Genomic DNA, 57,467 nt, shown 5'->3' with positions numbered 1-57,467 from the left:
GTGTGGTCTGACCACAATCAAACGCTACTCTGGCGACATGGATCCCCTCGTTCTCGTCCTCATCGTGGCGGGCGCTGCGAGCGCCTTCTGCTGGATCACCTCACTCCTCACGAAAGAGACGTCCTGGGTCGATCGACTCTGGTCGATCGTGCCGGTCGTGTACGTCTGGATCTTCGCGATCGCGGCCATCAGCGCCGGCGAGGACGCGACCCGCCTGATCGTCATGGCGGTGCTGGTGACCGCGTGGGGCGCTCGGCTCACTTACAACTTCGCTCGCAAGGGCGGCTACACGGGCATGGAGGACTACCGCTGGGCCATCCTGCGTGGACGCATGACGAAGTGGCAGTTCCAGATCTTCAACCTGCTGTTCATCGTGCTCTACCAGAACGCCCTTCTCGTGCTCATCAGCCTGCCCGCGTACATCGCGTGGCAGCATCCCACTGCCTTCACCGGTTGGGATGCCGCGTTCGCAACCCTGTTCGCCGCGTTGCTGGTCGGCGAGACGGTGGCTGACCAGCAGCAGTGGAGATTCCACAAGGAGAAGTCGGCCGCCGGCGGCACGCTCGAACCCGGGTTCCTCACGTCAGGGCTGTTCGCATACAGCCGGCACCCCAACTTCTTCTTCGAGCAGGCGCAGTGGTGGGTCTTCTACGCGATCGGCGCGGTCGCCCTGGTCGCCGACGGAGGCAGCTGGCTCAACTGGACGATCGTCGGGGCAGCACTGCTGACGGTCCTCTTCATCGGCTCGACGATCTTCACCGAGTCGATCACGGCGTCCAAGTACCCCGCGTACGCCGAGTACCAGCGCACCACCTCGATGCTGCTGCCACTCCCCCGCAGACGCACGAAGACGCGCGAAACGGTCTGAGCCCGCGCCGGGTCAGGCGGTCGCGTAGCCGTTCGGGTTCTTCGACTGCCAGTTCCACGAGTCACGGCACGCGTCGTCGATGCTGCGAGTCGCCGTCCAGCCGAGTTCGCGCTGCGCCTTGGACGGGTCGCAGTACGACGACGCGACGTCACCGGCCCGCCGTGGCAGGATCTCGCGCGGGATCTCTTTGCCCGCCGCCCGCTCGAACGCCGCGATGAGCTCGAGCACGCTCACCGGAGTGCCGGTGCCGAGGTTGTAGACCTGATAGCCCTCGTGCGCGTTCTCGAGCGCGGCGACGTGGCCGGCGGCGAGGTCGACGACGTGGATGTAGTCGCGCTGTCCGGTGCCGTCGGGCGTGTCGTAGTCGTCGCCGAACACGCCCACCCGATCGAGTGCGCCGACCGCCACGCGTGCGACGTACGGCATCAGGTTGTTCGGGATGCCGGTGGGGTCCTCGCCGATCAGCCCGCTGGCGTGCGCACCCACCGGGTTGAAGTACCGCAAGCTCACCGCGCGCAGCCCGGGGTCGGCGGCAGCGGCGTCGGTGAGGATCTCCTCGATGATGCGCTTGGTCTTGCCGTAGGGATTGGCCAGGTCGATACCGGTGGGCGATTCCTCCGAGAGCGGCAGCGACTCCGGCTCGCCGTAGACGGTGGCCGAGCTGGAGAAGACGATCGTCGGAATCCCCTCGGCCGCCATCATCTTGAGGATCGCGAGGGACGAACCGAGATTCACGTCGTAGTAGCGCACCGGCTCGGCCACCGATTCGCCCACTGCCTTGAGCCCGGCAAGGTGGATCACCGCATCGACCGGCGCGTGTTCGCGCACGAAGGCGGTGAGCGCATCGGTGTCGCGCGCGTCGGCATTCAGCAGGGGAATGGTGGCACCGGTGATCTGCTCGACGCGCGCGACGGCCTGGGCGGACGAGTTGGACAGGTCGTCGACGACCAGGACGTCATGACCGGCTTCGACCAGGGCGACGGCCGTGTGAGCACCGATGTAGCCGGCGCCGCCGGCGAGGAGAACACGCATGCCTCTAGCCTAGAGCGCGGCTCCGATCGAACCGAGCGCGCCGCACTCCCGCGCGGTGTCACCGCAGACGGCCGCCCGACTCGCGCAGATAGTCCTCGGCGCACAACGCCTCGTAGGTGACCCGCTCGGTGCTCAGTTCGTCGATCGCGACCTGGTCGCCTTCGAACACGAAGCGTCCGCCGACCAGCCGGGCGTTGAAGAGCGCCTTGCGCCCGCACCGGCAGATCGTCTTGAGCTCCTCAAGACTGTGCGCGAGCTCCATGAGGCGGGCAGACCCCGGGAACGCCTGCGTCTGGAAATCGGTGCGGATGCCGTAGGCCAGAACCGGCACGCCATCGAGCACGACGATCCGCAGGAGGTCGTCCACCTGCTCGGGCGTGAGGAACTGCGCCTCATCGATGAGGAGGCACGCCACATCGACCTCGTGCTCGTCGGACTCGGGCACGAGCGCGGCCGCGGCATCCCGCTTCACGCGCGCGCGATGCTCCGCGAACAGAATGCGGAGATCATCCTCCGGGCCGACGAGGAAGTCGACGGAGCGCTTCATGCCGAGCCGGCTGTCGATCTGCTCGGCGCCCTTGGTGTCGATCGCGGGCTTGGCCAGCAGCACGTGCTGGCCACGCTCCTCATAGTTGTAGGCGGCCTGCAGGAGCGATGTCGACTTTCCGGAGTTCATCGCCCCGTAGCGGAAGTAGAGCTTGGCCACGGATCGAGCGTAGTGGGTGGCGGTCATCCGCCTGCGCTGGCGGGCTCCGCTCCATCAGCGCCCTCCGAATCCGCCCCCACCGCCCCCGCCGCCGGAGAACCCGCCGCCGGACGAGCCACCCGACGACGACCAGCTGCTCGAGAACGACGAGCCGGACGAGCTCGAGGAGCTTCCGCGCGACACCGGTGTCACCGCCAGCCGACCGATCGACGACGACGCGTCGGACAGCGAATTCGACGTCACCGAGTCGAACAATGCGAGCCTCGCGGCCGGCACCCCCGTCTCGACCGCCGGCTGCACGGCGCGGATGACCTCGACCCACGTCCGCTGCATGCCGAACAGCACGGCGTAGGGCAGGAGCCTTTCGTACAGATTGACGACCTCGGCTCCCGGGCTGTTCGGCTGATCGCCGAAGGGCCGCCGCCCGGCCGAGACGAGGTCGGCGGTGCGCGGCCCCTGCGCGGCGCGCAGACGATCCTCCTCGGCGAGTGACAGATACTCCCGGATGCCGTGGAGGTACGTGAGGTGCTTCCCGCCGGCGAGCGTCAGCGTCGTGCGTGGCATTCCCAAGAACGGCAGCACGATGAAGGCCCCGAAGGCGCTCACGATCGCGAGGGCGTTGATCCACCCGCCGAGTTCTCCCAGGTCGGCCAAGACGGAAGGCATCGCGTCGACGAAGAAGATCAGCAGCATCGCGACGACGAAACCCCCGAACTGCAGCAGGCCGCGGATGCTCGCCACCCAGCTCGGTGTCTTGCTCCGGTACCCCCGGTCCACCGCGGAGTCCTCGATGCGGCGCACATACGTGACGGCACGGACCGGCGGCTTCTTCGCGAACACCCCGAGGTCCACGCGGTCACCGGGTGCGGCGTCCTTCCCGAACAGCGTCGTGACGATCCGCCGGTCGTCGTGCTCGAGCCCGGACTCGTCACGAAGCACGACGGCGAAGTCGTCGGTGTCGGCGCGGTCCCCCGTCGCCGTGATCTCGACCTTGTCTCTCACCGCCAGGTCGACGACATGCGCGGCGAGTGCCTTGGCCGGCACGCCCAAGACACCGGCAGACAGCGTCGGCGATTCGTCCACGGCCGGTGTGTACTGCACGATGACTGGCGAGCGGTCGGGATTGCGGCGCAGCAGCATCCTCACGACCAGCAGGAACACGAATCCGCCGATACCGGCCAGGAGCCCGAGCACCGGCAGAATCCACTCCCACCACGGGTACGGCGGAGGTGGCGGAGGCGTCAGCGCGGCGAAGGTGCCCTGGACGAAGCCGACCGCGACCGTGACGTTCTCGTCGGCACCGACGTCGGAGTCGGTGGCCGCGTAGGCGAGTTGGGCCTCCGTGGCCCCGGTGATGCCACGACTGAGCGCCCACGCCTCGACGTCGTCGGGTGGGGGTTCCCCGGCGGTCTCCTGGATGTCGCAGCGGTCGGTCGATCCCGCGGGGCCGGTGTAGCAGAAGACCTGATCGGCGAGGATGCCGTCTGCGGCGTTCCCGAGCACTCGGACGTTCGCCCGCACCTCGCCGAACGGCTGCGCGTGGTCGGTGCCGACGGTGTCCCAGTAGAACTCGTCGGCGGCGGTGTCGTCGTAGCGCAGCACGACGTCGCTCATCGTGTAAGAGATGACATACGTCTGAGGGCCGCGAACGTAGCTGTCATCTCCGGTCAGCACGTAGACGAACTCGTCGTCCTCCTCCGTCCACCACGGGATGGCATCGCCCCCGGCCCCAGTGACGCTGACGACGCGCGTGTCGTGCGCGATGCCCGAGTCCGCCTTCGGCAGCCACCGCACGATTCCCTTGTTCTGATCGAACTCGGGAAATCGGGCGACGAGCGTCTCGGTCGTGAAGAGCTCGCTCCGACCTCCTGCTCCGCGGCCGAGCCAATACTCGGCCTCGAAGGAGTCGTACGAGAAGTCGTCGACCGAGCCCGCCGCGCGCAGGGCCGCCGCCGCACCCGATTCGTCGTCGCGTACCGCGATCCCGGGTGATGCGGAGCCGCCCGCCGGACCGCCGCCGCGCGACAGGGCCACGGCGCCGCCCGCCACGACGGTGACGATCAGGGCGACCACGACCGCCCACGTGCGCCAGGAGAGTCGTGCCCGCATGCCCCCACCCTAGGGGGCCGGGGCAGCGCGCTCCCATGACTCGACACCGCCGGGCACCTCGACCAGGCTCGGTGAGGCCGCCGCACGGGCTGGCAAGCGCGGCAGCCAGCCGGGATCACGCGCCCCGACCTTGACGCGCAGGTGCTCCAGCTCGAAGGCGAGCTGACCGGTGGTGACCGGGATGCCGGGGGCCGCGGCATCCGGTCTCAGCACGCGCGAGCCGTCGAACCGGTACCCGCGTGCGGTCGCCTCGGCGCGCATGCTCATGAGGAAGTGCCCGATCGCATCGAGCGGCGCATCGACGGCGCGGAAACGCTCGAGCTGCGGGTGGCGTGTGTAGCCGCGGGTGTTGCCGGTGAGCACCCGCTGCGCGAGCAGACCCTCGCGCCAGCATGCGACCAGAGCCATGCGATCGAGGATCGACGGATGCAGCGACCACAGCCTCACGAACGGGAGCCTCGCTCGCCCTACGCCGTGAGGGCGAGTGCCTCTGCCGTCTCGGTCAGAACGTCCTGCGCTGCCTCCGGGCGTGGGTTGAGGGTCTCACCGTAGCTCGGGATCAGCTCGCGCAGACGCGGCTCCCATGCGCTGATGCGGTCGGGATAGCACGTCTTCAACAGGCCCAGCATGATCGACGCGGCAGTCGAGGCGCCGGGCGATGCGCCGAGCAGGCCCGCGATCGTGCCGTCGGCACCCGTGACCACTTCGGTGCCGAACTGCAGGATGCCGCCCTTCTCGGGATCCTTCTTCATCACCTGCGCCCGCTGGCCGGCCTGGATCAGCTCCCAGTCCTCATCCTTCGCGGTCGGCACGAAGGTGCGCAGGCTGTCGACCTTCTTCTTGTGGTTCTTGAGCAGCTCGCCGACGAGGTAGGTGATGAGGCTCGGGTTGTCGACGGCGACCTTGAGCATGGGGCCGATGTTGTGTGCCCGCACCTGCGTCACGATGTCGAGCATCGAGCCGGTCTTGAGGAATTTGGGGCTGAACGTCGCGAACGGGCCGAACAGCAGCGAAGCCTCGCCATCCACGACGCGGGTGTCGAGGTGCGGCACCGACATCGGCGGCGCGCCGACCGAGGCCTGCGAGTACACCTTCGCCTTGTGCTGCGCGACGAGCGCGGGGTTGGTGGTCTTGAGGAACTGCCCGCCGATCGGGAACACGCCGTAACCCGAGATCTCGGGGATGCCCGAGCGCTGCAGGAGCTTGAGAGCCCAGCCACCGGCGCCCACGAACACGAACTTCGCGCGGATCTCGCCCGGCGTGCGACCGACCGTCCGGCGGTACTTCACTCGCCATGTGCCGTCGGGCAGACGCTTCAGACGCCGCACCTCCGTGTTCGTGCGGACGTCCGCACCGTTGTCGGCGAGGTGGGCGAAGAGCTGACGCGTCAGGGCGCCGAAGTCGACGTCGGTGCCGGCCGGCATGCGGGTCGCCGCGAACGGCTCGCCTTTGCGGCGCTTCCGCATCAGCAGCGGCGCCCACTGGTTGATGACCCGCGAGTCCTCGCTGTACTCCATGCCGGCGAACAGCGGCTGCTCCTTCAGGGCCTCGTAGCGCTTCTTGAGGAACGCGACATCCTTCTCGCCCCGCACGAACGTCATGTGCGGCGTGGAGTTGATGAACGTGGACGGGGCGTCCAGGACGCCCTCCTCCACGAGCGACGACCACAGCTGGCGGCTCTGCTGGAACTGCTCGTTGATCGAGATGGCCTTCGCCGGGTCGATCGTGCCGTCCTTGCTCTCGGGCGTGTAGTTCAGCTCGCACAGTGCCGCGTGGCCGGTGCCGGCGTTGTTCCACGCGTTGGAGCTCTCCAGTGCGACGTCGCTCAGCCGCTCGAAGACCGCGATCTTGAGGTCGGGCTGCAGCTGCTGCAGCAGGGTTCCGAGGGTGGCGCTCATGATGCCGCCGCCGATCAGCAGCACGTCGACCGTGCCGGTCGGAAGATCGCTGTCGTCGGGGTGGGGCAGGGAGTCAGAGGGCGTGTCGGTCACCCGTCGATTCTATTCGCGGCCGAAACGGCCCCTGACCGGGAGCGAGACCCCCGGCGGAAAGACCCGGAGTTCTTGCGTCTGACGCAAGTGAGTCATCCCTCCCATCGGCGATGCGGTGCAGCGGCAGCCGGGTCGGCCGTCCGTCGGAGTCGTACTCGGTGCGGGCGAGGTGAGGGGCATACCCCGCCGACGAGATCGTCTCGACAACTGATTTCGCTAGAGCTTGCGCCAGTTGCTCCCCCGGGCAGCGGTGCGAGCCCGCTCCGAAGGGCAGGCCCGCCGCCCCGATCTCGAGGGTGACCTCGCCGCTCCCTGTCGCGCCGTGCGGGTGCGCCGCGACCCGCTTCGTGCGGGGAACGGCGGGTACTGCGGCCCGGCCGCTCGCACGAGCCACGAGCCGCGTCGTGATGAGTGCCGCGGTCGCGTCGTAGTTCTGGTACAGCAGGGACGCGCCCTCGACCCCGAAGCGCGCGACGAGTGCGGACACAGCTGCGTCGGCGCGTGCCGTCACGGGTGCGCCATGGCCGATGACCCCGACCATCGCCGCGACGGCCGCCACGATGTCGAACTCACTGGCCGGCGGCTGGCCGTCCAGGACCGGGAGGAACGACGACAGCGCCGTGGTCGGGACGACCGCGGCGATGTCGGAGACGGCATCGACCCCGCCGGGGTCGAGCCGCGCGAGCGTGAACACCGTCGCAGCGTGAGCGACGGCATCCGGTTCGATCCTTCCGATGGCGGCGACCACCGCAGCCCGACGCGCGGGGTGCTCCGCCGGAGGACTGAATCGCGCCATCGACGCGCGCAACTGCAACGCGGCCCCGCCACCCGACCGCGGCGGCGGGACGAGCGCGGGGTCTTCGAGCGCGGCGACGATCGCCGCGGCATCCCGGATCACGACGCTCATCGCGCCATCGCCGCGTTGAGCGCGGCGTACGGTGTCGCGTCGGCCCCGAACCCGAAGGTGCCGTGCGTCTGAACTTCATCGAGAGCCCGCTGCACCGCGCCGAACCCAGCCCGGGCGAGGGCGCTGCCGAGCGAGATGCGCCGCACGCCCAGACGCTCCAGCTCGGAGACCGAAGGAGTTGCGCCGCCGAGGCCAGCGACCACGTTGACCGGGCTCTCGACCGCATCGACCACGGCACGGATCTGGTCGCGGCTCGCAAGCCCGGGCGCGTAGACGACGTCGGCTCCCGCCGACTCGTACGCCCGGAGCCGTCGGATCGTCTCGTCGAGATCGGGCTGACCGGCGAGGAAGCACTCGCAACGCGCGGTCACCGTGAACGGGAACGAGAGTGCCCGCGCCGCAGCGACGAAGGCCTCGACCCGCTCGACGGCCACGCCGATCGGGTACAGCTCGCCGGATCGATCCCTGTCTTCGATCGATGCACCGACCGCGCCCGCTCCGGCGACCGCCTCCACGACCGAGCCGAGCGTGTCGACGGTCGCGGCGAAGCCGTCCTCGAGATCGACGCTGAGCGGCAGAGAGGTGGCCGCTGCCAACTCGGCGACGTGTACGAGCAGGGCATCCAGCGACGCGCGGCCGTCGGGAATGCCGTGCGAGAACGCGTGGCCCGCGGAGGTCGTGGCGATGGCGGCGAAGCCGGCGCGCTCGACGAGCCGTGCGGTGCCCGCATCCCACGGGTTGGGCATGACGAACGCGCGCGGGCCGTCATGCAGCAGCCGGAATGTCCGCGCGCGGCGGGCTATGTCAGAACCTGTCATGGCTACCAGCCAACGCGACTCGGTCGCATAATGAAAAGCGCAAGTTCCTGACCCCTCCCATGCATGGGACGCATGCCTATGATCAGCGACGCATTCTCGACGTTCCTCAGCATCCACGAGGCGGGCACGATCGGCGGGGCCGCGGCTGCGCTCCATGTGTCACAGCCGGCTGTCTCGCGGCGCCTGCAGACCCTCGAGGCAGAGGTAGGCGCTCCGCTCTTCGAACGCACGCGGCACGGCCTGCGCCTCACCTCGGCGGGCGAGGTGCTGCTGCCGCACGCCGAGCGCATCCGCGCCGCACACCGCGACGCAGCGCGGGCGCTCGCCGACCACCTCGGCGAACCGGGGGGAGCGGTCCGCCTCAGCATCGTGGGATCGCTGGCCGGAAGATGGTTCAGCGCGGCGCTCGCGAACGTACGGACGGCGCATCCGGCCGTCGAGCTCATCGTCTCGACGGGGACTTCTCGTCAGGTGAACGCCCAGGTCGCCCGCGGCGATGCCGTGGCGGGAGTCTCGTACGCGCGGCCCGTCGACGACGACCTTCGCAGTCGCCCTCTCTTCGACGAGCGCCTCGTTCTGGTGTGCCACCCGTCGCATCGGCTGGCGGGAGAGCGGGTGACCGGACTCGAGCAGCTCGGCGGCGAACTGTGGCTGCTGTTCCCCGAGCGCGCCGACCAGTCGGAGAGCTCGGACGCGGCGGCCCGCCGCTTACTGCGGAGGCATGCGGTGCCGGAGGACCGCATCCGGCCGATCGACAGCCTCAGCGCGCAACGGGCGCTCGCGGCAGCCGGGTACGGCCTCGCGTTCCTCCCGCCCGAGGCCGCTGCCGACGCCGTCGAGGCCGGGCACCTGCGCACCATCGCGTGGGTCGGCGAGCCGGTCGGCACAGCGGTGCATCTCGTGACCCGCCGGTCGGGATACCTCGGGCCGGCCGCTCAGGCCGCGATCGAGAGCCTCACCCGGACTCCCCCTGCGGAATGAATCGAGGCGGATACCCCGGGCCGGGGCATCCGCTCGATTCTGTGCTCGTGCGGGCTGCGTCAGGCGTGGGTCTGCGTCAGACGCTCGTCCGTGTCAGCCACTGGTCTGTCAGGCGCTGACGCCGAGGTTCGCCGCGACGACCTCCGCGATCTGCACGGCGTTGAGAGCGGCACCCTTGCGGAGGTTGTCGTTCGAGACGAACAGCACCAGGCCCTTGCCTTCGGCGGCGGACTGGTCAGCGCGGATGCGGCCGACGTAGCTCGGGTCGTTGCCGGCTGCCTGCAGAGGGGTGGGGACCTCTTCGAGCGAGACGCCGGGCGCCGACGCGAGAAGGTCGCGGGCGCGCTCGGGAGTGATGTCGCGCGCGAACTCGGCGTTGATCGACAGGGAGTGCCCTGTGAAGACGGGTACGCGCACGCACGTGCCGGCGACGCGCAGGTCGGGCAGCTCGAGGATCTTGCGGCTCTCGTTGCGGAGCTTCTTCTCTTCGTCGGTCTCGTTCCAGCCGTCGTCGACGAGGTTGCCCGCGAAGGGGATCACGTCGAACGCGATCGGGGCGATGTACTTCTCGGGCTGCGGGAAGTCCACCGCGGCGCCGTCGCGGACGAGATCCAGCGTGCGGCCCTGGGCGAGTACTCCCTCGACCTGGCCGAGGAGCTCCTGGGCGCCGGCGATCCCCGACCCCGACACGGCCTGGTAGGTCGAGACGATCAGTCGTTCAAGGCCGGCTTCGGCATCCAGCACCTTCAGCACGGGCATCGCGGCCATCGTGGTGCAGTTCGGGTTGGCGATGATGCCCTTCTTCGCCTCGGCGATGGCGTGGGGGTTGACCTCGCTCACCACGAGCGGCACCTCGGGGTCCATGCGCCACGCGCTCGAATTGTCGATGACGACGACGCCCGCCTCGGCGAAACGCGGCGCCTGCGCGCGGCTTGCGGTCGCGCCGGCCGAGAACAGGGCGACGTCGATGCCGGCGGGGTCGGCGGTCGCGACATCCTCGATGATCACCGTCTCGCCAGCGAACTCCACTGAGGTGCCCGCCGAGCGGGCGGTCGCGAAGAGCCGCAGCTCGCGGATCGGGAAGTTGCGCTCGGCGAGAATCTCGCGCATGACCGTGCCGACCTGGCCGGTGGCGCCGACAACGGCGACGGAGAGTCCTGAATCGGAGATGCGGGTCATGGGTGAGTCCTCAGCGTGAAGCGGTCGCGCGGGCGCCGTCGGACGCGCGGGATTGCCCGATTCTACCGCTGCGCCATCGGGGTCCGGCTCGCGTTACAGTGCCAGCCATGCTGCGCTTTCTGCCACACCCTGATCTGGTGCCTGACGGACGATGACGGATGCTGCGGTCGCGGCATCCGTCACCGCATCAGGTGATCTCACGAACACAGGACGATTCCGCCGCAATCGGCCTACCCCGGTGACATCACCTGATCTCGTGACGGGATGCCGGCGCGGGCCGCGGCATCCGTCACGCATTACGCGATCCCGTGACGGGATGCCGGCGGCCACGGCATGCGGCGCCGCACCGGTGCGGCAGTCAGCGGCCGGTGCCGGCGTAGACCGTGGCGTCGCCGTCGCCGTCCAGGCCGTAGGCGCGGTGGACAACCCGCGCGGCGTCCGCGAGGTCGTCGCCCCGCAAGACGACCGAGATGCGGATCTCGGACGTCGAGATCATCTCGATGTTGATGCCGGCGACGCTGAGCGCCTCGAACAAGGTCGCTGAGACGCCTGAGTGGGTGCGCATTCCGGCGCCGACCACCGACAGTTTGCCGATCTGGTCGTCGTGGACCAGATTCTCGAAGCCGATCTCGGACTGGTCGCCGGCCAGCGCCTTGAGGGCGATCGCCGCGTCGGTCTTGGGGAGCGTGAACGAGATGTCGGTGCGACCGGTGGTCGCGGCAGAGACGTTCTGCACGATCATGTCGACATTCGCGCCGGACTTGGCGACGACCTTGAAGATCTCAGCCGCCTTGCCCGGCACGTCCGGCACGCCGGTGACGGTGATCTTGGCCTGGCCGAGGTCTGTGGCGACCCCGGCGACGATCGGCTCTTCCATCTCTTCTCCCTCTTGGCCGTCGGGAATGCTCATCCCGGGGCCGAGCACATAGGTCCCCACGCTCGAGCTGAACGTGGAGCGCGCGTGGATCAGCACGCCGTGACGCCGGGCGTACTCGACGGCACGGATGTACAGCACCTTGGCGCCGTTCGCCGAGAGCTCCAGCATCTCCTCGCTGGTGACGACCTTCAGCTTGCGGGCCTTCGGCACCACTCGCGGGTCGGCGGTGAAGACGCCGTCGACGTCGCTGTAGATCTCGCACGCATCCGCCCGGAGCGCCGCAGCGAGCGCGACCGCCGTGGTGTCTGTGCCGCCGCGTCCGAGAGTCGTGATGTCACGGGTGTCGCGGTTGAAGCCCTGGAACCCGGCGACGATCACGATGGCGCCCTCGTCGAGCGCCTCACGCAAGCGCACCGGGGTGACATCGACGATGCGCGCGGAGCCGTGGTCGGCGGTGGTGATCATGCCTGCTTGGCTGCCGGTGAACGACCGCGCCTCGAAGCCCATCGAGTGGATCGCCATCGCGAGGAGCGCCATCGAGATGCGCTCGCCGCTCGAGAGCAGCATGTCGAGCTCGCGCGGGGCGGGGATCGGCGCGACCTGCCCGGCAAGGTCGAGCAGCTCATCGGTCGTGTCGCCCATCGCGCTCACGGCGACGACGACGTCGTGGCCGGCCCGGCGCGTGTCGACGATGCGCTTGGCGACCCGCTTGATGCTCTCGGCATCCGCGACCGACGACCCGCCGTATTTCTGCACGATCAGCGCCACGATCAAACTCCCGGAGATGCCGCGCTTGCGGCACACGTGTCTGTGAGGGCGGGCGAGGACGGATGCCGCGCCCGACGCTCCATCTTACGGATGCCCCCATGCGGCCCTGGCCATGTGACGTGTGCGCCGCCGCGCGCACCGCTAACATCCGAGGGTGGAGCAGATCGCGGCGTGGTCGGAGTTCAATGTCGCAATGGTCGGCGCCACCGCGGCGCTCGCGGGACTCGTGATCGTCGCGGCGAGCGTGAACATCGGCGACATCATCAAGGCCGAGTCGCTCACAGCCCGGCTCGCCGCCGGTATCGCAAGCCTCGTGCTCGCCCTGGCGGGCTCGGCGATCGGCCTTGTGCCCGGCATCGCGCCGGTGCCGTATGGGGCCATTCTCATCGTGCTCGCGCTGTGCGCGGCGGCGTTCCAGGTGCAGGCGACGCGGCGGATCTTTCAGCACGCCGACACCGCCCACGGGTCCCGGCTCGGCAAGTCGGCCGTCGGGTTCATCGCGCCACTCGCCTACGTCATCGGAGGCGCGTTGCTCACGGCCGGCAGCACCGCAGGGTTGATGTGGTTCGCGGCCGGCTGCGTCATCGCGATCGTCGCGGCACTGCTGGTGTCGTGGATCGTGCTGGTCGAGGTTCTTCGCTGAGTCGCGCTACCCCCGTACACAACCTCGGATCCGCAGCCGCGGACGTGGAGCCCGACACGCCGCCGCCGCGACGCCGCCGACGGCGTGTTGCCTGGCGGCTCCGCACCTGCGGATCCGATTCTGTGTCGGGGAGGCTGGAGACCGGGTAGCGGCTGGCGGGTGGCGAGATTCAGCCGGGAGCGACCGGGGGCAGCTCGCCGGTCGGCTTGCGCACGCGCAGGGTGCCGCCCGTCGCGGCGAGCCAGCACCCGGCGATCACGAGCGGGAAGCCGAGCAGCAGACCCGGGGTGAGCGGCTCGCCCAGCACGATCAGGCCCAGCACGATCGCAACGACCGGATTGACGTAGGTGAACAGCGGCGCCCGCACCGGCCCGACGCGCGCGATGAGGGCGAAGAACACGATGAAGGCCAGCGCGGTGCACAGCACGGCGAGGGCGACCAGTGCGACCGTGCTCGACACCGTCGGGATCTCGTGCTGCGTCAAGAAGGCGATGGGGGTGTAGAAGATGCCGACGGCGAACAGCGCGAGCGTGATCGTGCCCAGCGCCGGCACGTCGCGCAGCTTGGTCGCGATGACGAACGGCGCGATCGCGTAGAGGAGCGCGACGAGGAGAACCTCCGCGGCGGCGATGAGCCCCGCGCCGCCCCCGATGGCCAGACCAGGACCGGCGACGATGATGGCGACGCCGGCGAACCCGACGAACAGGCCGATCGCCCGAGCGGGTTTGAGGACGGAACGATCACCGCCGCCGAACGCGATCAGCGCGGCGAACAACGGCACGGTTGCCACCAGCAGACCGGTCAGGCCGGACGTCAGGGTCTGCTCCGCGTGGCTGAGCAGAAGGAACGGGCCGGCCATCTCGATCGCACCGAACGCGAGAACCCAGCCGATCTTGCCGAGCGCCGGCCGCAGGGCATTGCTGCGCAAAGCGAACGGCAGCAGGATCACGGCGCCGAGCAGCGTGCGTCCTGCCACGACGGCGGCGGGCGAGTACGAGTCGACGGCCTGCTTGATGAACAGGTACGGGATGCCCCACAGCAACGCCATCGCCGCGAAGAGCAGCCAGGCGCGAGCATCGAAACGCTGCACGGGCTTCATGCTCGGGAACTCACACCGACCGCCGGCCCTCGAAGGCGCGGCCGAGGGTCACCTCATCGGCGTACTCGAGGTCGCCGCCGACCGGCAGACCGGAGGCGAGGCGGGTGACCGAGATCTCGAGCACCTGCATCAGTCGGCTGAGGTAGGTCGCAGTGGCCTCCCCTTCGAGGTTGGGGTTCGTGGCGAGGATCACTTCTTGCACCGTGCCGTCGGCAAGTCGCTGCATGAGCTGGGTGATGCGCAGGTCGTCGGGCCCGACGCCGGCGATCGGACTGATCGCGCCGCCGAGGACGTGGTAGAGCCCTCGGAACTCCCTCGTCCGTTCGATGGCCGCGACATCCTTGGCGTCTTCGACGACACAGATGAGGGTCTGGTTGCGCCGGGGGTCACGGCAGATCGAGCAGCGGTCCTGCTCCGAGACGTTGCCGCAGACCTCGCAGAAGCGCACCCTCTCACGCACCACGCTCAGCAGCTCGGCGAGATGAGACACGTCGAAGCTGGGGGTCTGCAGGATGTGGAACGCGATGCGCTGCGCCGACTTCGGTCCGATGCCGGGGAGGCGGCCGAACTCGTCGATGAGGTCTTGGACGATGCCGTCGTACATGCTCAGCTGAACCTCGTCGGAGGCTCGTACGGCTCTTCACGCACGAAGGTCGCGCCGAGCATCTGACGCACCACGGCCTCGCCGTAGCGCTGCACCCCGCCGGTGCGAATCGTCGCCGCGGGGGTCAGTGGAGGGGCGACGGTCGGAGGTACCGGACCGTCGGGCGCGATATCGGCGGCAACGTCGAGATCGTCGTCGTCGCGATCCTCGGCGGTCGGGCGAGCGATCTCTGCATCGTGCAGCACTTCGCCCTCGCGGGCCGGCGCGAGCGTGGCGACCCGCACCGATGCGGACGAGGCCGCGTCCTCCGGTTCATCATCGACAGCGAACTGGCTGGGGGCGGGCGGGGCCCCGGGACCACTCGGATCGGCGGGCACCGCAGCAGGCCCCGGATCGGGCGGCGGCGCATCGGCGTCGGTAGGAATGCGCGCGACCGCCCACTCGGTCACCGGTGCCGCGGAGGCCGGCGCTGTCGATGCGGGAGGCCGTGGCGCCGAGGTCGCCGCACGGGGCGGCGCTGCCGCGGCGCTGCCGCCGGGCCGGGCGGCCGGAACGGCTGCCGTCGCGGACGTGGCACCGGGCGCGACACCAGAGCCCGCCGGCGCATCCACCGGCGAGGCGGACGCAGCCGACGGCGACAGTGACGCTGCGGCTCCGTCACCGGAACCAGGTCCCTCGCCACGGGGCTCACCCCCGCCGTGACCGCCCCCGGCGTCGTGCCGTGCGATGTACTTCACGCGGATGCCGAGCACGGCCAGGATCGCCTGGCGCAGGTCCTCGCTCGGCCCCTTGCCCGCCGCGAGGTGCTTGAACTTGGCCACATCGCTCTGACTCGCGAACGCCAGCGTGAGGACGTCGCCCTCGAGCGACACGATTCGTGCGCCCGAGGCGAGCATCCACGACGACCGGCTGATGTTCTCGAGCTGCCCCAGGATCTGGGGCCATCCCTCGTGCATGCGCTCGACCGTGACAGGACCGGAGGAAACCGGCGCCGGCGCCGCGGCGGGTCCCGGCTCAGCCGCAGCTGGGGCGGAAGCGGGTGCCGTCGCAGCGGGTGCGGCCTCCTGCCGCTGCGCATCGGGGGCATCGCCCGGTGTCGAACGCCCGGGCGCAGACTCGGCAGGCGGTGCGGCCGCGCTTCGCGTTGCCGGGGTCTGGGCGGCCGCCGGGGACGGGACGGACGCGGTCGGGGCTGGGCCCACGCGCCCGGAGGTTCCAGGCGACGCGCTGGCGGCGGGAGCGGGCGTGGGGGCCGTCCCCCGCGCCAGCACGCGAGCGACCATGAGTTCGAGCTGCAGTCGGGGCGAGGTCGCCCCGGTCATGTCGTCGAGCGTGGCGATCACGAGATCCGCGATCCGCGACAGCCATGCCGTGCCGAACAGATCCGCCTGCCCCTTCATGCGCGCGAGGTCTTCGTCCGAAACGCCGCGCAGCACGGCCGCCGCCCCCTGACCGGTCGCCGACACGACGATCAGGTCGCGCAGGCGCTCGAGCAGGTCATCGACGAAGCGACGCGGATCCTGACCGGTCTGCACCACCCGGTCGACGGCGGCGAACGCGGCCGCAGCATCGCTCGCCGCGAAGGCGTCGACCACCTCGTCCAGGAGCTCGGCGTGGGTATAGCCGAGGAGTGCGACGGCGCGGGCGTACCGCACAATCACCCCACCGGTCGACCCGTCGCCGGGCACGGCGGCCGAGTCGGATCCGGCGATAAGCTGGTCCAGCAGCGACAAAGTGTCTCGGGGGGAACCGCCGCCGGCACGGACGACCAGCGGAAGCACACCGGGCTCGACCTGGACGCTCTCCTGCGTGCACAGCTGCTCGACGTACTCCAGCATGGCGGCAGGCGGCACCAGCCGGAACGGATAATGGTGGGTCCGCGAGCGGATCGTGCCGATGACCTTCTCGGGCTCGGTCGTGGCGAAGATGAACTTGACGTGCTCGGGCGGCTCTTCGACGAGCTTGAGCAGGGCGTTGAAGCCCTGCGGCGTCACCATGTGCGCTTCGTCGAGGATGAAGATCTTGAAGCGGTCGCGCGCCGGGGCGAACACGGCGCGCTCACGCAGGTCGCGCGCGTCGTCGACGCCGTTGTGGCTGGCGGCGTCGATCTCGACGACGTCGAGGGATCCCCCGCCGCCGCGCCCGAGCTCGATGCAGCTGTCGCACTTCCCGCAGGGGGTATCGGTCGGCCCCTCGGCGCAATTGAGGCAACGCGCCAGAATGCGGGCTGACGTGGTCTTTCCGCAACCGCGCGGCCCCGAGAACAGGTAGGCATGCCCCACCCGGTCGCCTCGCAGCGCGGTCATGAGCGGCTCGGTGACCTGCGACTGGCCGATCATCTCGCCGAACGACTCGGGCCGATAGCGGCGATAGAGGGCGGTGGTCACCCCCACAGCCTACGGCGTGGCAAGGACATCCGACTCAGCCGCCGTGACCACGCGATGGGGGCGGTCACTACCCATCCACCCCGTGCTCGGCATCCGCCGTCGCGGCGACGATCGGGATGGCAGAGGTGACCGTCGGGACCGACGCGGACAGCAGCGAGCCGTCCTCCCGGCGGGCCTCTCCGAGCTCGCGCAGACTGGGTCGCCCCGAGATGACGGGGCCCTGCCCGTCGAGGGCGACCACGACCTCCTCGCCCGGTCCGACGACGTAGCCGGTGCCGCGCACGCTGAAGCCGACGGGGTCGCCGTCGGCTTCGGCTCGCACTTGCAGCTGGTCCCGCGTGATCGTGACCTCCAGGCGCGTGCCGTGCCAGTGCAGCACGTACTCGAGCGACGGCCACGACACCGGCAGGCGCGGGTCGAACGACAGCTCGCCGAAGTGGTCGCGCATGCCACCGAAACCCGATACCAGCGCCGTCCAGACGCCACCTGCCGACGCGACATGGACGCCGTCGGCGGCATTGTGGTGCAGGTCGGCGAGGTCCACAAAGATCGACTGCCGGAAGTACTCCAGCGCGAGGTTCTGATACCCGACCTCGGCAGCGAGGATCGACTGTACGACAGCCGAGAGAGTGGAGTCCCCGGTCGTCAGCAGGTCGTAGTACTCGAAGTCGGCGAGCTTGTCCTCGTCGGAGAAGTGGTTGCCCTGCAGGAACAGCGCCAGCACGACGTCGGCCTGCTTGAGCACCTGGTATCGGTAGATCACGAGCGGGTGGAAGTGCAGCAGCAGCGGCCGCTTGTCGGGCGGGGTGTTCTCGAGGTCCCAGATCTCGCGCTCGAGGAACACGTGATCCTGCGGATGGATGCCGAGTGCCGTGCTGAACGGGATGTGCATCGCCTCGGCGGCCCGCTCCCACCCCTCGGGCTCACCGGGCTCGAGGCCCAGGCGATCCACCATCTCGCGGTAGACCTCGCCGTCGACCTCCGCCATGTCGCGGACCGTCTTCGCTGCGAACCGCAGGTTGAAGCGCGCCATCACGTTGGTGAACAGGTTGTCGTTCACCACGGTCGTGTACTCGTCCGGACCGGTGACGCCGTGGATGTGGAACGACTCGCCCTCCCCGTCCGTGATTCCGTCGCTCGAACGCCAGAAGCCCAGGGTCGCCCACAACCTGGCCGTCTCGACGGCGATGTCGACTCCCTCCCGGAAGAGGAACTCGTCGTCGCCGGTCGCGCGGACGTACTTCGCGAGCGCATAGCTGACGTCGGCGTTGATGTGGTACTGCGCGGTGCCGGCGGCGTAGTAGGCGGATGCCTCTTCCCCGTTGATGGTGCGCCACGGGAAGAGGGCACCGGCCTCGTTCAGCTGGAATGCACGGCGGCGGGCGGCGGGAAGCATGAGATACCGCATCCGCAGTGCGTTACGCGCCCACAGCGGTGTCGTATAGGCGAGGAACGGAAGGACGTAGATCTCGGTGTCCCAGAAGTAGTGGCCCGAGTACCCCGATCCCGTCATGCCCTTGGCGGGGACGCCCAGGCCGTCGGCACGGGCCGCGGCTTGCGCCAGCTGCAGCAGGCACCATCGAGTCGCCTGCTGCAGGTCATCGTGTCCGCCGATGCGCACGTCGGAGCGCTTCCAGAAGGCCGCCAGCCATTTCCGCTGCCGCTCGTACAGGCGCTCCACTCCCTCACCGATCGCGCGGTCGAGCGTACGTCGACCGCGGTCGACGAGTTCGCGAGCGGGCACGCCGCGCGAGGTGTGGTAGCTCACGAGCTTCGTGACGCGGACCGGGACACCGGCTTTGGCCTGCACGCGGAAGACGTTCTTCGCGATGTCGGGCTCGACGAGAGTCCGCGCCGTGTAGCTGTTGTCGGTCTCGACGATGTGGTCGGCGACCACGGCCAAAGTCATCCCCGACTCCGTGACCCGATACGACAGCGCCGAGCGCATCTTGTCCTGCCAATATTCCTGAGGCTGCAGCACCCGCTCCGAGATGCGCTCCGCCTTGCGCGGGTCGAATCCGGCCCGGCGCGGCACGCTCGGCGTACCGCCGTAGACGTCCTCGCCGTCCTGCCGGTTGATCATCTGACAGTTGATCGTGACAGGTGCGTCGGCATTGAGAACCGTGACCTCGACGGACATCAGCGCGAGGTGCTTCTCTTCGAACGACACGAGTCGGTCGGTGTCGATCCGCACGCGCTTGCCCGACGGCGTCACCCACACGATGTGGCGGCGCAACACGCCCTCGCGCATGTCGAGCACCCGCTCGTACTCGCGCACATCCGCGACATCGAGCGAGAGCGGCTCATCATCGACGTAGACGCGCATCACCTTCGCGTCGGGCGCGTTGATGATCGTCTGGCCCACCTCGGCGAACCCGTAGGCCTGCTCGGCATGACGGATCGGGAAGGTCTCGTGGAACCCGTTGATGAACGTGCCGTGCTCGTGCGCGAACCGCCCTTCGGCGTGGTTGCCGCGCATGCCGAGGTAGCCGTTGCCGATCGAGAACAGCGTCTCGGTGACGCCGGCGTCGTCCAGGCCGAACGATGTCTCGACCAGGCGCCAGGGGTCGACGGGGAACCGGTCGCGGTCGATCATCGTACGAACTCCTCCAGATCCTTCACCACGACGTGGGCTCCGGCGTCCACGAGATGCTGTTCGCCAACGCCCCGGTCGACGCCGACCACGAGGCCGAACCCTCCGACGGCCGCCGACTGCACGCCGCTGATGGCGTCCTCGACCGCGGCGCTGCGCGCCGGATCTACCTGCAGCATCCGCGCCGCCTCGACGAAGACGTCGGGGGCCGGCTTGGAGGCCAGATGGTCGCGCTCGGCGATCACGCCGTCCATCACGACCGTGAAGCGGTCCCGGATGCCGGCTGCCGCGAGCACCTCTTCGGCGTTCTTGGAGCTGGACACCACCGCCACAGCGGTCCCGGTTTCGGCCAGCGCGTCGAGGAGGCGCAGCGACCCCGGGTAGGGCGCGATGCCCTCGGCGCGCAGCACGCGCTCGAAGACGACGTTCTTGCGGTTGCCGATTCCGCATACGGTGTCGGCGGTGACCGGATCGGACGGGTCGCCCCACGGCACCTCGATGTCGCGCGAACGCAGCAGGCTCGCCACCCCGTCGTACCGCTTCTTGCCGTCGAGGTAGTCGAAGTAGTCGCGCTCGGTGTAGGGCGGGGTGATCTCCCACGTCGCGAAGAGCTCTTCGAACATCGACTGCCACGCGTGCATGTGCACCTCGGCAGTCGGCGTCAGGACGCCGTCGAGATCGAAAAGCACGGCATCGTATGAACTGAGATCGGGCAGGGCGTCGGGTGCCACAGAACCTCCGGGGAGCAGGAACGGGTCGGGGGTCGGCTCGCCTTCGTGCCGCCAAGCAAGCGTAATGTCACCGAGCACCGAGCCGACACCCCGCGGCAAGGTTATGTCCGGGCGACGGCCAGGGTCTGGCGTGCGATCTCGAGCTCCTCGTCGGTGGGCACGACGAGGACGGTGACCGTCGAGGCATCCGTCGAGATGACCCGGATGCCGCGCTCGCGCGACTCATTGCGCCCCGGGTCGAGGTGCACGCCGGCGAACCCGAGGGTCTGCAGCGCCGCAGCGCGGACCAGCGGCGCGTTCTCGCCGACGCCGGCGGTGAACGAGATGACGTCGGCGCCGCCCAGCTGTGCGAGGTAGGCGCCCGCATATGCCCGCAGCCGATGGACGTAGACATCGAACGCGAGTCGCGCGCTCTCATCGCCGCGCTCGATGCCGGCCTGGATGTCGCGCAGGTCGTTCGATCCGGCAAGGCCCAGCAGTCCGCTCCTCTTGTTGAGCAGATCGTCGAGCTCGTCGATCGACATGCCGCCGCGGCGCGCGAGATGCAACAGCATGGCCGGATCGACGTCGCCGGATCGCGTGCCCATCACGAGGCCCTCGAGCGGCGTGAAGCCCATCGACGTCTCGACCGACCGGCCGCCGTCGACCGCGGTCACGGACGCGCCGTTGCCGAGGTGGAAGACGATCTGCTTCAGCTCGGCGAGCGGACGGCCGAGGAACGCCGCCGCCGCTTCCGCGACGAACTTGTGCGACGTTCCGTGGAATCCATACCGGCGGATCCGATGGGATGCCGCGACCTCGCGGTCGATGGCATAGGTATAGGCCGCAGGGGGCAGGGTCTGGTGGTACGCCGTGTCGAAGACCGCCACGTGCGGGACGTCGGGGAACGCCTTCTTGGCGGCCACGACACCAGCGAGGTTCGCCGGGTTGTGCAGCGGTGCGAGCACCGACAGCTCGTCGATGTCGGTCTCGACGGGCGGGGTGATCAGCGTCGGTTCGAAGAACCGTGCACCGCCGTGCACCACCCGGTGCCCGACGGCGATCGGAGCGTGGTCGGCGAGCGACGGGCCGTCGGAGGCGAATGCGTCGAGCATGACCTGGAAACCGGCGGTGTGGTCGGCGATCGGCAGTTCCCGGGAACGCGTCGCGTCGAGGAACGTCGGCGCCGGACCGTCGGCCGGGGAGGCGTAGACGGTGTGGCTCGCCACGCCTACGGCGGTGCCGATGCGCTCGACGAGCCCCGACGCCAGGGTCGACGTGCTGTGCATGTCGATCAGCTGGTACTTGAGCGAGGACGACCCGCTGTTGATGACGAGCACCGGTGTCATAAGCGACTCACTGCTCCTGCGCCTGGATCGCGGTGATCGCGATCGTGTTCACGATGTCGTCGACGAGCGCGCCGCGCGACAGATCGTTGATGGGCTTGTTGAGACCTTGCAGCACCGGTCCTATAGCGACCGCGCCGGCCGAGCGCTGCACCGCCTTGTAGGTGTTGTTGCCGGTGTTGAGATCCGGGAACACGAACACCGTCGCCCGACCCGCGACCGCCGACCCTGGCATCTTCGCCGCGGCCACGGCGACATCGGCCGCCGCGTCGTACTGGATCGGCCCCTCGACGAGCAGCTCGGGGGCACGGGATCGGACGAGGGTCGTGGCATCCCGCACCTTCTCGACATCGGCGCCCGAGCCCGATTCACCGGTCGAATACGACAGCATGGCGATGCGCGGCTCGATGCCGAACTGCGCCGCCGTCGCCGCCGACGAGACGGCGATGTCGGCGAGCTGCTCGCTCGTGGGGTCGGGGATGACGGCGCAGTCGCCGTAGACGAGAACACGGTCCGCGAGCGCCATGAGGAACACGCTCGAGACCACCGAGACGCCGGGCTTGGTCTTGATGATCTCGAAGGCCGGGCGGATCGTGTGCGCCGTCGTGTGCGCCGCGCCCGACACCATGCCGTCGGCGAGGCCCAGGTGCACCATCAGCGTGCCGAAGTAGGAGACATCCGTCACGGTGTCGGCGGCCTGCGCGAGCGTGATCCCCTTGTGTGCGCGTAGTCGTGCGTACTCGTCGGCGAACCTGTGCACATGCACCGCGTCGTGCGACGAGAGCACCTCTGCGGCCTGGATGTCGAGGCCGAGCTCGATCGCGCGTGCCCGCACCTCGAACGGCTCGCCGAGGATGACCAGGTCGGCGATGCCGCGTTTGAGCACCGTGGCGGCCGCGCGCAGCACACGGTCGTCGTCACCTTCGGGCAGCACGATCTTCTTGCGTTCGGCACGCGCACGTTCGATGAGCTGGAACTCGAACATCAGCGGTGTGACGACCGTCGCCCGCGCGACGCCGAAGGCCTGGAGCAGCTCGTCCGTGTCGACGCTCTGCTCGAACAGTGCGAGCGCGGTGTCGTAGCGTCGCTGCGAGTCGGCAGCGAGTCGTCCGCGCGCGCTCATGATGCGCACCGCGGTCTCGTACGTGCCGAGGTCGGTCGTGATGATCGGCACGTTGGAGCCCAGTCCGTCCAGGAGCCGGGTCACCGGCTCGGGCAGCTCGAACCCGCCGTTGAGGACGATGCCCGAGATCGAGGGGAACGTGCCCGAGGCGTTGGCGAGCAGCGTCGCCAGCAGCACCTCCGACCGATCGGCGGGGATGACGACCACCGCTCCTTCGAGCAGTCGCGGCAGCACGTTGACCATCGACATTCCGGCGACCACGACGGCGAGTGCCTCGCGAGTGAGCCGATCGGGGTCGCCCGACAACAGCCGCCCATCGACGGAGCGCATGATCCCGCGCATCGAGGGCGCCACAAGATAGCGGTCCTCGGGGATGGCCCACACCGGTACGGTCGCCTCGGATCCGGCGGCGGCCACGACCGCGGCACGGGCGAGCGCGGAGTGCACCGAGGCCCGCACCGCCGCGATCGTCTCGTCGGCTCGATCCGGGTCGGCACGGTTGGCGACCACCGCGAACAGCTGCGCACGGCCGTGCTCGAGCTCGGCGAGCGCGAGATCGGCGATCTGGCCCATCTGGGCGGGCGTGCGCGCCCGGGACGATCCGAGCTGCTCGGGCTGGGTCTGTCCCTCAGCGGACCGCCCACCGAGCACCAGCAGCACCGGCGCACCGAGGTTGGCGGCGATGCGGGCGTTGTATGCCAGTTCGGCCGGGCTGCCGACATCCGTGTAGTCGCTGCCGACGATCACGACGGCGTCGCACCGGGCCTCGACGGACTTGTAGCGCTCGACGATCGTCGCCAGAGCGGCATCCGGATCCCGGCGCACATCGTCGTAGGTGACGCCGATGCACTCGGCGTACGGCAGATCGACGCCGTCGTGGTCGAGCAGCATCTCGAGGACGTAGTCGGGCTCGACGGTCGATCGTGCGATCGCGCGGAACACGCCGACGCGCGCCGCCGCGTGGCTCAGTGCGTCCAGCACGCCCAACGCGACCGTGGACTTGCCCGAGTGACCTTCTGCCGACGTGATGTAGATGCTCCGCGCCACCACCCCAGCCTACGGGCGCGCCCGACGCGGTCACCGAGCGACCGCTCCTGCACAGCAACCGCATAGGAAGGGCCCGGATACACTCCCGTCCATGACTGCTCCCCGCCCCGGGATCGATACTCCGGACCACCGCGGCCGCACCGGCCTGAACCTGGCCGGTCGCGATCTGACCGGCAATCCGGACGTGCGCGTGACCGACGTCGAACTGCTCGCGGCCGGCTGGCACGTGCTGCGCCGCACCACCCTGGAGTATCGCGGACCCTCCGGTACGTGGGAGAGGCAACAGCGCGAGACCTACGATCGCGGCAACGGCGCAACGGTGCTGCTCTACGACCCGCGCCGGCGGACGGTACTGCTGACCAGGCAGTTCCGTTATCCGGTCTATGTCAACGGCCACGCCGACGGCATGCTCATCGAGACGGCCGCCGGCCTGCTCGATGACGACGATCCTGCCACCGCGATCCGTCGCGAAGCAGCCGAAGAGACCGGCGTCGAGATCGGCGAGCTCGAGCACGTCTGGGACGTGTACATGAGTCCGGGATCGGTGACCGAGCGGATCCATTTCTTCGCCGCCTCGTTCGACGGCGCCCGCCGCCGCGCCGACCACGGCGGCCTGGCCGACGAGGGCGAGCACATCGAGCTGCTCGAACTGGGGATCGACGAGGCGCTGGCGATGGTGCGGGACGGCCGGATCCAGGATGCCAAGACGATCATGCTGCTGCAGTGGGCGGTGCTGGACGGCCCCTTCGCCGTGTCGCCCGACCAAAAGTAAGACTCTCCGCGAACCCGGCAGAGCCCGGTTACCCTTGCTACGTTTCCGTCCTGGGGGATTTGGCCTGGATGCCGTCTCGCGGAGAGCTGCGTCCATTCTAACCACTCCCACAGTGCCGGTCGTCCCCAGGGTTCTCCCAGTGCCGGCCCGCCACTGCCGCGGTTAGGATCGAGCCGTGGGCGACGAAGCCCGCGCCACCCGCCGACCGATCCGCGCCAGCGGGCGGAACAGGAGGCCTCGATGGTCGATACCGCGATGACGGATGCCGAGCCCGACGTGCCCGCAACGTCGAGGGCACTCACGACCGAGGCCTTCGCCCGCGTCACCGATGCGATCCTCGGCTCCGTCGGCAAGGTCATCGACGGCAAGCCCGAAGCCGTGCGGAGCGCTCTGGTGTGCCTGCTCGCCGAGGGACATCTGCTGATCGAGGACGTGCCCGGTGTCGGCAAGACGATGCTTGCGAGGGCCCTTGCCACCTCCGTCGACGCGACGGTGCGCCGCATCCAGTTCACGCCGGACCTGTTGCCCGGCGACGTCACCGGAGTGAGCGTGTTCAACCCCGTCGATCGGGAGTTCGAGTTCAAGCCCGGGGCGATCTTCGCGAACATCGTGATCGCCGACGAGATCAACCGGTCCTCGCCCAAGACGCAGTCCGCACTGCTGGAGGCCATGGAGGAACGCCAGGTCACGGTCGACGGACGCACCCACTTCGTGCCGGAGCCGTTCCTGGTCGTCGCGACGCAGAACCCGCTCGAGATGGAAGGCACCTACGCGCTGCCCGAAGCCCAGCGCGACCGGTTCATGATGCGGATCTCGATGGGGTACCCGGATGCCCGATCCGAGGCGCTCATGCTGCGCCAGCGCGACACCGTGAACCCGCTCGATCAGCTCGCCGCCGTCGTCTCGGCCGATCAGGTGTCGGACCTCATCGCGTGGGCGCGTGCCGTGCACGTCGCCCCGGCGATCGAGGACTACGCAGTGGCGCTGTCGCAGGCCACCCGGGTTCACACCGACCTGCGCCTGGGTGCCAGCCCTCGCGCGACTCTGCAGCTGATCCGGGCCGCCAAGGTGTGGGCCGCCCTCGACGGCCGCGCGTTCGTCATCCCCGACGACGTGACAGCCCTTCTCGTGCCAGTCTTCGCTCACCGCCTGATCCCGACGCGGTCGGCCGGCGGCGCGCGGGCGCGCACCGCTGCGGACGCGATCACGACGATCCTCGAACGCATCGCGGCCGGCGTCCGCGTACCCATCGCCGCACGTCAGTGAGGGCCTGATGAGACGCCTGTGGCCACTGACCGTCCGAGGAACGGGGGCGGTCCTGCTCGGGGTGCTGTGCTTCATCGTGGCGAACGAAGTCGGGATCAGCGAACTGATGTACTTCGGCATCCTCCTGCTGGCCGTCGTCGCCGCCAGCGTCGGCTCGCTCTACGTCGGGCGCCGCTCGGACGTCGTGACCCGCTCGCTGGTACCCGACGTCGTGGCGGTCGGTCGCGAGACGACCGTGTCGGTGCGGGTCGCGGTGCGCACGGCGGTGCCCACTCCCCCCGGCCTCTGGCAGGACACCCTGCCCGAAGGGCTCCGCGGGCGTGCCGAGGGCGCCTTCCCGGCGCTGGGCTCAGGTCTGCGCGGCGGCGAGCGGGTCGTGGATCTGGCGTACTCGGTCACCGGCGCCCGGCGCGGGGTGCATCCGCTCGGACCGCTCACCGTGCGCTCGACCGATCCGTTCGGCCTCGCCCGGCGCACGATGGTGTTCGGGCGACGGACGCTGGTCACCGTGGCGCCGGCCGTGACCGAGCTGTCACCGCTCGTCGACTACGCCGGAGCCACCGGCGGTACGCTGCACGCCACGACGAACCATCTGGGACAGGGTGCCGACAATCTCGTGGCGCGGCCGTATGCGCCGGGCGATTCGATGCGCCGCATCCACTGGCGGGCGACCGCGCACCGCGACACGCTCATGGTGCGACAGGAAGAGCAGGAGTCCACGCCGGAGGCGACGGTCATTCTCGACCGCGCGGCGCTGCGCTGGTCGATCGACGCCCTCCAGACTCCGGGTGCCGATCCGGGGTTCGAGACGGGCGTGTCGGCATGCGTGTCCGCCGTCTCGCGGCTCGTGCGCGACGGCTATGCGGTCGAGGTGCTCGACAGCGACGGCACACCGCTTCACGGCGTTGCAGGATTCGCGGAGCGGATCGACGGCGGCGACATGGCCGAGGTCGAGGCGATGCTCGTGCAGTTCGCGACCGTGACAGCGCGGCGCGACGACAGTCTGCCGCGGCTGTCGCGCCTGTTCGCCGGGGTGTCCACGGGTCCGGTCGTGCTCGTGGTGGGCAGGTTCGACCCCGCCGATGCGGACGCCATCGGTCCTGTCGCCCATCACAGCACGCTGCCGCTGGTGCTCGCTGCGGCGCCGGTCGGCGATGCGCTCGATCGCGCGGCCGATCACGGTTGGAACATCGCCGCGATCGACCCCGACGCCGACCTCGGCGTCGCGTGGGGGAACGCCGTCGGCCGGGGAACGCGGCATGTCCTCGCTTAGCGCGTCGGCGCGCGGCGACCGCGCCGGCAGCGGTGCGACCGGCAGGCCGAGGCGAGGAGGCGAGCGCCTCCTCGCCTCGGCCGTGCTCACGGCGCTGATGGCCGCACTGCTGCCGGTGACCCGTGTCGTGGAGTCGGGCGCGTGGCTGATCGGCTCCCTGGTGCTGTCGGTGCTCGTTCTCGCGGCCGGATACCAGGCACGCCGGTTCCGCCTGCCCGCGGTCGCGGTGACCCTCATCGAGGCAGCGATCTGGATCGTCTTCATGACGCTTGTGTTCCTGCGTGACACCGCTCTTCTGTGGGTCATCCCGAGCCTCGACACCTTCCGCGCCGTCCCGCCGCTCGTCGAAGGCGCGATGCAAGAGATCACGCTGGGGGCCGCGCCCCTCGAGCCGTCGACGGCGCTGGCGTTCGTCGTGGTGGGCGCCATGGGGCTTCTCACCATCGTCATCGACCATGTGGTCGTGACAGCACGGATGCCGCTGCTGGCCGCCGTCGGCATCGTCGCGGTCTCCCTCATCCCCGCGATCGCCGTGCCCAGCGAGGTGGACCTGATCGGGTTCGTCTTCCTCGCCGTCACGATCCTCTTCCTCATACGAGCCGAGACGCGCTCGCGCGAGAAGCCGGTCGAGCAGGAGGCCGAGCGCAGCGCCGGCGTGCCGGCGACCGCGCTCGGCATCGCCGCGATCGCCATCGTCGTCGCTGTGGTGGCGACGCCGATGCTGCCGCAACCGGTGGCCCGAGCCGGCTCGGGCATGGGCCCGGGGCCGGGTATCGACGCGACGCTGCAACTGGGCGACGATCTGCGCCGCCCGCAGGAAGTCGAGGTGCTGCGGGTGCGCACCGACTCAGCGACCGTGCCATACCTGCGGGCGACGACCCTCTCGCAATTCGACGGAGGCACGTGGGAACCCGACGGCGGGCAGAGCGTGGCCCTCGAGGGCGAGCGTGCCCTCGGCGGCGTCACCGTCGACCCCGATATCCGCGTCACCGAGTACCTCACCTCGGTCGACGTGGTCAACCTCGAGTCTCCCTGGGCTCCCGTGCCGTTCCCGGCGGTGAGCGTCGACGGACTCGACGGCGCGTGGGCCGCCGTGCCCTACAACCGCACGATCGTCGCACGGGCCAGCTCCACGCAGGGCCAGTCCTATGACGTGGTCTCGACCGTTCCCCGCCCGACACTCGAGCAGATCCGCGCGCGCGCCGCGGGTGACGGGGATCAGGTGCGCGACGAGACGACCGAGCTGCCGCCCGACACGCCGCCCATCATCGCCGAGCTCGCAGCGCAGGTGACCGCCGAGGCCACGAACGACTACGACCGTCTCACCGCACTGCAGCGCTGGTTCCGAGGCAGCGACTTCGGCTACTCGCTCGAAGCACCGGTCGAGGAAGGCTTCGACGGCAGCGGCGCCGAAGCGGTCGCCCAGTTCCTCGAGCAGCGCGAGGGGTACTGCATCCACTTCGCATCGGCCTTCGCGCTCATGGCCCGCACGCTCAACATGCCCTCGCGCATCGTCGTCGGCTACCTTCCGGGCGAGCCCACGACCGATGCGATCGACTCACAGCCGGTGTACTCGGTCGGCAGCTCGCAGTTGCACGCATGGCCGGAGGTGCACTTCGACGGAATCGGATGGGTCGCGTTCGAGCCGACATCCGGGCTCGGCGTTCCCACCTCGTTCTCGCCCGCCGCGACACTCCCCGGTCAGATCGATGATCCGGCCACGACGTCCCCGCTGTCGACGCCGACACCGTCTGCGCCGACGGGCCTCGACGAAGAGACCCCCGATGCGCAGGGCGGCGGCACCGCGAGCGGGCGGGGCGGCACCGAAGCCGATCCGCTGCCGCTGTTCGGTGTGGCCGTGCTGATCCTGGTGGTGCTGTCGCTGCCGCTGCTTGTCCGGGAGCTTCGCCGTCGGCAGCTCGACACGGCCGCACGCCGGGGCGATGCCGCCGCGGCGTGGCAGTCGGTTCAGGATGCCGCGATCGATGTCGGCATCCCCGTTCCCTCCAGCGAGTCGCCTCGCGCGTTCGCGCAGCGACTCATCACCGAGCACGGCGTGCCTGCGGCAGAGATGAACGTGGTCCTCATCGCGATCGAGCGCGTCAGCTACTCGCGTGCCGGCACCCGGTCGTACTGGATCGGAGATACCGCTGCCGAGGCCGCGGCATCCGTCAGGGTCGCGCTGCTGGCGTCGGTTCCGCCCGCACGCAGGATCCTGGCACTGCTCGCGCCGCGCTCGCTCGTGATCCGGCCGGGCAGCGTATACGCGGGCAACGCGCCCGTGAAGGCGCAGTAGTCGCGTCGGGTAGGATGGTCGACGGCCCTCCGGGGCTGCTGGAGGATTCGCCTAGTGGCCTATGGCGCACGCTTGGAAAGCGTGTTGGGTGCAAGCCCTCAGGGGTTCGAATCCCCTATCCTCCGCTCTTTGTCCTCAGTCGCGACATCCTGAAGGATCGTCACGTGCTTCGCTTCCACTCAGTCGACGAGGCGTGACGCCGAGGCAGAACCGAACCCAGGGGCCACTCCCCCGACTACTCGGTGACGACGATCGCCGTGATGACGGGCTTGGTCCGGTATCGCCGATCCATGAAGCGAGCAAGGGTTCGAGCCAGAAGTCGCTCCAGCTCCGCCGCATCGAGGTTCTTGTCCTTGCCGGCCCGTGCCATCGCCTGCTCGATGGACTGCACGGCCGCGGTTGTCCACTCCGTCGCGTGGACCAGACCGTGCGCGAAGAACTCGACAGGCTCGGCGAGCTTTCCGGTCGAGGTGTCGAGGATGGCGAGCACGGTGACGCCGCCGTCCTCCGCCAGCCGCCGCCGTTCGTGCATCGCGGCCTCAGAACCCTCGCCGACGGTGACGCCGTCGACGAAGACCATGCCGGCCGCAACCTTCCCCGTGATCCTCGCTTGCCCCTTCACCAGGTCGACGGTGACGCCGTTCTCTGCGACCAGGACGTTCTCCTGCGGGATGCCGGTGCGCCGGGCGAGCTCGGCATTCGCGGTCAAGTGCCGCCATTCCCCGTGGACCGGCAGGACGTTGGCCGGTCGGATGATGTTGTAGCAGTAGACGAGCTCGCCCGCCGAGGCATGACCCGAAACGTGGACCTTCGCGTTTCCCTTGTGCACGACGTTGGCGCCCCACCGGGTGAGCGCGTTGATGACCCGGTAGATGGCGTTCTCGTTCCCTGGGATGAGGGAGCTCGCCAGCAGCACGGTGTCGCCATCGCCGATCTCGATGACGTGCTCGCGATTGGCCATCCGCGACAAGGCCGCCAGCGGCTCTCCCTGCGATCCGGTGCAGATCATGACGACCTGATCCGCCGGGAGCTTCTCAAGGTCCTTCATGTCGACGAGGATCCCATCGGGCACACGCAGGTAGCCCAACTGGGCCGCGATGCCCATGTTGCGGACCATAGATCGGCCGACGAAAGCGACTTTCCGGCCATGGAGCTCCGCCGCATCGAGAACCTGTTGGATGCGGTGCACATGGCTGGCGAAGCTGGAGACGATGATGCGCCGCGGGGCGGTGCGGAAGACCTCGTCGATAGCGGGCATCAAGTCCCGTTCCCCGATCGTGAACCCGGGGACCTCGGCGTTGGTCGAGTCGACCATGAACAGATCGACCCCTTCTTTGCCGAGATGCGCGAAGCCGGCGAGGTCCGTGATCCGGTCGTCGAGCGGGAACTGGTCCATCTTGAAGTCGCCGGTATGCAGGATCAGACCGGCGTCGGTGCGGATGGCGATCGCCAGCCCGTCAGGGATCGAGTGGTTCACTGCCAGGAACTCGAGGTCGAACGGACCGGCCGCGTGACGGTCGCCTTCGGCCACTTCGATCATGGGCGGCGAGAGGCGGTGCTCTTTGAGCTTCGCGGCGACGAACGCCAGGGTCAGCCGCGAGCCGACGATCGGGATATCTTCCCGTTCACGCAGCAGGTAGGGCAGTGCGCCGATGTGGTCCTCATGCCCGTGGGTGAGAACAACCGCGGTGATGTCGTCGAGGCGACCCCTGATCGCCGTGAAATCGGGGAGGATCACGTCGATCCCGGGGTGCATGTCTTCGGGGAACAGGACTCCGCAGTCCACGATGAGCAGACGCCCTCGGTGTTCGAAGACGGTCATGTTCCGACCGACCTCGCCGAGGCCGCCGAGGGCGAAGATCCGCACCCCGCCGTCCACGAGAGGCGGCGGCTGTGGCAGGTCGAGTTGGTGCATGTTGTCCTTTGTGTGGCCGGTCACGCCGGCGGTGTCGAAAAGCGGGAAGTCACTCAGTGACCGTTGCCGAGCCCGCCGCTGAGCCGGCCGTGCATCTGGGAGGTGGCGTCATTCATTCCTTCGAGGATGACGCGCTTACCGTGGTGCTCGTATTTGGTGACGATCGCATCCAGCGCCGCCACGGTCGAAGCGTCCCAGATGTGCGAGCGCGACATGTCGATGATGACTCGCTCGGGGTCGTGAGAGTACTCGAACTGGGTGGTGAGGTCGTTGCTGGAGGCGAAGAAGAGCTCGCCGTCGACGGTGTAGCGGACGGTCGGGACCGAGGCCTCTTTGTCGATCCTGCGGGTGACGCTGACGAAGTGGGCGACGCGACGGGCGAAAGCGATCATCGCCGCGAGGACGCCGACACCGACGCCGACCGCGAGGTTGTGGGTCCACACCGTGACGACGACGGTGACGAGCATCACGAGCGTCTCGCTCTTGGGCATCCGCTTGAGGGTGGCGGGGTGGATGCTGTGCCAATCGAATGTCGCCACCGAGACCACGATCATCACCGCCACAAGCGCCGCCATCGGGATGACCGCGACGATATCGCCCAGTGCGAGCACGAGGATCAGCAGGAACACGCCGGCGAGGAAAGTCGAGATCCGTGTGCGCGCGCCGGACGCCTTCACATTGATCATGGTCTGCCCGATCATCGCGCAGCCGCCCATCCCGCCGAACAGCCCGGAGAGCAGGTTCGCCGCGCCCTGTCCGAAGGCCTCGCGTGTCTTGCGCGAGTGGGTGTCGGTGATGTCGTCGACGAGCTTGGCGGTCATCAGCGACTCCAGGATGCCTACGACCGCCATCGCCGCCGCGTACGGCGCGATGATGGTGAGCGTCTCCCAGGTCAACGGCACGTTGGGAATGAAGAGCTCTGGGAGGCTCTGCGGGAGGTCGCCCTGGTCGCCCACGGTGGGGACGTTGAGCCCGAAGACCACGGCGGCGGCGGTGAGCAGGATGATCGCGATGAGCGGCGCCGGGACGACGCGCGTCAGCAAGGGCATGAGGTACATGATCAGCAGGCCGACGACCACGAGCGGATAGACCAGCCACGGCACGTCGACCAGCTGCGGGAACTGCGAGATGAAGATCAGGATCGCAAGGGCGTTCACGAAGCCGACCATCACGCTGCGAGGGATGAACCGCATCAGCTTCGCGACACCCAGTGCAGCGAAGACGACCTGGATGAGACCGCCGAGCAGAACGGTCGCGATGAAGTAGTCCATTCCGTACTCACGGGCGACCGGGGCGATGACCAGCGCGATCGCGCCGGTCGCCGCGGTGATCATTGCAGGGCGGCCGCCCAGGAACGCGATGGCGACTGCCATCACGAAGGAGGAGAACAATCCCAAGCGCGGGTCGACGCCGGCGATGAGTGAGAAGGCGATGGCCTCTGGGATCAGCGCGATGGCCACGACGAGGCCGGCGAGGACCTCACGGGTGAGGACGCGGGGGCTGCGTAGCGCCTGCAGGACGGTGGGCTCGATGCGATAGCGCGACTTGGGGTCCTGGAGAGGGATGACGTCGGTCATGAACGCTCCTGGGATTCGACTGATGAGATGTGGGAGCGCACCGTTGCGCGGGCCGACGAAGTCGGCGAGAGAGAATGGGTGATTGCGGTTCGCAGAACGCGAGCGGAGCCGACTCTACCGTAACGTTAGGTTGAGTTGCGAATCGACGGCCGAGGGGAACCCGTGGGGCACGAGAACACCATGCACATCGGCGAGGTCGCCGAGCGGACGACGCTTTCGTTGAGGACGCTGAGGCACTACGACGAAATCGGACTCGTGGTCCCTTCAGGCCGGACAGAAGGCGGGTTCCGGCTCTATACCGAGGACGACATCGCACGTCTCATGTTGATCCGACGGATGAAGCCGCTCGGCTACAGCCTCGAGCAGATGCGCGACGTTCTCGCTTCCTTCGACGCTCTTGCCGCCGATCCGGCGTCGGAAGTGCACCGTCGCGAGATGGACGCGATTCGGGATGCTGCCCTCGACCGCAAGACGCGGCTTCTGGAACAGGTGAGCATGGCAGACGAGTTTCTTGCTCAGCTCGACGAACTGTGAGGGCGTGACGAACCCCGACGCCACTCCTGGGATCTCCAGCGTCTGGATGCGGCGGCATCCGTCGACTGTCAGGCGACGGTCAGTTCAGCGAGGAGCTGTTCGACGCGTATCCGGATGTCGTCGCGGACGCGCCGCACGCCGTCGAGGTCCAGATCGGCCGGGTCATCGAGCTGCCAGTCCAGGTAGCGCTTGCCGGGGTACAGCGGGCATGCGTCCCCGCATCCCATCGTCACGACGGCGTCCGCGGCCCGCACCACGTCGTCGGTCAGCGGCTTGGGAAACTCGTCCGTGACGTCCAGACCAATCTCGGCGAGCGCGAGGGCGACCTCGGGCAGGATGCGTTCCCCCGGCTGCGATCCGGCCGAGCGAACGTGGACACGCTCCCCCGCGATCTGCCGGGTGAGCGCCGCCGCCATCTGCGAGCGACCGGAGTTCTGCACGCACACGAAGAGAACCTCCGGCACCTGCTTCACGATCAGCCCCTTGGACTGTGCAAGCGCGGTCAGTCGATCGCGAGCGAACTTCTCCGCGAGGCTCGTGACATGCGTTTGGACGGCGGCCGTGCGAGAGAGAGCCGTATACGACTCGAACACGACGCGCTCGACGGTCTCCTCATTGACCATTCCGGAGAATTGGTGAGCGAGTCGCTCGGCGGCGCGATGGAGGACCGAGTCGGGTGAGAGCAGCGCGCCCTGACCCGCCCCGGCGGTCATGCCGCACCGCGCGTGGGCACCAGGTCTGCCAGCAGCGCCTCGATGCGGCTCCGAATATCGTCGCGGATGGGACGGACCGCCTCGATGCCCTGCCCGGCCGGGTCATCCAGCTCCCAGTCCTCGTAGCGCTTGCCCGGGAAGATCGGGCACGCGTCGCCGCATCCCATCGTGATGACGACGTCGGACTCGCGCACCGCGTCGACCGTCAGAACCTTGGGAGTGTTGTCGCTGATGTCGATGCCCTCTTCGGCCATCGCCTCGACGGCGACCGGATTGATCGTGTCTTTCGGAGCGGACCCTGCGGAGAGGACCTCGACGGCGTCGCCGCCGAGGGCACGGAGGTATCCGGCGGCCATCTGCGAGCGTCCCGCGTTGTGGACGCAGACGAAAAGGACAGTGGGCTTCACAGCAGTGGGGTTGTCGGCCATGACGGACTCGCTTTCTCTCTGGTGAAAGCATAGACCATGATCTATCAATCGGCGGGAACGCTGGCTGAACCTTCGGTTACGAGTTCGGTCAGCAGATGGCGGACGCGCACTTCGATGTCGTCGCGAATGGCACGCACCTGCTCGATCGGCTTGCCGACCGGATCTTCCAGATCCCAGTCGAGATATCGTCGCCCGGGATAGATCGGGCATGCGTCTCCGCACCCCATCGTCACGACGACATCCGCCGCCCGCACGGCTTCGTCGGTGAGCGGCTTGGGGAACTCACCGCCCAGCGGCACGCCGATCTCATCGAGCGCAGACATGACGGTCTGACGCACATCGCTCGCCGGCTGCGAGCCGGCAGTCAGCACTCGGACCCGATCGCCGGCGAGCTGACGGAGGATCCCCGCGGCGAGCTGTGACCGTCCGGCATTCTGCACGCACACGAACAGCACGGTCGGGATGCCGTCGGACGCGGCCTCGGCGCGGCTCATCGCCGCGAGTCGCGTGGCCGCGAACGCCGCAGTCCGGCTCGCCAGCATGGGCGACCGAGAGCCGCGCGCCAGGAGCTCATAGCTCTCGACCACCTTCGCCCGGATCGACTCGGGGCCGAACGTCCCACGAAAGCGGACGGCGAGATCCTCGGTGATCCGATCCAGGTCGGGCTGCGCAGCCGAGCCCGGCGTCTCTCCCAAGAGAGCATCGATCCGCTCCACCTGGTCGGGAGCTATCGAGTACCAGACCCTTCGGCCATCCGGCTCCCGCACGACGATTCCCTCGTCGTGCAGCGCCTTCATGTGATGACTGACAGTGGGCTGCCGCAAGTCGAGGGTCTGGGCAAGTCTGCCGACGAGCATCCGCCCGCCATCGGACTCGCGGATCAGGCGCAGGATGCGGGCGCGCGTCGGATCGGCGAGGGTCGTGAGATCTCCCCCACGAGCCGTCCGATCCATAGACGAAAGTCTATGCCTCGCCTCACGGGGTGCGGCGCTCGATCAGGATCGTGTCTCGCCATTGGCCGGCGTGCGGACCGATTCGAGTCTGGGCGATGCGCTCGCGTCGACCCACGACCCGGAAGCCGGCCGCCTCGTGCAGTCTCAGGCTGGCGGCGTTCTCGGGGAAGATGCTGGACTGGATCGTCCAGACGCCGTCCGCGTCAGCCGCGGCGATGAACGCGTCCAGGAGCAGCCGGCCGAGGCCGCGGCCTCGCGCTTCTCGGTCGATGTACACCGAATGTTCGACCACACCGCGGTACGCAGGCCGGGACGACACCGGGGATGCCGCGACCCACCCACGCACAGCATCCGATTCGTCCACGGCGACGATCCTGCCCACCGGCAGTCTTCCGGCATCGAACGCCTCCCACGACGGCGTCGCGACCTCGAACGTCGCCTCGCCGTCCTCGATGCCCTGCGCGTAGATCCTCTCGACCGACGGCCAGTCCGCGACGGTCATAGGGCGAAGGTTGATCACGAGCAGCAGCCACCCGCCTGGCCGAGGTCCGTCGAGCAGACGCCCGTCGCCGGAAGCACCAGCTCGACATTGGATGCCGACGTCGTGTCTCCCGCGAGCCAGGCCGTCACGGACCGGACCTGTTCGTAGCCGGTGGCAAGGAGGAACGTCGGCGCACGGCCGTACGACTTCATGCCGACGAGGAAGAAGCCCTGCTCGGGGTGCTGCAGCTCGCGGAAGCCGTGGGGTTCGACCGTCCCGCACGAGTGCACGTTCGGGTCGATGAGGGGCGCCAGACGCTTGGGCGCCTCGACGATCTCATCCAGTTCGAGCCGGATCTCTCGCAGCATGTCGAGGTTCGGACGGAACCCGGTGGCGTTGACTACGACATCCGTCGCGTGGGCGACAACGTCGCCGCCGCGGTGACCGACCAGTTCGACGCCATCTGCAACGCGACGCCCGCGAATGATCTCGAATCCGTCGAGGACCGCGATCCGCCCTTCGGCGACAGCCCGATCGACGCGGCTGCCCAGGCGAGCACGATCGGCCAGTTCGTCGTCGGCGGACGACGAGACGCGCACGGCCTGGGCGTTCCGGATCAGCCACGTGACGGTGGTGCCCGGCTCCTGACGAGCAAGCTCCACGAGCCCCAGCAGAGTGTTGGCCGCCGAGTGACCAGCACCGACGACGGTCGTGTGGCGCCCGGCGAACCGTGCGCGGTCGCGACCCAGCACATCCGGGAGCGCCGGCGCGACGGCATCCGCGATCTCGCTCATACCCAAGAGCTCCAACCCACTCGAGGACAGCGAGTTCGGCGAGCGATACGTCCCCGACGCGTCGATCACGGCGCGGGCGGCGACGTCCTCGATCTCGCCGTTTCCGCTACGGATCCGCAGCGCGAACGGTGTGGTGGCGCGTGCCCGCGTGCGGGTACGGTCCATGCCCTCTCGCGTCACACCCACGACCTCGACCCCGAGCCGGATCCGCGACGCGATCTCCTCCACCTCGGCCAGCGGGGCGACGTAGCGCTCTACGAGCTCGGTGCCCGTCGGTGCACGCTCGGGCTCGGGGAGCGTCCAGCCGCGCTCTTCGAGGAGCCGACGGGATGCCGGATCGACCAGGTGCTTCCACGGCGAGAACAGTCGCGTGTGACCCCAGGCCCGAACGCTGGCGGCCACCTCATCGCCCGCTTCGAACACGACGAAGTCGATGCCGCGCTCGACCAGGTTCGCGGCGGCAGCCAGCCCGATGGGACCTGCGCCGATGATCGCGACGGGCAGGGTCGACAGACGGTCGGCGGTCACGACGCGGGGCGTCAGATCGAGCAGGGTCACAGCAGCCTCCGAGAGATATCGATGAACTTCGATGCCTGATTCTGCATCCGCCTATCGACGTCTGTCAATATCTATTAGCATCGATATATGACCACGATGCTCGACGTGACCGACGTCTCTGCCGGCACATGCTGCGCACCGCTCGTTCGCGAGCCGCTGAGCCCCGCAGAGGCGGAACAGCTCGCAACCACAATGAAAGCACTCGCCGACCCCGCGCGGTTGCGTCTGCTGTCGATCGTGGCGGCCTCGGAGGGCTCCGAAGCGTGCGTGTGCGATCTGATCGAGCCGGTCGGGCTGAGCCAGCCGACCGTGTCGCATCACCTGAAGATCCTGACGAACGCGGGCTTTCTCACGCGAAGCAAACGCGGCACGTGGGCGTACTTCCAGCTCGTCCCCGGCGCGCTGGACCGCGTCTCGCAGCTCTTCGTCGGCTCGTGAGCCACACCGTGCGCGCTGCCGCGGGCGAGTTCCTCGGCAGCGCAGGCCTCGCCGCGGTCGTCGTCGGCTCCGGCATCGCCGCGCAACGCCTCTCGCCTGCCGATACCGGACTGCAACTCCTCGAGAACGCATTCGCGACAGCGCTCGGACTGGCTGTGCTGATCCTGGTCTTCGCCACCGTCTCGGGCGCGCACTTCAATCCCGTCGTCACCCTCGCCGACATCGCGCTGCATCGCCGCCGGTGGTCGACGGCGGCGATCTACCTGCCCGCCCAGGTTGCCGGATGCATCGCGGGGGCGGTGCTGGCGAACGCCATGTTCGCCGAGCCCGCGGTCGCATGGAGCACGACAGATCGCTTCTCATGGCCGCTGCTGCTGTCGGAGGTGGTCGCGACCGCGGGTCTCGTCGTGGTCATCTTCGCCTTGGTGCGCACCGGCCGGTCCCACCTGGCCGCGCCGGCCGTCGGAGCGTACATCGGCGCCGCCTACTTCTTCACGTCGTCGACGAGCTTCGCGAATCCGGCGATCACGATCGGGCGCATGTTCAGCGACACGTTCGCCGGCATCGCCCCGGCATCCGTCCTGCCGTTCATCGGCGCCCAGCTGGTGGGGGCCGCGCTCGGCTGGGCGGCGGTCCGTCTCTTCTTTCCCGTCGCGGCTCCCGAGCCGGTCGTCGCAGGCGGCTGAAAGGGCCGGACGCGAGAAAGGGGGCCCCGACGCGGACGCGTCCGGGCCCCCTTCGCGCGTGTCAGCGGGCCGTCGCGGACGCTCGGCGACGCCCGATCACGACCGCCGCAGCACCGGCGACGACGAACAGGATGCCACCGCCGATCCAGAGCGGACTCATCGAGCCGCCCGTGGCCGGCAGCGCGCCAGTCGGGATCTCACCGCTGGCCGCGACGATCGTGACGGGCGTCCATCCGATCACGGTGCCGTCCGCGGCGAACACCGCGAGCCTATGCTCGCCGGGCGCGGCATCGAGCGGCACGCGCACGGCGATCGCGCCCGCGGTGTTCGCCTGAGCCCAGTCGCCCCCGAGCAGCGTCGGCGTCGAGAACAGCCACGCGGCCGTCCACTTGCCGGCGTGGTCTTCGCCCAGTTGCAGCGTGACGATCTGCCCCTGGGTGAGGGTCGTGCTGCTCAGGCCGAACCGGTTCTGCGCGCCACCGTCGAGCTCGTCTCCCGTGCGCGGCTGAGGCGCCTCGCTCGGCTTCTGCGGCTCCTGCGGTCCGCCGCCCGGATCACCGTCGTTCACCTGCACGATCACGGGGGCCGACTCTGCGATTGCCTCGTGGTCGTGGTTGTACAGCCGCGCGATGATCGCCGCGCCGTCGTCTGCAGCGGCGACCTCTCGCGTCAGGGTGGCTGCCAGCTGACCCGGGATGACCGAATAGTCCTCGGCCCCGGCCGGCTTGATGAACCAGTGCCAGTGGTCCTCACCGGTGTCAGGATCCTGCGACGCGGTGAGCGTCATCGTGTCGCCTGCGTCGTAGACCTCGGCGAGACCATCGACCGTGAGTGTCGTCTCGACCGGGTCCTCGCCCGCGACGACATTCAGCAGCACAGGCGGCGCCTCGACATACGACCGTCCGTCGTCGAACGTGAGCCGCGCGAAGACCGCCGCCCCGTCGAACTCGGTCGTCGCGGCGAACAACAGTTCCGCGCCGTGCTCGTCCTCGACCAGCATCGCCGCGTCTTCGCCCGGCTTCTGGACGTACCACTCCCATCGGCTGAGAACGGAATCCGGCGAGACGGATGCCGTCAGCGTGACCTCGTCGCCCTCTTCGTACTGCTCGGCCAAGCCGCTGATCGTCGCCTTCTCTTGAGGGGCGGCACCGTGGTCGTCGACATGGATCGTGGCCGTCTCGCTCGTCGCGAGGAGCTCACCCGCGGCGGTACGAAGTTCGGCCTTCACGAGCGTGCCGTCCAGCGCCTGCTGAGCCCGCACCTCATGGCTCGGTGCGGTGACGCCTTCGATCGCGACGAACTCGTCCTGGTCGGGCCGCTGCCACAACCAGCGCCATGTATCGGTGTCGCTGGCGACGGGGTCGGCCTTCGCGTTGAGGCGGATCGTCCCGCCCTGGTGGTAGTGACCCGACAGCGAGTCCAGCAGCACGAGCTGCTCGCCCGGTGCGGCATCCGTCACGCGCACCTGCTTCGAGACGGAACCGACCGCATAGCCGGTGCTCGCATCGGTCACTTCGAGGATGAGGTACGAGTTGTCCATGCCTGCGACGATGGGCAGCGAGACCGACGGGGCCGTGGCGCCCTCGATCGCCTCCCATCCGCCGTCGCTCTGGAGGTACCACTGGTAGTCCGCCCCGTCGCGCGCGGGGTGCAGGTCGGCATCGGCCTGAAGCGTGTCGCCGACACGATAGACGGACTGGATGCCCGACACCTGCAGCTCCCGGTTCTCGATCTGCGTCGAGATCGCCGCCGAACGGCCGACCACGGCCCCGTCTGCGCCGAGGATCTCGTAGGCGAACTCGCTGTAGCCGAGCGCCGCGGGATCGATGAGGTAGGGGTTCGTCCCGAGCGGAGTGTTCCACTCCGACGTCGCACTCCAGGTCATGACGTACGGAGTGGGGCGGGCGACCCAGCGGCCGGTCTCGCCGTCCGCAAGCGGACGATGGTCGACGGTCACTTCCACATCGTCGCCGCGGTAGTACGACTCAGCGAGAGGACTGACGTCGACGGTTTCTCCCTGACCGACGTTCGGCCCCTCGACATCCACCGTGTACCAGGCGGTCTGCTGGACGGTCTTGCGGTCGGCGTCGATGATCTTCACCGAGACTTGCGCCCCGTCGAAGGCCACGGTCGCGTCCCTCGAGATGCGCTCCGTGCCGGTGAGGGCGGCACTGGTGTACTCCGTCTGCCCCTCGCCGGCTCGAACCAGCCAACGCCATTGCTGTCCCTCGGTGAGCGTCGCGCCGCCGACCCGGAGCTCGATGCTCTCGCCTGCGCGGTAGCTCTCCGCGAGGCCGTAGACGCCGAACTCTTCTTCGGTTCCCTCCTCCGTGACGGTGACCGTCACCCCGGTCGACGCCGATGCGGAAGCGAGGTTGGCGACGTCGGGAACGAAGCGCGCTGTCAGCTGCCTGGATCCCAGGCCGAGCGAGCTCGTGTGGAAGGACGCCATGCCGTCCACGACCGTCTCGTGTCCCAGCACGGTCTCACCGTCGAGGAACTCCACGTACCCTGCGACGCCCGCCGGCGAGACGGCGGCTTCGAGAGTGACCGGCTCGCCGAGCAGGACGGCGCCGGGAGTCGCGGACAGGCTCGTCTGCGTTGTGACCGCCTCCGGCGCATCGCCCACCACGAAGGTGTAGGTCGCCTGGTCGGTCCGGGGCTGACCACCGATCGTGACCGCGCCTTCGACCGTGACCTCGTACGTGCCGGCGGCGGTGAAAGCCCAGTTGGCGTGCATGTGAGTGCGTCCGACGTCGAACGTCTTGAGGTCTTCGTCGGACGACCAGAGCCGACTCGGCGTGCCGAACCCACCGATCGTGAAGAGCTCCAGATCGCCGGGGCCCTCGACGTCCACGAGCGTGAAGGACGTCTTGTCCGCGTCGACCCCGCCCGGCGCGATCGACTCGGTGGAGAATCCGGGCCACAGTCGTCCGGCCGCGTTCGGGTTCGACTCGGGCGCGATCCAGACCGTCGATCCGCCGGGCGCGATGAAGTCGAAGCCCGACGGGGGCAACTGCATCTGCGCCTCGTTCTCGAGGTGGAACCAGATGGCGTCGGGATCGAAGCGCGTTCCGTTGCCTTCAGCCACGTCGGCCTTGGAGCCGAGCACGAATTCGCCCTCGTCCAGGAACGTCGAAACGGCGTCGGTATGGATGCCGGCGATGACGCGGTACTCGTTGGGCGATGGCGCCGGGCCCTCTGCCGCAGCGGCCGCACCGGCGGGCAGTGCGACTGTGCTCGCAGCGACGGCCAGCGCCGTCAGGACGGCCGCCGACCTGCGTCGGGGTGGGGAATGGGTGATCACTGGGATCGTCCTTTCTTGTGGGTGTGTCGATGCCTGTCAGGTGGCTGGAGTGGCGGATGAGTTCACGGAACGGTGGCGTACTGTTCCGCCGCCGCCGCGACGCGGTTGTTGTACTCGACGCTCGGGTTGTAGGCCGAGATCGCCGCGATCCATCGATCAGGGGCTGTCATGTCGCCTCCGACCTCGCACAGGTACACGGCGGCGCCAAGGGCCGCATCGTCGATCTGATGGATGTCGGTCTCGCCGTCCCCGTTGCCGTCCTGCCTGTAGGCGGCCCACGTCTCGGGGATGAACTGCATCGGTCCGACGGCGCGATCCCACGTGCTGTCGGTGTCGAGACGACCGCCGTCCGTGTCGCGGATCGCCTCCGTACCGTTCCCGTCGAGTGGGATGCCGATGATCCACGGCTGAGCCACACCGTCGGGGCTGATCGAAGAGCCGTTGATGGTGCCGTGCTCCGACTCCACGAGACCGATGCCCGCCAGCGTGTTCCAGCCGAGTCCGCACCCCGGGTGCGTCTCGGCCACCGCCAACACCGCACCGGCATACGCCAGCAGCGCGCGCTCGGGAATGCCGGCGTCGCGGGCGACCCGCTCGACCCAGCGTTCGTCGGGACGTGCGGTTGCGGCATCCGTCGACCGCGGCGAGGGTGAGGGCGGATCCACCGCTCGGATCGTCGATGACGGTGTCGTCGTCGGCGTCGATGCAGCCGTCGCGGAGTCAGCGGTGTCTGCCGACCAGATCGCCGCGCCGATCGTTCCCGCGCCCACGACGGCGAGGACGATCGTCGTCATCGCCCACGCCCAGGGGAAGCGGCGCGGAGACGTGGGCTCAGCCGGCCGTTCGCCGTCGCCGGCGTCGACGAGATCGTCGAACTTGTCGATCCGGCCTGTCATCGTGAGACCCCCGTCAGAGCCCGGTCGACCGGCCGATCATCATCGAGCGCTCCCTGGGTGTGGGCGGTCGGCGGCGTGTCCGGCGCCACGCGCCTCACTCGCATCTTGGACATCAGTCCCTGCCGCGGAGCGAAGAACCACGAGAGGAGGAAGGCGGCTGTTAGAACCAGAACGATCGTTCCGCCCGTGGGAAGGTCCCACGACCACGACACATACAGGCCCACGAGTGCCGCGGTCCCCCCGATGAGCGGTGAGAGGAACATCATCATGCCGAGGCGATCCGTCAGGAGCCTCGCCGTCGCTGCCGGGGTGATGAGCAGCGCGAGCACGAGGATGTTCCCGATGGCCTGCACGCTGATCACGACGGCGAGGGTCACGAGCACATAGAGCACGAGGTCGAGCCAAAAGACCCGCACCCCCATCGCGAGGGCCGATTCGCGGTCGAGGCTGATGGTCACGAGCTCTTTGTGAAGCGCGAAGACCACCGCGAGCACGAGCACCCCGGTGCCGGCGACGACGTAGAGGTCCGAGTCGGGGATGCCGGTGATGGCACCGAAGAGGAACTGCTGCAGCGAGCCGGCGTAGCCGGGCGCCTGCGAGATGATGACGATGCCCAGGGCGAACGCGGCGACGAAGAAGACTCCGATGACGGAGTCCTCCTTCAGGCGCCTGTTCTGCGAGAACACGGCGATGAGGACGGCGGTCAGTATCCCGGCGAGTGTGCCGCCGAGGATGAGGTTGCCCGAGACGACGAACGCCACCGCCAGACCGGGGAAGACGGCGTGTGCCACCGCGTCGCCGATAAAGGCCATTCCGCGCAGCACGACGTAGGTGCCGACCACGCCGCACACGATCGACGACATGACGGCGACGGCGAGGGCCTTGGGGAGGAAGGCGAGCTCGGGGTTGAAGAGGTCGGCGAGGAAGTCGAGTGGATTCATCGTCACGCCGCCTTCAGCATGCGCAGGAGCGCCGAGTCGGCTGCCACACCGAAGGCCGCCATCCACAGTTCGGGATCCGCCGCGAGGGGCTGCGGCTGTCCAGTGGCGATGATCGTCCGGTTGAGCAGGGCGATCCGGTCGCAGGTGTACAGCGCAGAAGGAATGTCGTGCGTGGTCATGAGCACGGCGTGCCCTTCGCGTGCGAGCTCGCCGAAGAGCTGCGACAGCAGGTCTTGCGTCGGCATGTCCAGGCCGGTGAACGGCTCGTCCAGCAGCAGCACCGCCGGCTGCAGCACGAGCGCACGCGCCACGAGCACCCGCTGCCGCTGCCCGCCCGAGAGCTGACCGACGGGTCTTTCGGCCAGATCGGTCATCCGCACGCGGTGCAGTGCGTCAGCGACGGCGCCCCACTCGGTTGCGCCAGGCCGCCGCAGCAGCCCCAGCCGGCCGGTCAGGCCTGTGGCCACGACCTCAGCCACGTTGATCGGAAACTCCCACGCGAACTCGTGTCGCTGCGGCACGTAGCCCAGAGAAGACCTGCCGGGCTTGGCCGTCCGCCCTTCGACGAGCACGCGTCCGCTGACGGGGGCGACGAGTCCGAGAATCGTGCGCAAGAGCGTGGTCTTGCCCGCGCCGTTCGGACCGATCAGCCCCACGAGCTCGCCACGGTTCACGGTGAGATCGACGTCGTGCAAGACGGGCCTGCCGGCCAGCTCCACCGCCACGCCCTGCACCTCGAGCGGCGCGCCGGTCACGACTGCGTCCTTTCGCCTCGAGCGCCGGTCGCGGATGCCGACGCGAGAGCTTGCCGGCGTGCTCTGCGGCCCCGGACCACGACGACGACGACTGCTGCGATCAGGCCGGCGGTCACGACGCCGATGGCGCCGAGGAGGATGGGCACGAGCGGGTCCTCCACCTCGACGGCGCCTTGCGCCACGGCAGCGTCATCGGACTCGGGCGCGCCCGGGCTGGGATCGGCCGCGCCGCCGGTGTCTTCATCCCCCTGCCACTGCGCCGCGAGGGCTTCAGCGGGATCGGTGGCGGATCCCACCGCGAAGCGAAGCACTTGACTATCGCTGACCGTCGTCCCGTCGATGAGGTCGGCCTCGGCCTGGAAGCGCATGAGGTAGACGCCGGGCTCGGTGAACACCCAGTTCGCATGGGTGTGGGTGTTCACGTCGACCCACGCCTCCTGCGCATCGGGCACGCGCGAGTCGAAGAGCACTTGGGGCTCGCCGAACGATCCCGACTGCAGGTACGTGGTCGCGATTCCCGGGCCCTGCACGCCGGTCAGCGAGAGCGTCACCCCGCGGTCGATGGCCTGCATCACCTCGGGGTCCTGGGTGTTCCATCCGAGCCAGACCACCTCCGGGTGCTGCGTCTGCGGCACGACCCACACCGTCTCGCCGGGCGCGGCGCCCACGAACTCGTAGGCGGGGTCGTCGGGAACCGTGAGCTGACCGGCATCGAGCACGTGGAAGACCGTCTGGTCGGGAAAGCGCCACACACTCGCCGCGTTCGCGTCGGCCTTCGCGACATCGTCGTGGATGAGAAACGTCCATCGGCCGTCGACGAACTTCGGGCCCATGTCGACGTGGCCGGCATCGAGAACGCGCTCGCCTTCGACCACGGCCATGTCGGCGTCGAGTGTCTGATCGAGGCCTTCGTCATCGGTCGCTCCGGCAGGAGCGATGATTGCGGCGGCGAGGGCGATCGCGGCCGCCGCCCGCGCGAGCGGCGACCTCAGCCGCGACAGGAATCGTGCATTCATGTGTGTGGGGTCGATCTTTCGGTGAGAGGGATGCCGTGGCGGAGGTCATCCGGCGAGGCATCGGTGCAGGGAGTCGGCGTTGAACCGCAGAAGTTGGGTGTAGCTGGTGACGGTGTCGTCGAATGCGTCGCCGTAGATGAGACAGACCTCGACGTCCTGCTCGGCGGCAAGCTCGGTCAGCGCAGACGCGCGTGCTGCGTGGTTCGGCTCGAGGAAGACGGCGGGAATCCCCAGCGTCCGCAGCGTCTCGGTCAGCTTCCTCCGGTCGGCGAGCGAGGGCTCGGTCGCGGGATTCGGTGAGACGAAGCCGGCGATCTCGATGTCATAGGCCTCGGCGAGATACCCGAACGCATCGTGAGAGGTCACGAGGTACCGCCGCGAGGGCGGGATGTCAGCGATCGTTGTGCGCACGTATGTGTCGACCTCTGCCAGCTCGGTGAGATAGGCGGCTGCGTTGTCGCGGTACACGCGCGCGTTGGCCGGATCGACGCCGATGAGCGTGTCGCGGATGAGCTGCACGTACGCCATTCCGTTGCGCGCGTTCTGCCACAGGTGGGGATCGATCTCGCCGTGGACGTGCTTGCCGAGCACCGCCTGAGGGAGCTGATAGATTTGCCGGCCCGGCCGTCCGAGGAATCCGAAGGCGGCGCCCGCGGGCACCTCCGAGAGTGCACGCGGCGGCACATCGATCACGACGTCGTCGGCGCCCAGCGTGCGCTGGGTGTGGTCGTCTCCCCCGGCGGGGTCGTGGCGGATGACGAGAGCCTCACGATCGAGGTCGACGGTGATGTCGGCGTGGCCGTCGTCCAGCACGACGGCGTCGGAGCGGCCCGCCTCGGCAGGATCGACACCGACCGCGAACGTGAACGTCGACGTCGCGAGGTCATGGGGGCGCGACACGTCGTCGACCTGGATGCGTGACGAGAAGGTGAGCCGATAGATGCCCGGCTCAGAGAACGCCCACGACATGTGCGTGTGAGCGTCCGCCGGGAGCGACATGGTGTCGTGACGATAGCCATCGCTGGAATCGAAGCCGTCGGTGGAGTCGAAGTACACATCGGTGTCGCCGAATGTGCCCGTGAGATACGCGAAGACGTCACCCGGGCCTTCGGCATCCGTCATCGACACCAGCACGTTCGACGAGCGCGTCGCCCCGAAGCGCTCCCCCGCTCCGTGGGCGCGCATTCCCAGCCACAGGGTGTCGAGGTTCACGTTCTCGACGAGCGGGATGATCTCCGCGGCGTACTTCACCGCTTCCTCTGCGAGCGACACCGACACCGCATCGGGCCCGAGGTTGGCGTCGAGCGTCTTGATGATGTTGTGCTCTTCGAGCAGGGCGTAGTTGCTGAAGGCGACATCCGCATACACCGCGTTGCGGGCATCTCGCAGAGTCGGCTCGTAGGTGTGCGGATCGGCACCGTCCGGCACGAGCGAAGCGACATCGACATGGGTGCCGCCGACCTGCTCGACCATGTCGCGCAGGAGGCCGGTCGTCGTGAGCACCTGCAGACTGTCGTCCTCGGCGGCCAGGACGGGCTTTGCCATGCACCCGGTGAGGATCAACGCCGCGGCGGCAAACGCTGCGACGGCGGCCGGCAGGCGCGGCGTCATGGGGCACCGCCGGGGCGCGACGTGGCAGCTCGGCGCCACAGCACTCCGCTTCCGGCGGCGGCAACGAGCAGGAGCGCTCCCAGGATGCCGAGCAAGAGCGGCACCGTCGAGCCTCGTGCCGCGGTGGCGATGGCCGCGGGGTTCTCGGCAGCCGTCTCGGGTCCTGCGTCGGCCGCCGATCGGTCCCGGACAATCGCCGCCACGTCGACGGGCGACTGCACCGCCGCCTGGAGCTCTTCGCTCTCGTCGTCGGTGAAGGTCAGCGCCGCCGGGGCACCGCAGACACCGCCGGTGGCGGAGCGGGGATCGACATCACCGACGACGATCACAAGGGTCTCGGTATCGGAGCTGACAGTCCCGTCGGCGAGGGTCGCTGTCTGCGTCGACGTGATGCGATACACGCCTTCGGCAGAGAACGCCCAGTTGCCATGAGCGTGAACACCCAACGGGATGCTGTACGCCCCGCGCCCGTCGAACACCATCTGCTGGACACCGCCGAACGATCCAGACAGGTAGATCTTGACGCTGCCCGGACCACTGACGGCGTCGATCGTCCAGCGCACGGCGCCGCGCGTGTTGCCGGCGTTGAGCGACTCCGTGTTCCACCCCAACCAGATCAGCTCGGGGTTCTGCGTCTGCGGAACCTGCCATACGGTCTGACCGGGTGCGCCGACCTGCCCGAATCCGGCAGGGAGCGTCACGCGCGCGGACGGCTTCAGCCACAGCACGGTGCCCGCGGGTTCGCGATACACCTTGCTGCCGGACGTGTCGTCACCGATCAGCGATTGCAGTCGCCCTTCGACCAGGCGGGTCGCGTAGTCGATGTGTCCGGCGGACAGGATCATCGCTGCCGCCGTGCACTGCGTGGCCGCGACCTCGTGTGCCGGTGGCGTCACGACGCCGGCACCCGGGTCGACGGGGGGAGGCGGCGGCGGTTCGGTTCCGGGGGCGGGTTCGACGGAGTCGGTGCACTCGGCCGGATCGAGATCCATCACATCGGCCGTGCCGACGGCGATCGTCAGGACGAACGACTCCGAGGCGGTGCTTCCTCCTGTCAGCTGCGCCGCTCGCTGCATGGCGAGGCAGTACACCCCTTCAGCCGAGAAGGCCCACGAGCCGTGCGCGTGCGTGTTCCTGGGGATGGTGAAGGCGTCGGCGCCGGATACTCCGTCGCGCGTACTGAAGAGCACCCGAGGCTGACCGAAAGAGTCGGTCTCATACAGCGCGAATTCGCCCGGTCCGTCGATGTCGGCAAGGGACCAGGACACTCCACCAGAGGTCGCCGGCGCGGGCACGGACTCTGTCGACCAGCCCGGCCACAGCAACCCCTCCTGCTGGGTCTGCGAGACCTGGTGGAAGCGCGCACCGGCGGCACCGAGGAACTCCCAGGCGTCGCCGGTGGGGACCGTCGCCGTCGCGTGCGGGAGGATCTGCAGCACCGTGTCGGCCGGATCGCGCCAGACGGCCTCCGATGTCTGCGTCGTGTCCTTGATCTTGGACACGAGCCGGCCTTCCTCCAGTGTCGCTGCCACGTCGACATGTCCATCGTTGAGCACGACGGCACCGTGGTCGTTGATCGTGCCGTTGTCGACGTCCCAGTGACCGGGAGTCGGAGTGGGAGTCGGCGTCGAGGTCGGGGTTGGCGTCGGCGTAGACGTCGGCTCGGGCGTCGACGTCGGGTCGGGCGTCGACGTCGGGTCGGGAGTGGAAGTCGGTTCCGGCGTGGAGGTCGACTCGGGCGTCGCTCGCGGCGACTCTTCGATGCCACCACTCCACGACGAGGCCCCGGCGGGCAGGCCGAGGCTGAGCGCGCCGAATGTGAGGGCGCCGACGATCAGCGTGGCGTTGACGGCGAACCGGCGTCGGCCAGGGCGGGACGGGAGGGGCATTTCACGATCTCTGGTCGGGTGGTTCGGGCTCACCGGCACCGCGAGGGTGAGGAGTTCCGCAACGAATCAGCGAGTGATACTGAGAATCATTCTCATTGGTATCCTGTGGTGCGCGATGCCTGCTGTCAAATCAATCGCCGCCGGCCCTATCGGACGGGGCACCCTTGCGTGCGTGGCCTAGTGTCTTGTCATGGCCACGACCGCGACGGCGTACCTCACCGGCTTCGGTCGATATCTCCCCGGCGATCCCGTCGACAACGACGGCATCGCGGCGCGTCTCGGTGGTGACGACGCGGTGACGCAGCGGATCCGTCGCCGCGTGCTCGATGCCAACGGCATCCGGCAGCGCCACTACGCCCTGGACGAGGAGGGCGAACCGACCGAACTCAACGAGGAGCTGGCCGTCAAAGCGCTGCGTGCGGCGCTCGACGATCGAGGGATCGACGCTGCGGATCTGCGCATGCTCGCGTGCGCCACCACGATGGGCGACGTGCTCGTGCCGGGGTTCGCCTCGATGGTGCACGGCCGCCTCGGCGGTGGGCCCATGCAGCTGCTGTCGGCATCCGGAGTGTGCGCGTCGAGTCTCGCGGCGCTGGATGCCGCGGTCAGCAAGATCCGCCTCGGGGATCACCCGCGCGCCGCGGTCGTCGGCTCGGAACTGGCCAGCCGCAGCCTGCGGCAGCGCCGGTACGACGGCATCCGGGCGGGCATGGACTCCCATTTCCTGCGCTGGATGCTGTCGGACGGCGCGGGCGCCGTCGTGGTCGAGTTCCAGCCCCACCCGACCCGGCCCTCGCTGCGAGTCGACTGGGTGAGACAGGTCTCGCTGGCACACGAATACGACGTCTGCATGCGCGCCGGGATGAGTGGCGTCGATCCGGTCGTCGGCCGCACGTGGCAGGACGTCGACATCGCTGAGGCCGAAGCGGCGGGCATGTTCCTGCTGCGGCAGGACGTCAGCGTCCTGGACGATCTGGCCGATGCCGGCATCCGGCAATTCGAGGAGCTGGTCGACATCGGACTCGTCGATGTGCGTCACCTCGACCACGTCATCTGCCACTACAGCACGAACGCGTTCCGCGACGTCGCCTTCGATGCACTCCGGCGCCGCGTGCCCACCCTCGACACCGACCGCTGGTTCTCCAACCTCGAGACCCGCGGCAACACCGGATCGGCGAGCATCTTCATCGCCCTCGAGGAGGCATGGAGCACCGGCCGCTTCGCGCCAGGCGACACCGTCCTGCTGGCGGTGCCCGAATCAGGCAGGTTCTCGTTCGCCTTCGCCCACCTGACAGTGGTCGCCCCACCCTCACCGCAAGGAGCACCGACGTGACGATCAGTTCGACCACCACGGCCCACGAGGCCCCGGCCGCCGGTGCGAACAGCCTCTTCGAGAGGCTCGCCGAGGTGTGGCGCGAGCTGGAGGAGCGCCTCGAGCGCGTACCGGTGCTGAGTCGGCTCGCCGAGGGCACGGTGACCCTCCAGGACTACCAGCGGCTGCTGTTCAACCTCAGGCAGCAGGTCGTCGACGGGTCGCCGTGGATCTCGCGGGCCGCGTCGAACTTCGACATCGACCACTTCGAGCTTCGCGCGGCAGCGATTCGCCATGCCGAAGAGGAGCACCGTGACTACCTCATGATCGAACGGGACTACGTCGCGATCGGCGGCTCGCTGGATGAACTGCGGGCCGGTCGTAAGAACGTGGGCTCTGAAGCGCTCTCGGGCTACATGTTCCACTACGCCGACCAGCCCAACCCGGTCGGGCTGCTCGGCGCGATGTTCATCATCGAGGGACTGGGCGCCCAGCGCGCGGCCGGATGGGCCGCCCGGTTCCAAGAAGTGCTCGGGCTCGCCGACAACCAGGTCCACTTCATGACGTACCACCAGACGGCCGACAGTGCGCACACCGGCGATCTCGAAGCCATCCTGACCTCCGGCCTCATCGACGACGACGCAGCCGACGAGATCGTCCGTTGCGCCCAGGTGGTGGCGCGGCTCTACGCACTGCAACTGGAAGAGCTGGATCGCTGACATGCCGGCGCCGCGACCGTCAGTCCCGGAGTTCGTCGGGTCCGATCCGAGCATGTGGGAGGCGATCTACGCCGATCCATCGGTGCCGTTGGACCGCGCGCTGGTGCGGCAGATCATCGACGACCAGCGACGGATGTCACGACGCTGGCTGTATCCGATCGCCCGCGTCTTCTCGCGCGTGCTCGTGGCGCTCATCTCGATCGTCAAGCGCGTGCTGCCGTTCCGGTGGATGCCGCTTCCGGTCATGGACCGGCTCTGCGTGTGGTTCCTGCGGCGATTCGTCTCACCCGACGCCGTCGAGCTGCTGATCCGGCACTTCGTCGTCGAGACCAATCTGGTGAACTTCATCATCCGCAACACGGGCGTCGAGATGGGGCCGGTGACGCTGCGCCCCGAGACGCTCGCGGGGCTCGGCGATCAAGCGGTCGTCGAGCATGACGTCAACGTCTACGACGTGCTGATCGCGTTGGACGGCGTGCCGTTGACCCCACCCGAGACGCTGGATTTCGCCCAGCTCGACATCCCTCGCCTCGACGCCGAACGCGGACGGCGCAGACTGCTGCGTCTCGACATCCAGACCGCGCTGTGCTTCATGAACATCCCGTTCTCGATGGCGCTCACGGTCGAGGAATACCGGCGCGCGGTGCACTCCATCCGGTTCGACGACTCGTTCCTCGAGATCCTCGCGCTCGTGTGCGACGACGACACGTTCCGCCATTGGAAGCTCGCCGGCATGAGCCTGTGGATGGACTCGAACGTCGATGTGCCGCGCATGGTCTACCGCCACGCGCTGGTGTGCGAGTACGCGCACGCGCAACTGGTGAAGCTTGCCGGCGGCGCCTACCCGCGGCACACCAACGTCGAGTTCGACTGACGCCGGCCGATCGGACGACCGAGCTCAGCCTTCGAAATCCTCGGGCTCGACGTCGTCGAGGAAGCGCTTGAACTCGTCGAGCTTCTCGGCGGCATCGGTCTCTGTCAGCACGTCCGGCACGCCCGCCTCGGCCATCACGGGCTCTGCCACCCACATGCTCGCGCCCACGCGCGAAGCCAGGGCGACGGCATCCGACGGTCTCGCGTCGACGATGCGGTCGCCGAGCGCGGTCGTGAGCGTGATCTCGGCGAAGAAGGTGCCCTGATCGATGCGGGTCACCTCGACGCGCGTCACCTCGGCTCCGAGGGTCTCCAGCAGCGACCGCATCAGGTCGTGCGCGAGCGGCCGCGGCACCGGCGCCTTCTCCACGGCGACCAGGATCGACGTCGCCTCGAGCTGGCCGACCCAGATGGGCAGGACCATGCCGTCGCCGGGGATCTCATCCACGGGCTTGAGCAGCAGCACGTGCTGTCCTGTCGCATCGAGTGCGACACCGGCCACGCGAACCTGGACCATCGTGCCCCCTCTCGACACCACTGCGACGACTGTTCCTCTGCCATCGTAAGCACGGCTCACGGGGACGGGACAGGGGTTGCGCCTACTGCGGGAGGATGAGCTCATACCGGTGACCCGACACCGGTATGACACCGCCGTCGACCGGCGACGCGTACGAGATGTGCCCGGCATCGCGCCAGCCTTCGCGCTCGTAGAAGCGCCGCGCCCGCGCGTTGCCCGTCGCCACCGCGAGCCAGGGCTGCGGGTGTCCCGCCTCGAGCAGCCAACGCGCTCCCTCGGCGAGGAGGTCACGGGCGACCCCGGTGCCCCGCGCCGACGCGTCGACGAAGAGCTGCTCCAGCTCGTCGCCCTTGAGCGTGACGAACCCCACGACGACGCCATCGACCTCGGCAACGAGGGTCCGGTCGATCATGCCGGCCGCACGCGTGCGGAACGAATCCGAGTCGCGAAGTGCGACGAGTTCGTCGGGAACGTGTCCGAGATGCGCCTCGAGCCACGCGATCTCCCACACCTCGGCGATGCGCGGCGCGTCGTCGGGCGTAGCCGGCCGGATGGTCGTCACCGCGTCAGATTACAGCGGCCGCCGGTCCGCAGACAGGACGCATTCACCGGAATGGATGCCGAGGGCATACCGTTGCACGCACTATGCAGCGCTTCGGAACCCTCTCATTCGGACACTACGGCCCTCTCGGCGGCGGCCGCCAGCTCACCGCGGCCGACTCGATGCTCCAGGCGATCGACCTGGCTCAGGGAATGGACGAGCTCGGCGTCAACGGGGCCTACCTCCGTGTGCACCACTTCGCGCGTCAGCAGTCCTCGCCGATGCCGCTGCTCGCGGCGATCGCCGCGCGCACGAACCAGATCGAAGTCGGAACCGGGGTCATCGACATGCGCTACGAGAACCCGCTGTATCTGGCGGAGGAAGCGGCATCCGTCGATCTCATCTCTGGCGGAAGACTCGCCCTCGGCGTCAGCCGCGGCTCACCCGAGTCGGTCGTGCGCGGCTACGAGGCGTTCGGCTACACCGGGTCTCGCGATCCGCGCGGCGCCGATCTCGCCAGGGAGCACTTCGAGCTGTTCCTGCGCGCCGTCGAGGGCGAGGGTCTCGCCGAGCGGGACGCTTCGTCACCGTTCGGCGGCGGCACCGGGATGCAGCGCGTCGAGCCGCACTCCCCCGGCTTGCGTTCGCGCATCTGGTGGGGTGCGGGCAACCGCGACTCGGCCGAATGGGCCGGCCGTCGCGGCGTGAACCTCATGTCGTCGACGCTCCTCACCGAGGCCGACGGTACGCCCTTCGACCAGCTGCAGGCGCAGCAGATCGACGCGTTCCGCGCCGCGCGGCGCGAGGCTGGTCACGACGGCGAAGCCCGAGTATCGGTGAGCCGCTCGATCTTTCCGATCACCACCGCCGAAGACGAGATGTACTTCGGTGGTCGCCAGGACGGCGATCAGATCGGCGTGATCGATGGCATGCGGTCGACCTTCGGCAAGACCTACGCGGCAGAGCCGGATGTGCTGATCGAGCAGCTGAAGCAGGACGCCGCGATCGCGAGCGCCGACACTCTCATGCTCACGATCCCCAGCCAGCTGGGCGTCGAGTTCAACCTGCGTGTGGTGGAGTCGTTCGCGAAGCTCGTGGCTCCGAGCCTCGGGTGGGAGCCCACCACCGACTGAACCGGCGGCGCGTCAGTCCACGACCCGGAACAGTTCCACGTACGTCGGCGCCTCGCTGCCCCGGGCGTACACCGGGATCCGGTCGATGGGCGTCGGCACCGTGATCGTCCGGCCCCCGGCGATGGACTCACCGGTCCACACATCGGTCCACTCGCCCGCCGGCAGGTACACCGTCCGCTCCGCAGCGTCCGGTTCGAGCACAGGTGCGATCAGCAGGTCGTCGCCCAGCAACCACTGCGCCTCTCCGATCCAGACCTGCGGGTCTTCGGGCCACTCGAAGAACAGCGGACGCATGAGAGGGGCATCCGTCGCGATCGCGTTCGCTGCCGAGCGCTCGAGGTACGGCACCAGGCGCTCACGGAGCTTGGTGTACCGGCGGAACAGCGGAATCACGCGCTCGTCGCCGGTGCGCTCGGCGATGTTCCAGGGCGTGCGGTCTCGTGAGGGCGACCGGTGGTGGTTGAACTCGGAGTGGTACTGCATGATCGGGACGAACGCCGACGCCTGCGCCGCCCGGATGAAGAGCTCGGCCGTCGGGATCTCTCCCGAGAACCCCGCGATGTCCCAGCCCCAGTAGACGATGCCGGACGCGGCTGCGGTGAGGCCGGCGTTCATCGACCAGCGGAACGCCTCCCACGTCGAGTTCTCATCGCCCGCCCAGAACGCGCCGTGCGCCTGAGAGCCCGTGAAACCGGCACGACTGAAGGTCACGGGCGCCTTGCCGGCGGACTCCAGCAGCCGGCCGTACGCCTTCGCGTAGGAGACCGGGAAGGTGTTGTTCTTCTCATCGCCGCGGCGACCGTCGAGGTAGACCAGCTCGGAACCCCACGCGTGCTCGCCGCCGTCGGTCTTGAAGCCGTCGATGCCGATCTCTTCCACGAGGTAGCGCCGCTTCTCGGTCCACCAGGACGCCGCACGCTCGTCGGTGAGATCGGGCATGAGACCCAACGGAAACCACCAGCCACGATTGCGATACGGGCGGGTGCCGCCCTTGGGATCGGGCTCTCGGATCAGGACGTCCTCCCGGATTGCAGCGTGCGCGTCGGCGGCGACCTGACCCTGCGGGTGCGGCCGCATCTTGATCAGCGGGATCTGCCACAGATGCAGACGGATGCCGCGGGCGTGCAGGTCGTCGGTCATGCCTTTGGGATCGGGCCAGGCGCCGTCGGGCGGGAAGGTGAAGTCCGACAGGCGGTGCGGTCCACCGTCTTCGTTCACTCGATACTCCGCGTCGCGGAAGACCGTGAACGTCGACTCGTCGCTCCACGCCTCGATCACGATCGAACCGACCGGGATGTCGTGGCGACGGTGCAGCTCGGCCTGTCGCAGCACCTCCTGCTGCGTGTTCCACTCGTTGCCGCTCGCCCACAGCCGGAACACCCACGCCGGCAGCTCGGTCGCGCGGCCGACGCGGTCGAGGAACGCCCCGAGCACCTCGACCGGCGTGCCGTCGAAGATCCGCAGCGCGAGCGGCCCGATCTCTCCGACCTCCGCTTCGACGGCGAGCCGGGAAGCGTCGGACCGGCCGACGTCGAACCAGACGCGCCGGGATGTGTCGACGTGGAAGCCCCACCCCTCGCCGCCGATGACGTGGGCGAACGGCATCGGCAGGTACGTCTTGCGCTCGGCGCCCTGGCTCTTGTACTGCTCGAACACGACAGAGTCCAGCTCGGCGCCGGTCTGGTCGACGGCGTCGTAGCGCTCGCCGAATCCGGTCACGTGCTCGTTCGCGCCCAACGGCAGCGCGAACCGCACGCGCCACGCGCGCCGTCCATCGTGCAGCTGGTCGACTGAGCCCGGGATGACGCGGCCGCGGCCGTGCTCGGCGAGCGCTTCGGGAGCGGCAGCCCACCTGGCAGCGCGGAACTCGAACCACCGCGTGCGCTCGACGCTGCCGGAGCTGCGCGTGGCGGTGAATCGATAGCGGTACGTGCCGCCGAACCGCAGTGACGGCGTCGTGGCCTGCCATCCGCCGGCGGTGCGCGCGAGTCTGCTCGCCGCCGACGCGAGGTGTCCTCCGTCGGTCACACGACCGCGCGAGGTGGTCGCCACGCGGTCGAGAGGCAGCTCGACCGTTTCGACGTCGGCGGTGGCGTCATCCGGTCTCCACTCGATGGTGCAGTTCGCCGCGACGACGTCGGCGTCGGCCCGAAGGCCGAGCGTCGCGGTCTCGCCCTCGAGCGGGACGACGGGCCATCGCTGCTCGGTGTCGACCGAGTACGGGTGGCCCGAGCCGGCGGGTCGGTGGCGGATCATCGGCTGAAGCCTTCCTGCGGGAGGGCGGTGTGTGATGGGAAGTCTTCGGCGCGCAGGCGTCCGAGCTCCAGCCCGAGCCGCAAGAACATGGCATGACTCCACAGGAGAGGTGTCGCCACCGTGCCCCATCGGTCGATCCACGGCTGCTGCATGCGCGGGGCGATGAGGTGATGGGTGACCTGCTCCGGCAGATGCAGGTCGGTCGTCGCCGTCCCCGCCACCCAGTCGAAGTACTCCTCCGCGCGCTCGCGATCACCGGCGGCGAGGTGCGCGAGCGCCAGGAAGCACGTCAGCAGCGGCCACTGGCCGCCGCCGAAGAACGTGTCGCCCAGGTAGCGGTGCACGCCGCCCTCGACGGCGAGGTGCGACTCGAGCACGTCGATCGTGGCCCGGCCGACGTCCGATCCGGCGCCCACGAACCCGAGCGGCGCGATCGCTGCGGCCAGGCTCCCGTCGACTGCGGTGCTGCCGAGCCACTTGATGAGGTGCCCGTCCGCCGTGCCCCGCGTGGCGACGAGATCGCGGATCTCATCGGTGGTCGCCGCGATGGCCGCCGACTGCGCGTCGTCGACCAGCCGTGCACGTGCGACCGCGCCGAGACCCGCAGCGATGCAGGCGAGCGTCGAGACGTGAACGTGCTGGGCGTGCTCCTCCCACCAGTCGTAGCAGGGGCGCTGCCAGGAGACGAGCAGGTACTCGGCCGTCAGCTGCACGGCATCGCGGTAGCGCGCGCCATCCAGACCGTGCCGCTCGAGATGCTCCACGAGTGCCCACAGCCACGTGCCATAGCCGTCGAGCTGGAAGTCCCACCACTCGTCCGCGCCATCCTCCCCCGCGAACGTGAACCGTGCCGGCAGCATGTGCTCGGCCGCGGGGGGCCGACCTTCGCGTGTCTCAGCGACGATCCAGCGGATGTGATCCGCGCGGCGCACCAGCACCTCGGCGCACCAGTCGTAGAACCGGCTCGCCGAATCCGCCTCGCCGGCAGCCGACGCGGCGTCCGCGATGAAGGCGCCGTCACGCAGCCAGCTGTATCCGACGTACGCCGAGAACGTCGGGCTGGCTGGGTACGCACCCTCAGGTGTCTGCAGTTCGGTGATGAGACGGATGCTGCGGGCGGCGAGGTGCTCGACGTCCGGGGTCGCGGGCGACGCCGGGGAGGGCGCGGCGGGAAGTGTGTCAGTCACGGGGGTCCTTCGAAACGGGTCGCGTCCGCGGCGGGGGCTGCC

48 protein-coding genes, 1 tRNA gene and 1 other RNA gene are annotated in these 57,467 nt (G+C 69.0%); 15 read left to right on the top strand and 35 right to left on the bottom strand.

The genetic code is table 11. From position 1 onward, the window contains the following. On the top strand, positions 1 to 868 hold an 868-nt coding region (locus K0817_RS08185; protein WP_308211893.1), incomplete at its 5' end, for a DUF1295 domain-containing protein. 12 nt (positions 869 to 880) lie between these two features. On the opposite strand, the gene galE is transcribed toward K0817_RS08185, so the two are convergent. Genes galE through K0817_RS08150 form a run of 7 tightly spaced genes read right to left on the bottom strand, consistent with a single transcriptional unit; the run spans position 881 to position 8,431 of the window. Then, positions 881 to 1,900 (bottom strand): UDP-glucose 4-epimerase GalE, encoded by a 1,020-nt coding sequence (gene galE / locus K0817_RS08180; RefSeq protein WP_219980860.1) that lies wholly within the window; start codon positions 1,898 to 1,900, stop codon positions 881 to 883. A 58-nt stretch (positions 1,901 to 1,958) separates the two neighbouring features. Further along, on the bottom strand, positions 1,959 to 2,606 hold the full coding sequence (locus tag K0817_RS08175; protein ID WP_219980859.1) for a thymidine kinase: 648 nt from the start codon (positions 2,604 to 2,606) through the stop codon (positions 1,959 to 1,961). A gap of 54 nt (positions 2,607 to 2,660) precedes the next feature. Beyond that, the gene (locus K0817_RS08170; RefSeq protein WP_219980858.1) at positions 2,661 to 4,715 is read right to left on the bottom strand and encodes a DUF2207 domain-containing protein; all 2,055 of its coding nucleotides are present in this window, start codon (positions 4,713 to 4,715) and stop codon (positions 2,661 to 2,663) included. Positions 4,716 to 4,724: 9 nt separating this feature from the next. After that, positions 4,725 to 5,162, bottom strand: a complete 438-nt coding sequence (locus tag K0817_RS08165; protein ID WP_219980857.1) for a pyrimidine dimer DNA glycosylase/endonuclease V — start codon at positions 5,160 to 5,162, stop codon at positions 4,725 to 4,727. Positions 5,163 to 5,182: 20 nt separating this feature from the next. Then, positions 5,183 to 6,706 (bottom strand): malate:quinone oxidoreductase, encoded by a 1,524-nt coding sequence (locus tag K0817_RS08160; protein WP_219980856.1) that lies wholly within the window; start codon positions 6,704 to 6,706, stop codon positions 5,183 to 5,185. Next, the gene (locus K0817_RS08155; RefSeq protein WP_219980855.1) at positions 6,687 to 7,613 is read right to left on the bottom strand and encodes a hypothetical protein; all 927 of its coding nucleotides are present in this window, start codon (positions 7,611 to 7,613) and stop codon (positions 6,687 to 6,689) included. The genes K0817_RS08160 and K0817_RS08155 overlap by 20 nt, the downstream gene beginning before the upstream one ends. Next, entirely contained in the window at positions 7,610 to 8,431 is an 822-nt protein-coding gene (locus K0817_RS08150; RefSeq protein ID WP_219980854.1) for an isocitrate lyase/phosphoenolpyruvate mutase family protein, read from the bottom strand. The genes K0817_RS08155 and K0817_RS08150 overlap by 4 nt, the downstream gene beginning before the upstream one ends. 78 nt (positions 8,432 to 8,509) lie before the next feature. On the opposite strand from K0817_RS08150, the gene K0817_RS08145 reads away from it, so the two are divergent. Then, on the top strand, positions 8,510 to 9,412 hold the full coding sequence (locus K0817_RS08145; protein WP_253735258.1) for a LysR family transcriptional regulator: 903 nt from the start codon (positions 8,510 to 8,512) through the stop codon (positions 9,410 to 9,412). 108 nt (positions 9,413 to 9,520) lie between these two features. On the opposite strand, the gene K0817_RS08140 is transcribed toward K0817_RS08145, so the two are convergent. Both K0817_RS08140 and K0817_RS08135 read right to left on the bottom strand, forming a co-directional pair. After that, complete coding sequence (locus K0817_RS08140) at positions 9,521 to 10,591, bottom strand: aspartate-semialdehyde dehydrogenase (protein WP_219980852.1); 1,071 nt, start codon at positions 10,589 to 10,591, stop codon at positions 9,521 to 9,523. 358 nt (positions 10,592 to 10,949) lie between these two features. Further along, positions 10,950 to 12,236: an aspartate kinase gene (locus tag K0817_RS08135; RefSeq protein ID WP_219980851.1), complete on the bottom strand. Its 1,287-nt coding sequence runs from the start codon at positions 12,234 to 12,236 to the stop codon at positions 10,950 to 10,952. Between the two features lie 154 nt (positions 12,237 to 12,390). Here K0817_RS08135 and K0817_RS08130 point away from each other — a divergent pair, with 154 nt between their 5' ends. After that, on the top strand, positions 12,391 to 12,879 hold the full coding sequence (locus tag K0817_RS08130) for a hypothetical protein (protein ID WP_219980850.1): 489 nt from the start codon (positions 12,391 to 12,393) through the stop codon (positions 12,877 to 12,879). Between the two features lie 169 nt (positions 12,880 to 13,048). Here the strand turns inward: K0817_RS08130 and K0817_RS08125 are convergent, their stop codons facing one another. From K0817_RS08125 to pta, 7 genes are all read right to left on the bottom strand, one after another. Continuing rightward, complete coding sequence (locus K0817_RS08125; RefSeq protein ID WP_219980849.1) at positions 13,049 to 13,978, bottom strand: DMT family transporter; 930 nt, start codon at positions 13,976 to 13,978, stop codon at positions 13,049 to 13,051. A 10-nt stretch (positions 13,979 to 13,988) separates the two neighbouring features. Then, positions 13,989 to 14,582, bottom strand: coding sequence for a recombination mediator RecR (recR, locus tag K0817_RS08120; protein WP_219980848.1), 594 nt, complete (start codon positions 14,580 to 14,582; stop codon positions 13,989 to 13,991). 2 nt (positions 14,583 to 14,584) lie between these two features. Beyond that, positions 14,585 to 16,969 (bottom strand): DNA polymerase III subunit gamma and tau, encoded by a 2,385-nt coding sequence (locus K0817_RS08115; RefSeq protein WP_219980847.1) that lies wholly within the window; start codon positions 16,967 to 16,969, stop codon positions 14,585 to 14,587. 67 nt (positions 16,970 to 17,036) lie between these two features. Next, positions 17,037 to 19,565 carry a glycoside hydrolase family 65 protein gene (locus K0817_RS08110; RefSeq protein WP_219980846.1) on the bottom strand — a complete coding sequence of 843 codons (2,529 nt, stop codon included), beginning with the start codon at positions 19,563 to 19,565 and terminating at the stop codon, positions 17,037 to 17,039. Beyond that, positions 19,562 to 20,293, bottom strand: a complete 732-nt coding sequence (locus tag K0817_RS08105; RefSeq protein WP_219980845.1) for an HAD-IA family hydrolase — start codon at positions 20,291 to 20,293, stop codon at positions 19,562 to 19,564. Before K0817_RS08105 ends, K0817_RS08110 begins: the two co-directional genes overlap by 4 nt. A 101-nt stretch (positions 20,294 to 20,394) precedes the next feature. Then, positions 20,395 to 21,621: an acetate/propionate family kinase gene (locus K0817_RS08100; RefSeq protein ID WP_219980844.1), complete on the bottom strand. Its 1,227-nt coding sequence runs from the start codon at positions 21,619 to 21,621 to the stop codon at positions 20,395 to 20,397. Between the two features lie 7 nt (positions 21,622 to 21,628). Continuing rightward, on the bottom strand, positions 21,629 to 23,788 hold the full coding sequence (gene pta / locus K0817_RS08095) for a phosphate acetyltransferase (RefSeq protein ID WP_219980843.1): 2,160 nt from the start codon (positions 23,786 to 23,788) through the stop codon (positions 21,629 to 21,631). A 91-nt stretch (positions 23,789 to 23,879) separates the two neighbouring features. On the opposite strand from pta, the gene K0817_RS08090 reads away from it, so the two are divergent. Next, on the top strand, positions 23,880 to 24,560 hold the full coding sequence (locus K0817_RS08090; protein ID WP_219980842.1) for an NUDIX domain-containing protein: 681 nt from the start codon (positions 23,880 to 23,882) through the stop codon (positions 24,558 to 24,560). Here the strand turns inward: K0817_RS08090 and ffs are convergent. Next, positions 24,555 to 24,651: signal recognition particle sRNA small type (ffs, locus tag K0817_RS08085), an RNA gene on the bottom strand. The two genes, K0817_RS08090 and ffs, sit on opposite strands and share 6 nt — an antisense overlap. 149 nt (positions 24,652 to 24,800) lie before the next feature. Between ffs and K0817_RS08080 the strand changes: the two genes are divergently transcribed. The 4 genes from K0817_RS08080 (at position 24,801) to K0817_RS08065 (ending at position 29,520) form a co-directional block, all read left to right on the top strand. Next, positions 24,801 to 25,826 carry a MoxR family ATPase gene (locus tag K0817_RS08080; protein ID WP_219980841.1) on the top strand — a complete coding sequence of 342 codons (1,026 nt, stop codon included), beginning with the start codon at positions 24,801 to 24,803 and terminating at the stop codon, positions 25,824 to 25,826. Between the two features lie 7 nt (positions 25,827 to 25,833). Then, a complete protein-coding gene (locus K0817_RS08075; RefSeq protein WP_219980840.1) occupies positions 25,834 to 27,099 on the top strand; it encodes a DUF58 domain-containing protein in 1,266 nt (421 codons plus the stop codon). Next, on the top strand, positions 27,086 to 29,395 hold the full coding sequence (locus K0817_RS08070; protein ID WP_219980839.1) for a DUF3488 and transglutaminase-like domain-containing protein: 2,310 nt from the start codon (positions 27,086 to 27,088) through the stop codon (positions 29,393 to 29,395). The genes K0817_RS08075 and K0817_RS08070 overlap by 14 nt, the downstream gene beginning before the upstream one ends. Positions 29,396 to 29,435: 40 nt before the next feature. Next, a tRNA-Ser gene (locus K0817_RS08065) sits at positions 29,436 to 29,520 on the top strand. A 110-nt stretch (positions 29,521 to 29,630) separates the two neighbouring features. On the opposite strand, the gene K0817_RS08060 is transcribed toward K0817_RS08065, so the two are convergent. After that, entirely contained in the window at positions 29,631 to 31,310 is a 1,680-nt protein-coding gene (locus K0817_RS08060; RefSeq protein WP_219980946.1) for a ribonuclease J, read from the bottom strand. A 53-nt stretch (positions 31,311 to 31,363) separates the two neighbouring features. Next, entirely contained in the window at positions 31,364 to 32,887 is a 1,524-nt protein-coding gene (locus K0817_RS08055) for a SulP family inorganic anion transporter (RefSeq protein WP_219980838.1), read from the bottom strand. Between the two features lie 180 nt (positions 32,888 to 33,067). On the opposite strand from K0817_RS08055, the gene K0817_RS08050 reads away from it, so the two are divergent. Beyond that, the gene (locus K0817_RS08050) at positions 33,068 to 33,421 is read left to right on the top strand and encodes a MerR family transcriptional regulator (protein ID WP_219980945.1); all 354 of its coding nucleotides are present in this window, start codon (positions 33,068 to 33,070) and stop codon (positions 33,419 to 33,421) included. A gap of 68 nt (positions 33,422 to 33,489) precedes the next feature. Here K0817_RS08050 and K0817_RS08045 read toward each other — a convergent pair whose 3' ends face one another. The 5 genes from K0817_RS08045 to K0817_RS08025 are packed head-to-tail and all read right to left on the bottom strand — an operon-like array spanning position 33,490 to position 37,348. Beyond that, the gene (locus tag K0817_RS08045; RefSeq protein WP_219980837.1) at positions 33,490 to 34,134 is read right to left on the bottom strand and encodes a three-helix bundle dimerization domain-containing protein; all 645 of its coding nucleotides are present in this window, start codon (positions 34,132 to 34,134) and stop codon (positions 33,490 to 33,492) included. Beyond that, complete coding sequence (locus tag K0817_RS08040; protein WP_219980836.1) at positions 34,131 to 34,562, bottom strand: arsenate reductase ArsC; 432 nt, start codon at positions 34,560 to 34,562, stop codon at positions 34,131 to 34,133. Before K0817_RS08040 ends, K0817_RS08045 begins: the two co-directional genes overlap by 4 nt. Positions 34,563 to 34,606: 44 nt before the next feature. Then, complete coding sequence (locus tag K0817_RS08035; protein WP_253735257.1) at positions 34,607 to 35,515, bottom strand: metalloregulator ArsR/SmtB family transcription factor; 909 nt, start codon at positions 35,513 to 35,515, stop codon at positions 34,607 to 34,609. 22 nt (positions 35,516 to 35,537) lie between these two features. Next, entirely contained in the window at positions 35,538 to 36,017 is a 480-nt protein-coding gene (locus K0817_RS08030) for a GNAT family N-acetyltransferase (RefSeq protein ID WP_219980834.1), read from the bottom strand. A 14-nt stretch (positions 36,018 to 36,031) separates the two neighbouring features. Then, the gene (locus tag K0817_RS08025; protein WP_219980833.1) at positions 36,032 to 37,348 is read right to left on the bottom strand and encodes an NAD(P)-binding domain-containing protein; all 1,317 of its coding nucleotides are present in this window, start codon (positions 37,346 to 37,348) and stop codon (positions 36,032 to 36,034) included. An 87-nt stretch (positions 37,349 to 37,435) separates the two neighbouring features. On the opposite strand from K0817_RS08025, the gene K0817_RS08020 reads away from it, so the two are divergent. Both K0817_RS08020 and K0817_RS08015 read left to right on the top strand, forming a co-directional pair. Beyond that, a complete protein-coding gene (locus K0817_RS08020; RefSeq protein ID WP_219980832.1) occupies positions 37,436 to 37,786 on the top strand; it encodes a metalloregulator ArsR/SmtB family transcription factor in 351 nt (116 codons plus the stop codon). Next, the gene (locus K0817_RS08015; RefSeq protein ID WP_219980831.1) at positions 37,783 to 38,472 is read left to right on the top strand and encodes an MIP/aquaporin family protein; all 690 of its coding nucleotides are present in this window, start codon (positions 37,783 to 37,785) and stop codon (positions 38,470 to 38,472) included. Before K0817_RS08020 ends, K0817_RS08015 begins: the two co-directional genes overlap by 4 nt. A gap of 61 nt (positions 38,473 to 38,533) precedes the next feature. On the opposite strand, the gene K0817_RS08010 is transcribed toward K0817_RS08015, so the two are convergent. From K0817_RS08010 to K0817_RS07980, 7 genes are all read right to left on the bottom strand, one after another. Beyond that, complete coding sequence (locus K0817_RS08010) at positions 38,534 to 41,779, bottom strand: choice-of-anchor M domain-containing protein (protein ID WP_219980830.1); 3,246 nt, start codon at positions 41,777 to 41,779, stop codon at positions 38,534 to 38,536. A 62-nt stretch (positions 41,780 to 41,841) separates the two neighbouring features. Further along, positions 41,842 to 42,675 carry a lytic transglycosylase domain-containing protein gene (locus K0817_RS08005; RefSeq protein WP_253735256.1) on the bottom strand — a complete coding sequence of 278 codons (834 nt, stop codon included), beginning with the start codon at positions 42,673 to 42,675 and terminating at the stop codon, positions 41,842 to 41,844. Further along, the gene (locus K0817_RS08000) at positions 42,672 to 43,616 is read right to left on the bottom strand and encodes an anchored repeat-type ABC transporter permease subunit (RefSeq protein ID WP_219980829.1); all 945 of its coding nucleotides are present in this window, start codon (positions 43,614 to 43,616) and stop codon (positions 42,672 to 42,674) included. Before K0817_RS08000 ends, K0817_RS08005 begins: the two co-directional genes overlap by 4 nt. 2 nt (positions 43,617 to 43,618) lie before the next feature. Next, positions 43,619 to 44,371 carry an anchored repeat-type ABC transporter ATP-binding subunit gene (locus K0817_RS07995; protein ID WP_253735255.1) on the bottom strand — a complete coding sequence of 251 codons (753 nt, stop codon included), beginning with the start codon at positions 44,369 to 44,371 and terminating at the stop codon, positions 43,619 to 43,621. Beyond that, positions 44,368 to 45,387 carry a choice-of-anchor M domain-containing protein gene (locus K0817_RS07990; protein WP_253735253.1) on the bottom strand — a complete coding sequence of 340 codons (1,020 nt, stop codon included), beginning with the start codon at positions 45,385 to 45,387 and terminating at the stop codon, positions 44,368 to 44,370. Before K0817_RS07990 ends, K0817_RS07995 begins: the two co-directional genes overlap by 4 nt. A gap of 45 nt (positions 45,388 to 45,432) precedes the next feature. Then, positions 45,433 to 46,932, bottom strand: coding sequence for an anchored repeat ABC transporter, substrate-binding protein (locus K0817_RS07985; protein WP_253735252.1), 1,500 nt, complete (start codon positions 46,930 to 46,932; stop codon positions 45,433 to 45,435). 62 nt (positions 46,933 to 46,994) lie between these two features. Continuing rightward, a complete protein-coding gene (locus K0817_RS07980) occupies positions 46,995 to 48,887 on the bottom strand; it encodes a TIGR03773 family transporter-associated surface protein (protein ID WP_219980827.1) in 1,893 nt (630 codons plus the stop codon). 190 nt (positions 48,888 to 49,077) lie between these two features. Between K0817_RS07980 and K0817_RS07975 the strand changes: the two genes are divergently transcribed. Genes K0817_RS07975 through K0817_RS07965 form a run of 3 tightly spaced genes read left to right on the top strand, consistent with a single transcriptional unit; the run spans position 49,078 to position 51,792 of the window. After that, positions 49,078 to 50,220 (top strand): 3-oxoacyl-[acyl-carrier-protein] synthase III C-terminal domain-containing protein, encoded by a 1,143-nt coding sequence (locus K0817_RS07975; protein ID WP_219980826.1) that lies wholly within the window; start codon positions 49,078 to 49,080, stop codon positions 50,218 to 50,220. Beyond that, positions 50,217 to 50,918 carry an iron-containing redox enzyme family protein gene (locus K0817_RS07970; protein ID WP_219980825.1) on the top strand — a complete coding sequence of 234 codons (702 nt, stop codon included), beginning with the start codon at positions 50,217 to 50,219 and terminating at the stop codon, positions 50,916 to 50,918. The genes K0817_RS07975 and K0817_RS07970 overlap by 4 nt, the downstream gene beginning before the upstream one ends. Before the next feature lie 52 nt (positions 50,919 to 50,970). Further along, a complete protein-coding gene (locus K0817_RS07965; protein ID WP_253735251.1) occupies positions 50,971 to 51,792 on the top strand; it encodes a hypothetical protein in 822 nt (273 codons plus the stop codon). A gap of 24 nt (positions 51,793 to 51,816) precedes the next feature. Here the strand turns inward: K0817_RS07965 and K0817_RS07960 are convergent, their stop codons facing one another. Both K0817_RS07960 and K0817_RS07955 read right to left on the bottom strand, forming a co-directional pair. Then, positions 51,817 to 52,308, bottom strand: coding sequence for a bifunctional nuclease family protein (locus tag K0817_RS07960; RefSeq protein WP_219980823.1), 492 nt, complete (start codon positions 52,306 to 52,308; stop codon positions 51,817 to 51,819). Positions 52,309 to 52,390: 82 nt separating this feature from the next. Further along, positions 52,391 to 52,870 carry a GNAT family N-acetyltransferase gene (locus K0817_RS07955; protein WP_219980822.1) on the bottom strand — a complete coding sequence of 160 codons (480 nt, stop codon included), beginning with the start codon at positions 52,868 to 52,870 and terminating at the stop codon, positions 52,391 to 52,393. 83 nt (positions 52,871 to 52,953) lie between these two features. Between K0817_RS07955 and K0817_RS07950 the strand changes: the two genes are divergently transcribed. Further along, positions 52,954 to 53,982 carry an LLM class flavin-dependent oxidoreductase gene (locus K0817_RS07950; protein ID WP_219980821.1) on the top strand — a complete coding sequence of 343 codons (1,029 nt, stop codon included), beginning with the start codon at positions 52,954 to 52,956 and terminating at the stop codon, positions 53,980 to 53,982. A 12-nt stretch (positions 53,983 to 53,994) separates the two neighbouring features. Here K0817_RS07950 and K0817_RS07945 read toward each other — a convergent pair whose 3' ends face one another. Continuing rightward, positions 53,995 to 56,238 (bottom strand): TIM-barrel domain-containing protein, encoded by a 2,244-nt coding sequence (locus K0817_RS07945; protein WP_219980820.1) that lies wholly within the window; start codon positions 56,236 to 56,238, stop codon positions 53,995 to 53,997. Continuing rightward, on the bottom strand, positions 56,235 to 57,425 hold the full coding sequence (locus tag K0817_RS07940) for a glycoside hydrolase family 15 protein (protein WP_219980819.1): 1,191 nt from the start codon (positions 57,423 to 57,425) through the stop codon (positions 56,235 to 56,237). The genes K0817_RS07945 and K0817_RS07940 overlap by 4 nt, the downstream gene beginning before the upstream one ends. Between the last annotated feature and the right edge of the window lie 42 nt (positions 57,426 to 57,467).

Source organism: Microbacterium sp. HD4P20 (assembly GCF_019449275.2).
Classification (GTDB): domain Bacteria; phylum Actinomycetota; class Actinomycetes; order Actinomycetales; family Microbacteriaceae; genus Microbacterium.
Note: the sequence above shows the minus strand (reverse complement) of the source record. Positions and strands in the feature narration are given on the sequence as shown.

Excerpts from the sequence above, each read along its gene's own strand:
- K0817_RS08030 (WP_219980834.1), bottom strand. The coding sequence starts at position 36,017 with ATGACCGTCGCGGACTGGCCGTCGGTCGAGAGGATCTACGCGCAGGGC.
- K0817_RS07965 (WP_253735251.1), top strand. The coding sequence starts at position 50,971 with ATGTGGGAGGCGATCTACGCCGATCCATCGGTGCCGTTGGACCGCGCG.
- K0817_RS08080 (WP_219980841.1), top strand. The coding sequence starts at position 24,801 with ATGGTCGATACCGCGATGACGGATGCCGAGCCCGACGTGCCCGCAACG.
- K0817_RS08150 (WP_219980854.1), bottom strand. The coding sequence starts at position 8,431 with ATGACAGGTTCTGACATAGCCCGCCGCGCGCGGACATTCCGGCTGCTG.
- K0817_RS08170 (WP_219980858.1), bottom strand. The coding sequence starts at position 4,715 with ATGCGGGCACGACTCTCCTGGCGCACGTGGGCGGTCGTGGTCGCCCTG.
- K0817_RS08045 (WP_219980837.1), bottom strand. The coding sequence starts at position 34,134 with ATGACCGCCGGGGCGGGTCAGGGCGCGCTGCTCTCACCCGACTCGGTC.
- K0817_RS08100 (WP_219980844.1), bottom strand. The coding sequence starts at position 21,621 with ATGACACCGGTGCTCGTCATCAACAGCGGGTCGTCCTCGCTCAAGTAC.
- K0817_RS08020 (WP_219980832.1), top strand. The coding sequence starts at position 37,436 with ATGACCACGATGCTCGACGTGACCGACGTCTCTGCCGGCACATGCTGC.
- K0817_RS08040 (WP_219980836.1), bottom strand. The coding sequence starts at position 34,562 with ATGGCCGACAACCCCACTGCTGTGAAGCCCACTGTCCTTTTCGTCTGC.
- K0817_RS08070 (WP_219980839.1), top strand. The coding sequence starts at position 27,086 with ATGTCCTCGCTTAGCGCGTCGGCGCGCGGCGACCGCGCCGGCAGCGGT.
- K0817_RS08090 (WP_219980842.1), top strand. The coding sequence starts at position 23,880 with ATGACTGCTCCCCGCCCCGGGATCGATACTCCGGACCACCGCGGCCGC.
- K0817_RS08075 (WP_219980840.1), top strand. The coding sequence starts at position 25,834 with ATGAGACGCCTGTGGCCACTGACCGTCCGAGGAACGGGGGCGGTCCTG.
- K0817_RS07980 (WP_219980827.1), bottom strand. The coding sequence starts at position 48,887 with ATGCCCCTCCCGTCCCGCCCTGGCCGACGCCGGTTCGCCGTCAACGCC.
- K0817_RS08000 (WP_219980829.1), bottom strand. The coding sequence starts at position 43,616 with ATGAATCCACTCGACTTCCTCGCCGACCTCTTCAACCCCGAGCTCGCC.
- K0817_RS07960 (WP_219980823.1), bottom strand. The coding sequence starts at position 52,308 with ATGGTCCAGGTTCGCGTGGCCGGTGTCGCACTCGATGCGACAGGACAG.
- K0817_RS08050 (WP_219980945.1), top strand. The coding sequence starts at position 33,068 with ATGCACATCGGCGAGGTCGCCGAGCGGACGACGCTTTCGTTGAGGACG.
- K0817_RS08140 (WP_219980852.1), bottom strand. The coding sequence starts at position 10,591 with ATGACCCGCATCTCCGATTCAGGACTCTCCGTCGCCGTTGTCGGCGCC.
- K0817_RS08125 (WP_219980849.1), bottom strand. The coding sequence starts at position 13,978 with ATGAAGCCCGTGCAGCGTTTCGATGCTCGCGCCTGGCTGCTCTTCGCG.
- K0817_RS07945 (WP_219980820.1), bottom strand. The coding sequence starts at position 56,238 with ATGATCCGCCACCGACCCGCCGGCTCGGGCCACCCGTACTCGGTCGAC.
- K0817_RS07950 (WP_219980821.1), top strand. The coding sequence starts at position 52,954 with ATGCAGCGCTTCGGAACCCTCTCATTCGGACACTACGGCCCTCTCGGC.
- K0817_RS08035 (WP_253735257.1), bottom strand. The coding sequence starts at position 35,515 with ATGGATCGGACGGCTCGTGGGGGAGATCTCACGACCCTCGCCGATCCG.
- K0817_RS08055 (WP_219980838.1), bottom strand. The coding sequence starts at position 32,887 with ATGACCGACGTCATCCCTCTCCAGGACCCCAAGTCGCGCTATCGCATC.
- recR (WP_219980848.1), bottom strand. The coding sequence starts at position 14,582 with ATGTACGACGGCATCGTCCAAGACCTCATCGACGAGTTCGGCCGCCTC.
- K0817_RS07990 (WP_253735253.1), bottom strand. The coding sequence starts at position 45,387 with ATGAATGCACGATTCCTGTCGCGGCTGAGGTCGCCGCTCGCGCGGGCG.
- K0817_RS08155 (WP_219980855.1), bottom strand. The coding sequence starts at position 7,613 with ATGAGCGTCGTGATCCGGGATGCCGCGGCGATCGTCGCCGCGCTCGAA.
- K0817_RS08110 (WP_219980846.1), bottom strand. The coding sequence starts at position 19,565 with ATGATCGACCGCGACCGGTTCCCCGTCGACCCCTGGCGCCTGGTCGAG.
- K0817_RS08005 (WP_253735256.1), bottom strand. The coding sequence starts at position 42,675 with ATGACAGGCCGGATCGACAAGTTCGACGATCTCGTCGACGCCGGCGAC.
- K0817_RS07975 (WP_219980826.1), top strand. The coding sequence starts at position 49,078 with ATGGCCACGACCGCGACGGCGTACCTCACCGGCTTCGGTCGATATCTC.
- K0817_RS07985 (WP_253735252.1), bottom strand. The coding sequence starts at position 46,932 with ATGGCAAAGCCCGTCCTGGCCGCCGAGGACGACAGTCTGCAGGTGCTC.
- galE (WP_219980860.1), bottom strand. The coding sequence starts at position 1,900 with ATGCGTGTTCTCCTCGCCGGCGGCGCCGGCTACATCGGTGCTCACACG.
- K0817_RS08145 (WP_253735258.1), top strand. The coding sequence starts at position 8,510 with ATGATCAGCGACGCATTCTCGACGTTCCTCAGCATCCACGAGGCGGGC.
- K0817_RS08060 (WP_219980946.1), bottom strand. The coding sequence starts at position 31,310 with ATGCACCAACTCGACCTGCCACAGCCGCCGCCTCTCGTGGACGGCGGG.